This is a genomic window from Bacillus cereus group sp. MYBKT14-1, from assembly GCF_051915185.1.
GTDB lineage: Bacteria > Bacillota > Bacilli > Bacillales > Bacillaceae_G > Bacillus_A > Bacillus_A cereus.
Window position 1 is genome coordinate 1 of the sequence record NZ_JBQAEF010000012.1, and the last position, 57499, is coordinate 57499.

The window sequence follows — 57499 nt, forward strand, 5'->3', positions numbered from 1 at the left end:
AATTCACATATAATATTCTGAGTTCCTTTCTTTATAAAATAGTCATTATAAAACCGGTCTCGTCACGAGGGCACTTTACTAAGTGCCCTTTTATATTCCAACTTAATACAAAATGAAGTTTTTATTTAGTTTTCTTTCCTACATAACATTTTCAAATCTGTTTATACTATAAATGTAACTTGTAGTTACAATTTGCATATCCATCTGGAATAGTATGTACAGCAGACAGTTAGCTACTTCAGCTAGCTGCTTTGTTGTGCAAAATAGCGTTTTTGTATTAATGTACAGTCTCACTTTCTTCTTCAAACATCCAATCTGTATCAACATCTTCAATCGGCGGCATTTCTCCGATTTTTTCTAAGTTATTTTTCTTAGAATCTGCAATTAACTTATCCAAATTAGAGCTTCCAACTTTATTTATGACTTCTTCCATTCTTTTTCCGACTTTATACAAATACTTCACAGTATCTTCCTTAGTTCTTGTCTCATCCCAAACTTCTTGCGTAATAGCGACGTTTATCGCTCTGACACCTGTTGTTATTTCAGATACATTTATGTGATACCCCATTGGAACAGCGCAAAATCTGTACTTCCCAACTTGTATTTCATGACCTATGGCCTGTTGCCAATTCCCTTGATTTGTTGCTAAATGGAACTTTTGAGCTTGCTCGTTCACTTTAATTTCCATTCCGTTTCCCTCCAAAATAAAGATTTTATTAAATTTCGTCACCATTAGGCAAAAGCCACATATATTATTATGGATTGTTATTCATAATTTTGGGCGGAGCACCCTGGTCAGGTGCTCTTTTTTATACCCCTTTAGTAAAATCGTTATTACAAATGAATGTCTACTTAACAAACAAAATCTTTCTATAAATTGTATACAGTTCCATAGGGAATTGTTGAAAAATATATCTCATCTCCTGAAATCACTATAGGATGGTAATATCCGTTAGATATATAGTATGGTTGCATATCCAGATAAATAGGTGGCTGCATACTTTCATACATTTGTTGTTGCATTTGCAACGCTTGATGAACAGTTTGAACTGTACTATGTGCGGCACTATGTGTTATAGCATGAGCCCCAACTCCACCATGAGAATGTACTCTAATTTGATTACTTATATTTGAATAAAGCATTTTCATTCAGCTCGCTTTCATATGAATCGCTACAAAACATATTATGAAGATAAAAATTATAGTGTTAAATAAGAATTTAATTTACTAATTCACTATCAAGTAAGGATTTCGTTTTACTTTTGCTTGCTACCCTTCCCTTGTATAAATGCACCTTTTTTTACGTATCATATTAAAATCCAAATTATTCTCTTTTAGGACGGTACTAATATGAACAAGGCATTAAAATACATTTTAATCTTCTTTTGTGCAGTGTTTTATATTGTATTTATGGGCTGGATTGTCTATTTAAACTTTGTTTAAGAGTATTTTATTTCTCCAAGCAAGAAATCAATCTAAGATTGAAGAACATAAGCATTTATAATTAGGCATAAAATCCTTAGATATAATTTTCTCATGTCAATTAACTTTTACTAACTGCTCTTTTGTATTAAATCAATAATAAAATTTTGTTCTAATTTCTTTTTCACATCATACACTTCTAACCTAGACGTTCCGCTCATAAGACTTATCTCCTACCTTAAAGAGTACTGATGCATGGTACTCTTTTTTAGTTTCCTTATTCCTACAAAATAAAATTTTTATTATGTTATTTGTATAATATTTTTGCTTCTACTCATACTATAGTTGTAACCTTTAATTACACTTTATTGTGGGTATTGTTCTTGTTGGATGATAAAGCAGTTAGTTCATTGATCTAGCTGCTTTTATCATTTTTACTGATATTTATCATTTGGTCTCACCTTTCTCTAAAATAAGGATTTTATGAATATCGCTATTTCTTAATTTAATAAATCGTGTTAAAATCATCTCATATCAATCTTTTTACTTTCACTTTAAAGATGATACTTCGATTGTGGTCCTAGTTTACTAGGGCCTCTTTTTTATTTTTAAAATTTTATTTAAATCCATTAACCGATCTCATGTTTTGACATACAATACTACTACCTTTCTGTATAACGTGAGCTCGTCACTTTCGTTATAATGAGGCATAAGGAGCGCTCTCGATTAGCGCTCTTTTTATTTTTTATAAAATAAGAATTTTATTAAGTTCCATTAACATTTTTATTTCCTTCGAATATAGTATTATCATCCAAGTGAATATAAAGGTTGCTCTGGACCAGCTTCCTTGTATTCCTTGTGTTCCTGTTATAAAGAATCCGTTTATAAACAGCGGATTCTTTTATTGTTTCTACATAAAATAACTATTTTATTAAATTTCACATATACAATCGCTTGTCCATTTCATTTGGCTTTACTCCTGCATTTACTATTAGTAATACGAATTTTTCAGAGGTGAATTATATTGGACGAGTTTTTATCCTCCGCTGCATTGAATCCAGGTTTAATCGGACCTACACTTCCACCTGTTCAACCCTTTCAATTCCCTACAGGTCCCACTGGGAATACCGGACCTACTGGAAGTACTGGTCTCACTGGAGCAACAGGGCCGACCGGGCCTACTGGACCCACTGGTGACAATGGATTTACTGGTGATACAGGTCCTACTGGCAACACTGGACCTACGGGTATTACTGGACCCACTGGCATTACTGGACCGACTGGACCGACTGGACCTACCCTATTTTTTACTCCCCTTGCACCAGAACCTGAATCTATAGATCTTCCACCAAATACGAATAATTTTCTAATTATGGAGGTCTTTGTCCCAATAGAAAATACTGGTGACAGAGTCCTGTTAAATGCGACAATAGGTACAGATATTGTTGTTCAAATTGGAGCAGACCAAGATAATTTCTTTAACTTAGATACCATTACCTATCAGTTATTGCGCGATAATACGTTGTTAACAGAGGCATTTGTATCCGGCAACTATGCAACCGGCAGTAATGGTGATTTTCTATATCCCTTTAACTCCACATTTACATGGATAGATCACCCACCGGACCCTATAATACCTGGTGACCCAATTCATTATCGCGTTGTTGCAAATATAGGTAGTTTTAGTGAGACTGTAACATCAGTTCAAGTCGGAAATCGTGGGTTTTCTGCTGTAAGATATCCGCCTGATCCGATTTAATTAAAAATAGGAATTACTCATTTCACTATGAAAATATCATTATTAATTTTTCTATGTTTAATCAACCGAACAGTTAGTTTTACTAGCTGTTCTTTTTCTGTAAAATAACGCTTTTGTTCAATTTAGTAATTTTCTGTATAATAAAAGTTAACTAATTCAGAAGGGACTGAATTATGCGCAGATATCAATATTTTTAATCTACCTATCACAACAACATAATGGAGGTAAAAGTATTGATTACAGAACTACACACACAAAGATTGCATTTAAGACAAATGAAAGAATCAGATTCATTAAGCTTATTTAGAATATGGTCTGATCCTGACGTTACAAAATTCATGAATATAAGTAATTTCACTGATGAAAACCAAGCGAAAGATATGATTCATTTTCTCAATGAACTGGCTCAAAATAATAAAGCTATGCGTTTTACTATTATTGAAAAAGAATCTAATCAAATCATCGGTTCATGTGGTTATAATTCCTTAGATTTCGAAAATTTAAAGACTGAGATTGGGTATGATATTTCGAAAGCATTTTGGGGCAAAGGATATGCCCCTGAAGCAATCTCCGCTTTACTAGAATATGCTTTTACACAACTGAAACTATATCGTATCGAAGCAAAAGTTGAACCTGAAAATGTGAATTCCATAAAAGTATTACAAAAATTACAATTCAATTTTGAAGGAACTTTAAGAAAGAGCGAAAAATCAGCTGGGAAGCTTATTGATTTAAATATCTATTCAAAATTAATAACTGATTGATCTTAGTCTCACTGCCTATACTCTATTGAAGTATAGGCTCCTTTTATTTCTTAACAAAATTCAAATTTGGTCTTACTTTATATCGGCACGTGTTTGACTTGCTTCTCGACTAAATCCATCCGGATATCTTTTAGCTAATTTTGCGATATTCATTTGAGCGATATCTTCTAAGGTATATCCCATTTCGTGAGACATGATTGAAATATAGTACAAGATGTCTCCCAGCTCTAAAGCGATTTTATGCGTATTCCCTTCTTCTTCTCCTGGACAATGCGCCGGATCAAATCCATGACCATGGAAAACAGCTTTTTTTACAATATCAGCAACCTCACCAGATTCTCCCGAAAGTCCTAATGTTGCATTTAAAACACGTCCACCAAAATCTTGATTTGTATTCCATGTATGTAATGCCGCTTCTTGATATTGATCTAATTCACTGATTTGATTGATATTCATTGCAGCTTTTCCTCCCTTTGATTTACTAACTAATTTAGTTGTTTCATATACACCATTTTCCATAGCTTTCATTTTGTTTTCCCCTTCCTATTTAGCAAATTCCTAATCCTATCGTACGATTTTCAATTAAATACTTATCAGCCTGATCTATTACAAGGAGCGCAACCTCAGCATGATGTCTCCTTAGTACTTCCGCCATTTCTGGTAAACTCATACCTTGATTCCACATTTCACGAAAACGAATTACATCTCTTTCATCCCATATGAAGTTAGCTTCTTCTAAAGCAATGTATATTTTCAAACGTGATTCCTTCATCGCTTCATGACTTCTTGCTACACTCATAAGCGAACCCGCTTTCTAAAAATGATTATTTTATCTTTTCAGTAAACTTAGTATCTACACGATCAACTTTACCGTTTATCCAAACTGCGACTTGCTCACCGAATCCACTGATTGGTGGATTAACTGTCGTAACATTCCCATCTTTGACTATATAAAGTTTGTTGCTGCTCACATCAATTTCTACTTTTTTCATATGTCTATCTCCCCTTTTATTACCGCATGTACTCAACAACATCAGGTTTAAAGCCACTTCCTAAATAAACCCTTACCGGAATTATTTCTTTTTTATCCCTTGCTGCCTTACACAATTCTTCAGCTGAATCCCAATTGAAAAAGTTATCTACAGCTCTATGAAATCTCCATATTGCCATTACATACTGTTCAAAAATATCATAGCGATCATCTTGTTTAGTTGTGCGTGGTAATTCATCCGTACACTTTGCATTCGTTGGAACCTGGACGCGTACGTCAGCGTATGTAGTGCGTCCAGTTCCTCTCTTCACATTTGCCTTCATTACATCGAACTCACAAATTGCTGGCTCTACATCAAAAATGTTTAGTTGCTTAGGCATCTGCCAGCCCACTCTTCTGAATAAAATTCAGTAATTCACTTGCCCCTTCCTTGCTTAAAAACATTCGGCCACCTAGCAACTCTATGTTGGTTTCAGAAACTTCACCCGTTACAAAGCATGACTTTTCGTGTTTTCTTAAAACAATGTTTTCCCCTTCAACATGAAAGCCTAACACTGTACCTTCAGCAATTCCTAAAGTTCTACGTAACTCTATTGGAATTACCACACGCCCTAGCTCGTCCACTTTTCTTGAAACACCTGTGTTTTTCATTCCTTGCTCCCCCTTGTTAACTAACTTTTTGTTGTTGATTCCGTTTCAACTCTTGTTTCATTGATTCAAATTTTATTAACCATACTTGCCAACGCTTATCGTTTTCTTCTTGCTGCTGTATTGCCACTTCACAATTACAACCTTTTGTTTCAATCACACCTGGATAAGTTTCTTTACGAATAATTCCTGTATCATGACATAATACACACATGCTTATTCCTCCTTATTAGAAACCTAAGTTTGCAAGCCTTTGATCAGCTGTCGCAAATTTCAATACCTTTGAATCACCTAATAAACGACTAACGGTCTTAGCATCGTATTTATTAAAAAGTTGTTTTCCAGTAAAGTTTGTTGTGGTAAATGTACTCATTCCCTGTCTAGCATTTGATACCGCATATAACAGGCGTTGTATGAAATCAGATGCCTGTCTATTTGAATCCGTTGAACCACTTTCTGCCCCAAGATCATCTAATACTACAAAATCAGCTTGTCCAATTAATTGAACGAAATATTGAAGTGTATATTTACTGCTCTTATCATCGAAAGAATCCATAATCATCCTTGTTATTGCTTCTAATTCCACATATAAACAACTTTTCATAAGATAATAGTTTTCTTCTCCCTGACTGATATCCCAGAAATATTGATTTAATTCATGAAGCATACTGTATGCTAGGAAACTTTTTGCCGTCCCTTGATTTCCTGTAAATACAACTTTTCTAATTTCTCCGTTCTTTAAATCCTCCAAAGTTTCTTCTACAGCTTTCTTGTGACTAATCGTTTCATCACACCCGGTTCTGTAATCAGATAATCTTGAAAGAGGAATTTTCTTATTTGTAATAACACTAGCCTTTTCCAGCATGTTGAATTTCTGTAAACGGCTAATCTTCTTATAATGAGCGTTAGCTTGTTCTTCCAAAACCTTATTGTTTTGCTCAACAACACATCTTGGACAAACAGGCTTACCTTGATAAATAATCATTTGAACTGGCTTAATGATTGTTTGTCCACCTATTTCATAAGAGTGATTCATACATTGATCAGAATGGTAATTCACCTTCGATTCCAGGGATTCTGCCAGTTTTTTCATTGGTGTTGCCATTTCTATTCGCTCCTTTTTTACCTTTGTTTTTAAACTCTATTTCTGCCGAATTAACATCAGCTAAAGTACGAATGTTTTTATTAACCCAATGTTTTAAAATCCCCTCAGCATAATTCCATTTCTTCTGCTGTTTCAAAGCACGCTCCATAGCTGCTTGTACAAGTTCTTCGCTTGTATCGTTTACCCATTGTGAAATACTTTCGGCTATGAATGAATTTAAAATACCGAAATTATTTTCGTAGAAAGAGAAGATGCTACTACTACTTTGTATATTAGTATTTTGTTTATTAGTACTTAGTAGCGTTGGATTTTCCATAAATGGAACTTCCATTTGTGGTTTTTCCACTTGTGGATTTTCCATATGTGGATTCTCCACTTGTGGAATTTCATAAATAATTGTCTCCCAGTTAGTTATCTTTCCCTTTTCGTTTTTTACAGGAAACCTTCTAACATAACCGAATTTTTTTAGTTCTTTCATTCCTACCCTTAAACTATCAATTCCATCTTTCGCATGAGTAGATATTTCCTCCATGTAAAACACCCAATCATCTGGTAACGATAAAATGTAAGCCAATATCCCTTTTGCTTTCCAACTTAAACGTTCATCTCGAAGACCTGTATTATTAATGGTTGTGTAATTTTTACTTTTATTAACTCGAAATGTTGCCATTTATTTACCTCCTTGTACAAACCGCCACATATGCTTGTCCACTTTTGATAATTCGTTGAATTTCATAATGCGGATAACCAGCCTTGAAATACTGGTCAATCATTTGCTTTAATTCATCCTTGCTCTTTGCTAAGTTCCAAAACTTATTAGGTAATAGCACTTGATATTCAGTTAAACGCATGTACTATTCCCCTACTTTCCGTGATATACTTATAACAACTGTTTTTTCTTAAAGGACCCACTGCCATGGGTCTTTTTATTTTGTTTTACGTCACTCCAAGCCCACTGTTTTATTGGCTCATAAGTAATGTAAAGTAACAATGCGCTGCACGCGATAAACATTGCGAATATAACTAACGATGTCGTATCTTCCACTAGATCACCTCCTTTTGTGTTTCAAGCCAAGCTTCTAAATCCTTTTGTAGGAAAAGTAATTTGCGCCCTTCCCTAATCACTGGAAACTGTGGATGACTTGCTAATTCATACATTCTACAAACAGCGATATTGAGATAATCCGCTGCTTCTTTCACCCTCATTACTTTGTTTGGTTGTGATTGTTGTTGGAACTGCGCTAAAGCAGCTTGTATCTCCTCTCGAACAACTTCTCGGATTGATTCTTTAATGATTTGATCTAATCCCATTTCTTTTTTCTCCTTCCAAAATTATATTAATGATGGATAATCATACTAATCTTGGTCGCCATGCTTTTATGTATGATATCTCCTCATTGAAATCTTTCTGTAAAATGTTGCAATAACTGTTTACTGCAAACACTGATTTTACGTCTCTCCAAGCTGCTGCGAAAAGTTTCTTTCCACTATCATGAACAACTTGATTCCCTGCCATAAAAACAAACTCACTTACTGGATGTTGCAAAACTTGTAATTGGCTCATTTTTTTCACCCCCTCTCGTTTCACTGAATGAAACTTTATGTTCAAATTTTTTTTCTCGTTCATTAAATAGAATGTCGCTTTCTTTACCTAAAACATTTGATATTTTAACAGCTACATCATAATAAACTCTTAGATTATAATTAATAATTTTATAGCAGTAAGACTTTGATATACCAACCATATTAGCTAATTCATGATATTTAAGACCAGAATCTTCAAAAGCTTTTTGAAGTGCCGTTAGTTGTTTTTGATTTTGCATCTGATCACTCCCTTCTGATGCTTACAAACTCATTATAAGTTTCATCACGTGAAACTTCAAGTGTTTTTTATAAAAAATTTCATAGAAGGAAACTTTTTTAACTCTTTACGTTTCTTGCTAGGAAACTTTATAATGTAATTAATGTAATTTACGATATATCGTAAAAAGGGGAGTATTTAAGTATGGAAATGAAGGATAGAATTAAACAAATTCGAATAGATAACAAAATGAATCAAGAACAATTCGGGAAAGAAGTGGATCTAACTAAGGGGACTGTTTCAAAGTTTGAAAATGGAAAAGCATTCCCAAGTCGTGAAACTATAGAAAAGATAGCGAAGAGATTTAATGTACCTGTAAATTATTTGTACGGAGAAAATAAAGGTGACGACTCTAGTGATGATAAATATAAAAAATTCAAGGAAATCATGGAATGGCTAGAACCGCTACCAAAGGATAAAGAAGATATGGCGTTAGAACAAATGCTAGCTATCGCTCAAGCTCTTAACAAACACCATAACAAAACAGAAAAATAGCCCCCTAATTAGGAACGGCTATTTTTTTAATTTCTGCTATATATTCTTCTAATTGATCTGGTGCACATTCTTTCACAGTATCTAAAAATAGGATTACAATTTCCTCTTTCGTCATCCTTAATTCTCCCCTTACATCCTGTTTTATATATTAACCGTCTTAAAGTGGAAAGTTTTTGTCGTTTCAGTCAAAATGTTTCCATTCCCTATAAAGCAGAAATGACACTATCAATTTGATAGTGTCATTTCTAATATTATATTAATTAACCGCCTCCTGGGCCTGGATCAATCATATATAAAGTTGTTTTTTGTTCTTTAGCACTTTGCACCTTATCTTTTTCCGTCACCTGAAAAGCTGTAATAGAAAGACAAGCTACAGTAGTAATAGTTAAAACTATTTTCACAAGCTTATTTTTCAAGCGTTTCACCACCCTTTTTGTATAATTCAATTATAACATTTCAATGCTGTCTTTGGTAGGAATACATAGAAATAATCACCTGATTTAGAAAAACTTTCTATGGACATTTCTAGGTATTTCTTCCCTTCTTCTCCTCCGACCGCAAGCCCCATATAGTACAATTGAAAACTACTAAGATATCCATTTGTATTTTGTAAAGCTTGTAAAATTTTAATCGCTTTTTGCTTTTCACCTAGCTTTACATATAAGAATGCTTTTTCAGCATAATCTAGATTTTCTGGGTTAATGGTATGTAAATCTTTTTCATGATATATTCTTAAAAATAATAGTGTATTAAGTACTTTTTCTCTTCTTACTTCTAATTTTTTATTCACTGGAACGCCAATTATATTTAATGATTTCTCCATGTACTCTTTAGCATTTTGATAATCAGAGAAAACATAACTTTCTCCAATTTTACAATATGCTACTGCCTTTGTACTGACATAGCAATTACTTTGATCATTTATAATTTCAAAACATAATTTACGCGATTCGTCTAATTTATTTTCGTGAAGTGCAACGAAAACTTCCATTTCTTTTATTCTTAATAAAAGAGAATCCCTTAATGTATGACATTTAATTCCCAAGATGTCCGGCAATAATTGCTGAATATGTTCATTAACCATCTTATAATTACCTAAATCAAAAAAAGAGTAAATTGTATTTACAACAGATATTATTACCAGCTCGTTATCTGAGTATTTTTGATTTTTTCTCATTTTCTCAACTTTCTCAAAGAACCTCTTAGGAGTAGTTGTACTTTCACTCCTTTCTCTTAATGTTTTGTATAACGGAACCAAATTTAAATTTATCCTCACAGTTTTTGAATTACCTTTTTTCTTTTCTTCTTCGCTTTTATTTTTATTAGTTTTAAAACTCATTATTCGTTGAATTACTAGGTCTTGAAGATCATATTCTCCAAACATATCTAATACTTCTAATGCTAATTTCAAATTTTTATGTGATAGTGTGGGTATACACTCTTTGATGCATTCCCTTCTAAAATCAACATTTTTAGGCTTATATAGCTTCAGCGCATCAACCAAGTGCATAAAATCAAATTTACTTTGCTTCTTAAAATAACTATTTACTGTTGTATGCGTTACTTTAAAACGTGTTGCCAATTTACGATTTGTATAACCGTTTGATTTTAGACACTCCTGCATGTCATTTAAATCCAATAAAACTTGCACAATCCTTGCCCTCCTTATGGACAAAAAAGACACGTTACCCTAGATGTCTTATATTTACAGGAAAACGTGCCATTATATCTAGGTTGTGTGTTATAATTATGTTTGAGACTTATGACAAGTGTTTTCCCTAGCGCGTTTAGGGAAGACGGTGTAAGGGTGTTGCGAGCACTACTTGCACAGTCGTAGGTCTTTTTCACGTCCGTTTATTTTATTATTTTCATAATATCACATTTTTTCCAAAATTCAGTCGTATAGTTATCTGATTCTTATTGAGAAAGTTTTAAAATCGTTATATATCAACGTTTCTCAAGGGAGCTTAACGGCTTTTTTTCTACAATAAAAAAAGAGCCGTTAAGCTCCACTTATGTACTATATGCCTGTTCCTGGGTCTAATTCTTCCTTCCAGCCACCAGAATCACTTACTTTGTGCCCGCCAGGGTCATTTGTGAATTCTTTCATAGTCTTTTCTCCCCCTTTATCTAATTCTATAAATATTTTACTATTTTTTACAATGGATGAAAATCATATCCTATAACGAATTTGCTCATATATGGTAAAATATACCCATCGCTGATATGTCCAAACATGTAATTTTCATAGCAGCAAAATTACAACCAGACTTATACAACATGATTCAAAACAAAATGAAGGAGTGTTTTAAGTGAAAGGACATATTCGAAAAAGAGGAAATAAATATTGCATCGTTATTGATATCGGTCCTGATCCAGAGACAGGAAAAAGAAGACAGAAATGGTTTTCTGGATATAAGACAAAAAAAGAAGCACAGGCCGATGTGGCAAAGAAGATTACAGAGTTGAATGAAGGAACTTTTATAGAACCATCTAAAGTTACGTTAAAAGATTATCTAAATCATTGGCTAGAAATTAAAAGTATGAGCATAGAAAAGAGTACCTTTGCTGGTTATAAGGCATTTATCAACCAACATGTTATACCTAGTATAGGAATGGTTGCGCTCCATAAATTAAATGTTATACACATTCAAAAATGTTATAAGACTGCGATAGATAAAGGGATTGCAAACAATTCTATTCTGCTTATGCATAGAATTTTAAAGAGCGCTTTAAACCTAGCCGTAAAACAAAATATTATTTCTCGAAATCCAGCAGATTTTGCTGAGATACCTAAAAAAGAAAAAACCCCTATCCAGACTTGGACAGAGGAAGAAGTAAAAAAGTTTTTAGCTCATTCACAAGAATCACGATATCACATTGGGTATCTACTTGCAATAACTACAGGTATGCGTCTAGGAGAAGTTCTAGGTTTACGATGGCAGGACATTGATTTTGAAAAACATACTGTTACAATAAATCAAACATCTGGTCATGACAATAAGATCAAAAAAACTGCAAAAACAAATTCGTCAAAACGCACAATCCCTGTACCTAATGAAACAACAGCAGCCTTAAAAAAACATAAAATTTTAATCAATAAAGAGAAATTAAGGTTTGGTTCTGCTTATCTAGATCAAGATTTAATAAATTGTAATGAGTTTGGAAGAATCATAAAAAGAGCACATTTCAGAAAAAGTTTCATTAGGATGACACACAAAGTAGGTATAAAAGAAATTAAATTCCATGATTTAAGACATACACACGCAACTCTACTATTGAAACAAGGAGTTAACCCTAAAATCATCAGTGAGCGATTAGGTCATACAGATATTTCAATGACATTAAGTGTCTATTCTCATGTTTTACCGAATATGCAGGAAGAAGCAGTTAAAAACTTCGGTAAAAGTATCTTTGGATAACCTATGTTTGCAAAATGTTTGCATTTTATCAAAAAAAGTCAAACAAACGTTGTCATATCAAGGTTTGTTTGACCTATCATCTTATATTCTTGATAAAATCTCCGAATCCCTATTGAAATATTTAATAATGGAGCGTTCTCACCACCGCGGGTTATGCATTCGAATCGATATACATAGGAGAAAAAATCTTGTGTTTTTTCATCTTTTATCGGCCCTGACATCGCCTCACAAATATTTTGTGATCTAAGAGGGGAAAAATAGATTTCTTCTGCATTTGTATTTTCTAAATATATAGGACGCTCACAAAAAATATGTGAGATTAAAGCGGGCACCCACTTAGAATACGTTTCATTATCATGTAGTACTGGCAAATGAGAAATCAAATCGGATTGCCATTCATATTTTGGTGGTTCTACTAATCTATTTGGTTTCCAATCATGAATAATCTCATACCAACTTTGAAAAATATAATCGAGCTGCTCTTGTCTAATAGGTTCTTTCGATACAATCCATGGTGTATTTTCATTTAATACGTACGGGTTATGCTGAATAAACAATATATCCGAAAACATATCATACAATCTTTCATTCAAACGTTTCAACTTACTCGTTAATAAAAATGTCTTATAATGTATCTCTACGATGTCCAGCCATTCAATAGGAAAGTATATAAATGATACCTTTTCATTTAAAAGGGGTTCTACTATATTTTCAAATGTTAGCAGCCTTAATTTTTTCATAAAATGATTGCTTCCTTTCTTCAGTTGTCTTGATTATCAAAAAGCTAGAACAATAGTTACTTAATCTAATCCATTTAAACCAAGTATTTAAAAGAAACGTAAAAACTGTTTATTTACATAAATTATTATCAAACCGACTCTTTTAAAAATTCAAAGTAATTATCATGTATAACACCTCTATTATATTTGAATTTCAATACATTCGAATTATACATTATACTTAATGCATTGTACTTATCATTTACAATATCTTTACAAAAAAACCAAAAAAGAACACCTTAATTCGGTGCCCTTTTTACAAATATCAACCTTTATGTAATTGAACATATAGATAACAGTAATCCCCCAAATGAAATTGCTCCTAGTAAACCTACTACAACTCCTGTTAAACAAATACAATCAGCAAGACAAATAGAAGACTGCGATAATGGAACAAATGACCTACTTGTACTCGAACCATATTGTTTTATTTTCTCATAATTCACATCTAACATTAGATGTAAACATGTTACACCATCCTCAATAGTATGTAGAGGTTCTTTTTCTAATCGCTCCAATAATTTACTATCAAAAGCAACTGATAGAGGATACTGCTTATCTAATTTCATATTTTGATAAATTAGTTGCAAACGAGATAATATATTGTTTTTCTTCTTTTCAGATGTTACTGTACATTTCATTTTATTAAATTCATTTAATAACAGTGTCAATTCATCTCTTTTTCCGTATAAATCTTTAGCTATTTTTCTCTTTAGTTTATACGAATGGATAATAGATTTTAGTTCAATCATATTCATACACTTCCTAATTACATATTATTTACCCGATTATTGTATAGATAAACAGTACTTTTTAATCTTATTTAAATTACACTCAAGCATCTTCATTTACTATCGATTAACATTACATTAACCTTACAAAGTTGTAATAAATTCATTAGCTAGAAGAAATCAATCCCTAAACCAGACAGATATTTGATGATAAAACCATAAGAAAAAAGCAATGATTAGATTTTAAATCTAGTCATTGCTTTATCCATCACCTGTTAATTACATCTATATATCTTATTGTTACTCTTTCACTTGAATGACTGAATATATCCATTAATAATGGCTATATTCTTTGTCGGCAAGTACATATATAAAACTAATGTTTTTTAATTGATAAAGTGAAGCTTTAATCAGCTCTCACCAATCGGGCTTTTATGGACAGTCCGCCACCTAACTTCTCTTTGCTCTCTCTGAATTTTAAGGAAGATTTTATTGCCCGCAAATAGTGGGATAAATGTAATTAATATTCATACGTTACAATAGTACCGGTAGTATCAGTAAAACCATCAAAACAGTTAGAGCAACCACCACAGCCGCCACAACCTCCGCAACTTCCGCAACCAAAACAACCAAAGCAACCAATACAACGGAATCCACCACAACGAAATCCGCCACAACGACCTCCACCACAACCGCCACAACGACCACAACCGCCACAGCGACGAGCAGCATCTTCAATATAGTAATATGGATATTGGTTTTGCTGGTCCCAATAGACAATATTTCCAGATCGGTAATCATTAAGACTTAGCGCTTGTAGTTCTTGTTGAAACTGATTCATTTTCATAACCTCCGTTTATAAAATACAACCTCATCGATGCTTCCCTATGTTTCTGTTCGTTACATCTAAGTAGGAATAGCGCTACAAACTAAGTTCAATACGTACACCAACAAAGTATGACTTATCACTAAATGATGCACCTTGTTCATATACCTATTTTTGCTATGGGCTCATTTTTATAAAGTGAAACTTTAATCAGTGGGGTTTTGTTCATCCCCTACCTAACTTCTTTGCTTCCGCTGAATTTTGAGGTGGGGGGCTTACTGCCTGGCAAATAGCGGGATAAATAAAAATTTAAAAATATGAATTCTATTTCTCCAGCAAAACTCTCTATGAAATTCCTAATAGAAAAAAGACACACTTAGATTGATGCGTCTTTTTGTGATGCCTCTTTTGTGAAATCATATAAAGCAATTGCGCCTAAAAGAACAAGTATACCTTGAGGAACATCTAGCAAAATAGTTTTCCAAATTTCTGGAATTACCCATTTAATATCTGCTGCTGTTTCAAGATATGTTTGGAAATAGCTGATTGTAAAATTAATTATCCCTAAAAATACAAACAACGATAAACCAAATCGAATTAATTTCTTATTTGTAAACATATAACACCTCTCAAAATTCATTGGATATTCCTGCTTTTGCTTCTTTATATTTCCATATCTTTATATCTAATTTTAACACATAAAGAACTCAAAAAAATACGATATGCATATTTGCATATCGTATTAACAACACTCCATGATAATTTAGGAATTCCTGCGAAGAAAAAACAACTCCGTTACAGCTAATAGCTCGGGTTTCTTTTCTTATTTAACTTCATACCACCAACATTTACGTTCTTTAATTGTAAAATAAATGTGACAGAAGTTTATCCAGTTAATGCGTAGACAAGTAAATGAGCTAAATTATCGATATTCTATTTCGCCATATCCGTAGCACTAATGACTTTACGCAAATTTGACAAGAAAAAATATATAGATAGGTATGATCCATACCTATCTATAACATTACTTCTATTCTTTATCCAATTACGTCTTTTACGTCTGTATCCACTGGCCACTTTTCTAATGTATAAGCCATTTCCCAAAATGAATATTCATATTGACTGCTAATAATAAAATGCTGTTTCATACGTTTGCGGTCTGCCTCTGTTACTTTTTCAGCGATAGTATCTAAACGTGTAATTTGTTCTTCAACTAGCGTACGGAACCAATCAGATCCATAAGCAGAAATCCATTCGTTATAAATTGGCTCTTCCGGCTGGCACTCTTTTAAGCGTTCGCCAATTTCATAATACAACCAATAGCAAGGTAAAATTGCTGCAATGATATCTCCTAAATGCCCTTCATACGCAGCACGATACATATGTGAAGTATACGCATATGCAGTTGGCGCAGGAATAAAATTATCTTTTTCTTCTTTCGTTATCCCTAGTTTTTTAGCAAAATTCTCATGTAAAGATAACTCTGCTTCATATGTATTTTGAGCATGATGTGCCATACGAGCTGTCGTCTCTAATTCAAGAGCTTTTGCAGCTCCTAAAGTTTGTACTCTAGCAAAATGACTTAAATAATATGAATCTTGAAGCACATAATAACGAAAACTAGCTAAATCTAACGTTCCTTCACCAAGTTTTTTTACAAAAGGATGGTTAAAACTCGCTTCCCAAATTGAATCTACTTCTTTACGTAATGATTGTGAAAAATTCATTTAAATCCCTCCAATAATATATAAAATATAAGTATTTATCCACAATTATTAAAGCTGTAAAATAAAAAAACTTTCTTTACAGGCGTAAAGAAAGTGAAATCGACAGTATTTATTTACTCATTAAATAGCAACGTCTTTCCCACTTCCCTACGCTGGCATTAACCAGATCAGGTACTAAGAGTCTCAAAATCACATTTGATCTCAGCCTATAAAAGGCCCCCCTAGTGGATAAATATTTTGTTTTTATAATGTATTCATCATAGCATACTTCGTGAAACTGTCAAAAAAATTCGTTATATAATTCCCTTAAAACCCTTCTTCTTTTCTAACTTTTAATGATGTTTCAATAATCATATCTAATAGTTTGCTATAACTAATCCCCGCTGCTTCTGCACTTTTTGGCAATAAACTTGATTGTGTCATCCCTGGTAATGTATTAATTTCCATTACATATGGAATTCCGTCCTTCACCATCATATCAACTCTTGCATAAACACTACACTTTAATGCTTTATAACAAGCAAGTGACGCTTTATTTACACGTTCCTTAATTTCTGCTGGAAGTTCGATAACTTCCTCAACTGTACTAGTATCATCATATTTTGCATTATAGTCAAAGAACTCGGCTGCATGTCGAATTGAAACTATAGGTAACTGTTTTCCATCCAGAATTGAGCATGTAATTTCATCACCTTTTATATACTTCTCAATTACTACTTCAGAATCCCATTCGAATACAGTTTCTAGCATTGAGATCAATTCATTTTTATTGTAAACGATTTTCACTCCGACACTCGATCCGCCAGAGTTTGGTTTTACTACTAATGGAAATCCTAACTTATCTAACTGGTCAAGCTTTAGATCCTCCATTTTTGTAAGTTCAATCCAATCTGGTGTTTCTACACCTTCATAACGTAAAATCTTTTTCGAAATATTTTTATCCATACATATACTGCTAGATAACATATTACTTCCGCTATAAGGAATCCCTAAACTCTCCAGTGTTCCTTGAACTGTCCCATCTTCTCCGTATTTTCCGTGTAATGCGAGCAACGCAAAGTCAATGTCTTTCGCTTTTTCAATTAAATCCATTTTTTCATTTAATGTAATTGGAACTATTTCATATTTATTTTTATCTAAATGAGCAATCATTTCATTCCCCGTCATAATTGAAACTTGTTTTTCAGACGATACCCCGCCCATAATAACACCGATTTTCATTTTCTCAACTCCAAATTTCATTTTTTAATGTATCACCAATTATTTTAATTCCCCGAACTATTTCTTCTTCTTTCAAGCGTGAAAACCCTAATCGGAAAGTATTCGCTCCTTCTCCATCAGAGTAAAAAACATCTCCAGGTGAAAACGTAACGCCTTTCTCATAACACTTTTGTAAAAGTGTGCGGGCATTCATATGCTCTTCTAGCTCTATAAATAAATGCAGCCCACCATCTCCAGTCATTCTTTTAAAAGGAATGTACTGGTTACATGCCCCGACAGCTAACTCATATTTTTTCTTATAAATAGATCTTGCCTTTTTTAAATATTTTTCAAAATATCCCTCATGTAAATATTGAAACAGAACAGCTTGATCTAGCGTAGATGTGTGAATCGTTCTTGCTCTTTTTACGCTTTCTAAATAATGAATCAGCTCTTTATCTGCAATAATCCAGCCTACACGTAAACCAGGGAAAAGTACCTTTGAAAAGCTACTAATATAAATCACATTATTGCCAGCTCCCGCAAAAGTTAATAATGGAGCTAAATGTGAACCTGAATAACGTAATTCTTCATTAAATCCGTCCTCTATAATAGGAACGTTGTATTTTGAGAATAACCTCATCAATTCCGTTCTTTTCTCTGAACTCGTAACAATACCGGTTGGATTATGATAAGAAGGAATTAAATAAGCAAAATCAAAATCTTTTTCACGCAAACTTTTTTCAACTGCATTCGTATCAATACCATCCTCATGCATATCAATCCCATGAACTTCAAGTCCATGTAAACGGAAAAGCTTAAGTGCAGCATGGTGAGTTGGATTCTCACAAATGACACGACCGGATTTTTTTGATAAAGAAGAGAGTACAATATCCAATCCTTCTGTAAATCCATTTGTAATTAGGATATCTTTATTCGAAATGTCTACACCTTTCATCTCCATGTAATGAAGTAAATAATTCATTAACGGTCTATATCCCTTTGCATATCCGTAGTTCAATACGATGTCCCCTTCAATGGACATACGAGTAAGAAAAGCTCTTTTGAAATTTTCAACATCAAATAGCTTCTCATCCGGGGCTATACTATTAAAAACAATCATTCCCTTTTCCCAACGAACACCATGTTTCATTAAATCTAATTCATCCGCTAATGCGGTCACTGTATTAAGTTTATTTTTCCAATCTATTTCAACAGACGAATTGTTAGATATATCCACCTTCGCAACAAAGTTCCCTTTTCCTTTAACTGCATAAATGAGTCCTTCTTGCTCTAAATCTGCATAAGCAGCGAGTACAGTGTTTCTACTCACACTTAGTAATTCACTTAGTTCCCTTGTTGATGGGATTTTTTGATCCCCGAGCAAATGCCCTTTCATAATCATTTTCTTCAAATAATCTTTCAATTGAATATAAACGGGACGTTCTTTAACAACTTTAAAATCCTTAAACAATTTCTTACCCCCTGCAATCATTTTTGCATATTTATTTCATTCTCAAAAGGTCCACGGCATATGTATTTTTTATAAAGGGCGGTACGGTCTTACAAATCTTTTCGATATAAGTTTATTACATCTTTTAAAGCTGCAGCTGCAGCGCCTCTTGGATTAGAAGCCCCACCAATTGTAGTAACTTGTCCCATCGTATCTGTAAAGAACGTAATTCCCTTTTCGGTTCCATTTACTTTTGCTAATGGATGATCTTTTTCTATTTGGCACGGTTCAACATTTAAATTCACATTGCCTCCCTCATCCTTATATGATGATGCTATTAATTTAATAATTTTATGTTGTTCCTTAGCATTTCGAATTTGCTGTTTTGTAACGTGCTCGATTCCTTTTATATGTATATCAGTAAGTGTTTTCTCTGTTTCCATTAAGCTGTTTGTCAAAAGTAACAATTTACACGCACTATCTGAACCACTTATATCTAATATAGGGTTTGTCTCAGCAATTCCTTTATTTTGTGCTTCTTTCAGTGCTTCTTCAAATGTCATATCTTCCTCATACATTTTCGTAAGAATATAATTAGTTGTTCCATTTAATATTCCTTCTATTTTTTCAATACTGCAACCGGCTAAACTAAATTGTCCGATATCTAGTGTCGGTAGTGCAGCGGCTGTTGCACCGCTATATCGAATTCGTATATTTGCGCCTTTTGCTGCTTCATTTATTTCTCTCCAATTTGTAACGAGCGCACCTTTAGAAATTGCTACTATATCCATCTGTTTTTCAATCGCTTGTTTCATATATTGTTTCCCTGGATTTCCATCTTTAAGATTTGTAACTGTTGATTCTACCAATACAGTACCACTTATGCTAGTTGTTGCACGTTCCTTCGGATGATACTCTAAATATTTTTCAATTGCAGCGGTACCGCCACCATACATTAATAAATGATGAAGTGATAAGCCGTCTTCATTATGTATTGCGATATTTCTCCCTAATACGCCGCTTACAACTAATTGAATCCCATATGTTTCATATATATATGAATATTTTTCATTTAATAATTTTATAAACTCTCTACCTACTGTTCCGTATCCTGATAATACAACTTGAATTTTCATAATATCCCCCCATATTTTTCTGCCAAATCCCTCTTTCAATATAATATAAAGCGCTCTCGAATTCCATCGAGAGCGCTTTATTATTACCTATTTCGGTAAACGTGATAGCATTTCAGCAATTGTTCTATAAAACTCTTGAATGCTAGAAAAACCTAACGAGTCTGAAACACTTAACCCTACCATGTCGAGATGGTCCCAATTCGCTTTCGTTTCGATATGATTCCATTTTCCAATCTGTAATGACTCATTATTATTTACAGTAACATTAGAAGATGGTGCAATCATAGAATTTGTATTTACTACACCATCATTTTGCCACCAAGAAGTATCAACTAGCGGACGATTTTCTTCATATCTCGCATAAGAACCTAAGAAAAATGCATTTCCCATTAACACTTTATTCATCGTTATATGAGGCAAATGTAAACCTGTTATAGGTGCTGCTTGTGATGCATGTCCACTATAGGATAAATAATACACATCTGGTTGCGTCTTTACCCAATTATTTAACTCCTTTGCACCATCTGTACTTAAATCCCATTGACTTATATCTTTTGTATTTTTCCAAAGTGAACTATTTAGAATACGATTACTATATTGGAAAAAGGACTCTCCAGCATTCTTCTTTATACCCCATTGATCCAATTTAAAATCATATAATGATAAATTATTGTTTCCCCCAAAGCTTGCAGCTGTAATGAGTAAATCTTTAACGAACGGCAGTAGAAGACTACCATCCGCAAGTGTTGTACCGTTGTGAGGGGTTGCTAATGTTGTAACACTATGAACATATGATTTTCCGCCTTCAAATAGTGGTGATATTTTGGTGTCTGGGTGATTTTTCACATAATTCTTTTCTTCAAAACTACCTTCTTTTAATAGCTGTACTAATGTTCTAATCGTTTGTCCACCCATGCTATGTCCAACTAAATGAACTTTATTTGTTTCACTCCAATTCGGCGCAAAACCACTATAAGTTCTGCCAAAACGATTATGTCCATGTTTCTCAGCATGGACTGCACCATAGTCTACTGTCCCACCGCTAATTTGTGCATACAATTCACATGCACGATCCCAGTTACTAGAAACAGGTCCAACAGCTGCGGTATGTACCGTATAACCATTTCGTTTCAAATCTTCCTGTATATCATGAACACCACCCCAATATTTTACGCCAAGCATTTCTTCTCTACCCCATCCAGCAAATCCATTCACTAATATGATAGGATAATTATTTTGTTGCCTCTCTTCAGCGTATGATATTTTCGCTGCGAATGAACATACGGTCACTAATGCAAAAAAACATATTTTTAAAAATAACTTCCCCATACTTTCTCCCCCCTAATAAAACGTTTACACTTTTCTTTTTAAAGAATTAACAGAATAATTTAACAACTTAAACATAATGTAAAGTATTTTATATACTTTGTATATATAGAAAACATATACAAATGTTGATAAATATTAATTCAAGTAAATATTTACTTTTTACAATATAACTTGTAAATCTATTTATTTAGATTTATAATTAGATATAGTTGCCTCATGTTAAAAAGATTTAAAAACCATAAGAAAACTAATCTCATTGCTTGAAAAGGAGGAAAAATCATGCAAATCGGATCAAATATTCATACATTGTCTCAACCTACTAAAATAACTCCATCTAATCTTGAGCATAATACTATCTCTTCTACTAAACTTGAAAGTAAGAAAATAAATGATCCTATCAAGTTTGATATTCGTTTATCTGAAAAAGAAATGAAACAGCCTGAGCATAAATTTAATGAATTAGATTTATGGAAGATGCTAAAAGATAAAGGTGTTCCTTTATGGATCATCCTTGAAATGCTACAAAAGGCTCGTAAAGAAAAAGAAGCACAAAATAATTCAGTTCAAAATTCAAATGCGATTGAAGAAACGAGTGAGACTCGATTAAATGAAGTAATGTAAAGTATAATAATTGATTTGTCTATAAACTAAAAAGAGTTCGAAGCTGATGAAATTTTTATCAACTCCGAACTCTTTTTTAAGGTTTTTCGCCAATCGTTACAAACTGAAAAGCTACTTCTCCTTCCAAACCTTTAATTAGCTTTTTTACTTTGACATTTTCATTAACCATTGTATTATCTGTCGACATTTTAGGTCTTTCATCACCTAGAGATTTCTTTAATTGAAGAAGGTGCATTTTCGTTTCATTTGCTTTTATTTCCTTATATACGCTATTTTTTGCTACAATCACATACGATTGCGTTGGAAATTTACGAGTGTTTCCTATCCAAGTGTCACTATCGTATGTAACAGGAATCTCGTTTCCTTCTATTTTAATACTTTTCATAGTCTTTTCGTCTTCATTTGTAAACAATAGCGATCCTTCTTTTGGGAATTTTGGTAACGTATCTAAAATATAATTGGAGCCATTACCTCGTTTATGAAAAATTTTTTCTTTAATCAGTGCTAGTGCTGTAGATTCATTTAAAATTAATACATGTCCATTTCCAACTTCACCTTTTTTCACAGAAAACACTTCATTTTCTTTCGTAATTTCCTGATAACGATTAATAATTGGTGAAATATTATTTTCATCTCCAATAATTAATACACCGTTTGCAGGAAATGAGTTATCCTTTTTAGAGCATGAACTAAAGCTTATTAAAAGTATTATAGTTAACATAAAAATAGTTAAAGTTCTTTTCATCACGGTTCCTTTCATAATTCATATCATTTTTTACATGCTTTTCTGTAATTTTATTAGTTGATATCCTTTATTGCTCCATAGTCTTATAAAGCTTTTGTAGGTAACGCCAACGAGTAATAAAGAAATATAAAACTTGTATACATATAAATGAAATTAAAATAAAAATCGAGCTATTTAAAATAGAAAAACTAACTAATTGTTGCAGTGCCGTATACGCTACTACAGTATGAATCACCGCAACAGCAATCGGTAAGAAGAACATTAATAATAACTGTCTCGTTACAACTTTTTTTAACTCTTGTTTACTTAATCCCATTTTCGAAATCATTTTATATTGTTGTTGATCACGGTCCAAATCAGTGTATAATCGGAAATAAATAAAACTAGCAGCAAATGTAAAGAAAACGATTCCGACTAAAACACTTGCCATAAGTAATAAACCATTCTTTTGCTTTGCCTCCAACAAGTTTAATGTTAAAGCTTCAAAGTAGAAATCACTGTCCCTAAGATCTTTATCGAATATACTCTTTAATTGATTTGAAATCTCTTTCGTTCTTATCCAATCATCTACAACAAATCCGTAAGTACGATGTTGAATATCTTCATCCTCTGGATTACTCGTCAGAGGAATTTCATCATACACATGATCTTGAACAGCAATATAAATACTACTAGAATCATGTGGTAAAACTAAATTCTCTACAGTTTTCTTCACACGAAATGTCTTTGTCCAATCTCCTTGAATGACTTCAATATTTTTTTTATAGTCACCATTTTTAAATTCTTGCTTTTGTGACACCCTCCCAGGGATTAGTAAAATTTCATCTTCTTTTTCAATCGTTTCATGTTGGTACCCGAGTGCTCTCGTAAGTTCGTTATATTCACTTAATTTCAATACATTTACGTTACTTTCTGTAAATTTACTTGAAGATGAGGCCATTCGATACGGAATATTTGCATCCAAGAGATGTTTTTTTATAATAGAGAGATGTTTATCTACCAATTTGTTGTTTTCAGAGCTTTCATACAGAAATGTATATGGGTTTGTCATCCACACTAAATTTCTATTACCAATAGCAGCTGTTGTACCAATAGCTGTAAATGCAACTGCTGAAATAATAGATACAATAAAAAACATCGTTGCATTATCTTTCATACGGTAAATTAATTCAGAAAACGTTAATATATTTGTTCTTTTTAAAAAGAAAGATTCTCTCCTTTTAGCAAGATGTAATATATAAACGCTACACTGTGTATATAAAAAGTACGTTCCTATAATTACTAGTAAGACACCCATTCCAAGTGTAGTAAAACTGGAACTTGAAATAAAGCGAAATACTGAGAAATATCCATATCCTATACTAATTAAAGAAAGCAGTGATAATAAAATTGAAGATTTCGGTTCAGGTTTTGGTTTTTCCTCTGCTCGAATAAGTTCCACAAGTTCCGTTATTTTTACCATTTTAAATGTAAATAGTGAAACAATGAAAAATAAGAAAAGAAAAGTGATAACTGTTAATAATACAGCCTTCACTGGTGTATAAAAAGGCAAACCATTATTAATCATTAATACACTTGCGCTTATCAATAAAACTAGTTTAGAAAATATGAGTCCAATGAAAATCCCTATACAAATTGAACCAAGTCCAATCAACATATTTTCAATTAATAATAATTTCTTAAACTGTCTCATTGACATACCTTGCATCATTAATATGCCAAATTCTTTCTTACGAGTTTTTAAAAACGAACTAACTGAATATAAAATAAAGAAAAATGAAAATACAAAAATCAAACCTTGCGAAATTGTAAATCCCATCGTACCATATGCACTCATTGTTGCACTTGTTGATTTTAATTCCCCTTGTAAATCAGGATGAAATAATAAAAGAGCATACATAAAGAAAACCATAATAGAAAATGTACTACTTAAAAAATGGGCAGCATATGTACGCTTATTACGAAAAATATTATTAAATGCGAACTGACGAAAAGTCATGCCTTTTCCCTCCTAACAAAGAAAGAACATCCATAATCTTTTGATAAAATGCTTGTCTGCTTTCACCACAATAAATTTCGTTATATAGTTGACCATCTTTAATAAATACTACTCTACTGCAAAAACTCGCTGCATACGGATCATGTGTAACTAACATCATCGTTGCTTTTTCTTCTTTATTAAGAGTATCAAGCATCTCCATTACATCATTTGAGGATTTAGAATCCAAATTCCCTGTCGGTTCATCTGCAAGTAATAATTGCGGTTTATGAACGATTGCACGAGCGATTGCTGTTCTTTGAGCTTGTCCTCCTGATATTTCAAACGTTCTTTTATTCAAGATATCTGTAATATTTAACTTCTCTGCAATCTCTTCCAATCGCTTGTTCATTTCTTGCACGGAAATACCATCTAAAGTCATCGGCAATACGATGTTTTCTTTTACAGTAAGTGTGCTAAGAAGATTAAATGATTGAAAAACAAATCCTAATTGTTTTCTGCGGAATAACGCTAAATCTTCTGATGATAATTGGAAAGGATTTGTACCATTTATTAAAATTTCTCCCGATGATGGGGAATCAATAGTAGATACCATATTTAATAACGTTGTTTTTCCACTACCAGATGGCCCCATAATCCCTACAAATTCACCTTCTTGAATTGATAAATCAATATCAACTAATGCTTTATAAGGTACTTTCCCTTTATATACTTTACTAATACTTTTTGCATGTAAAATTTCCATGTATATTCTCCCTTCATTTGCACGTCTCATAACAGAGTGTAAATGAATTGTCTTACAGCTCATATTGATTCGTCTTTCATTTATCTTACACGCTTGTAAGATTTCTGAAAAAACTGATAATAAAACTATTTTCAAACTAAAATTAACGCATAACTATCTTATAATAATTGTATAGTAGTAGGAAATATAATGTATAATAAATCTTTATTATATAAATGAGTAAAAGACCGATTGCTATCGGTCTTTTACTACCCAACGTTATATTTTTATCCACTCAGATTTTCTCAATATATAATGATTATATATTTGATTTTCTATCCTCTGTTGGCTCTTATAAATAAACCCGCATTTTTCAATAACTTTATTTGATGCTACATTGTTAATTAAAGCAATTGCGTTAAGGACATTTAAATTTGTTTCTTTAAACAAAAAGTCACTTAAACCTTTAGTCGCTTTTGTAGCATAGCCATGATTTTGATATTCATTTGAGATAGCATACATTCTCTCTCAGTTTGGTGAAGGGAGTTCTTCTTTCATACCTGTGCAGCACCATCCAATAAATTCATTTGTGGTTTTCTTAAATATTCCTAGTCTTAATATGTGATCATCTATGTTAGTCGTAGTTCTCACTGCATGAAGAAACGCTTTATTTTCTGGTATTTCATAATTTACAACCCAATTAACCCTTTGTTCTTTCGTCGATTTCCAGTCCGGTAAAAACTTTTCTATTTCTGGTTGATTGGATATGTTATAAATACTCTCTGCATCTTCGACTGTAAACTCTTGTAGATATATTTCTCCACAATCTATTTTAAATAACTTAGTGAATCTCTCTTCATCCATGTTAATTCCCCTTACTTACATTAAAGCTCCTTAATCTGCTTCGTAAGTTCCATAAACCGTTCATCCAGTGCTTTATATTCTTTGTCTTTAGAAGTTAAAAAGCTTAATTTCCCTAATACTTCTTGTCTCTCTGTTTCTAGCGTTAAACGTAGCTCTTCAATATCATCTCTTGTTTTCGTAGGTTCTTCTAGCTGCTTTTGTATCGTATTGTTTGAAAACACGAGTTTTGTGTTAGTTGTTTTCTCCAGAAAATATCGATCGTGAGATACAATTACTAATGTTCCGTTATACTCAGCTAATGTATTTTCAAGTTGTTCACGTGAAGGTAGATCCAAGTGATTCGTCGGTTCGTCTAAAATGAGTACATCTTTTTCATCTAAAATATAAGCCATTAGCTTACATTTTACTCTTTCTCCCATACTCATATGCTCAATCGGCTCTTTCCATTGAGCAGCTTGGAACCCTAAATGTTTCATTAAATTTTGGACTTTTCCTCTTTCTTCAAACGTCTCTTTAAAAAATAAATTTTCTGGTGTTTTATCAAGCGGTAAATCAAAAACTTCTTGTGTTAAATAGCCGATGTTCGCAGATGGTGAAATCCATATTTCTCCTTCAGCAGTTTCCGTTCCCATAATCATCTTCAGTAATGTTGTTTTCCCACTACCGTTTGGTCCAACAATCGCAACTTTCTCACCGTGCTGAATTGTAAAATTAACGTTTTCAAATAATACTTTCCCATGAAAGTCTTTTTTTAATTGCTTCACTTCTAAAAAACGTTTTCCTACTTTTTTGTTCGCTTGAATAGAAAACTCAACTGAATACTCTTCTTTCACACGTTCTACTTTCGCTTTCTCCAGCTCTTTTTCAAGTCGTTTTCGTTTTGACTTCACTTGTGCATCCATTCGCTTCGCTTTTACACGATAGAATTCTTTCACACCTTCTTGTTTTGTAGACTGCGCGTGTGCCTTTTGTGACCATGAACTCAATTCTTTTATATGTGTTTCTACTTGTTCTATCTTTTTTTGCTGCTTTTCATATTCACGCTGCTGCGACTTTCTTTTTTGCTCACGTGCTTTCATGTAGCTCGTATAATTACCACTATGCTCAATTAATTTTTTGTCCTCAATTGACCATATTTTTGTTGCGACAACATCTAAAAAATATCGATCATGCGATACAACGATAACTGTACCTTTCATGTTTTTTATTTGTTTAATGAGAAATCCCGTACTGATCTCATCTAAATGATTTGTCGGTTCGTCTAATATTAAGACATTAGGATTTTCAGCAAATCCTTTTGCTAATCGAATTTTCAGCTTTTCACCACCACTTAAAGTATGAAAATCGTTCGTTGGCACGCCCCATTTCGCAAGAAGTTCTGCTTCTTTTGCAATTACATCATTACTAATAAAAGATTCTATTTCTTGCTCAACATATGCTGTTGTCATATTCATTTGCATCCATTCAACAGTACCTTTTGAAGGTTCAATCTTCCCATTTATTAATTGAAGTAACGTTGATTTACCAGCACCATTTTTACCGATTAATCCGATAACATCCCCTTGTTTTACTGTCACATTCATTTTCTCTAACAACATATTTTCTTTTATTTCAACATAAACATCATTTAATTTTAATAGTTCTTTCATAAATATCGATCCCTTTCATTAAGGGAGAATAAAAAAATCCTCCCAAATAAATTTGGCAGGATTAGTCATTACATTATTTATACCCAAATAAGCTATTGCGCAATATAAATAGCAATACCGTTGTTTGGAATTGGGCAGACTAATCCTATTTTTTAGAAATTGAAATTTATTGAATTTCAACATTTAAAAATAAGATTAGTTAATCATCGTCCACCCATCATTCCTTTCCGTCATTAATAACCATATTGTACCATACTAGTACTGTATGAGTAAATGCAATTATTTGTGCTGTTAAAAAGATTGCTTTCTTTTAGGCTTATTTATCATTTCTTAGCTTCATGTTGAACAAGCACAAATTACATTGATTGTACTACGTCCTTTAGATTTCCCCAATAGTAAACTTCTAAGCACTCTCTCTTATATAAAGTGAAACTTTAATCAGTGGGGGTTTTCTTCATCCCCACTGATTATTAGTTGAACCAATCGGACTTTTATGGGCAGCCCGACCCCCACCTAATTTCTTTGCTTTCGCTGAATTTTGAGGTGGGGGTCTTACTGCCCATTAAAGCGGGATAAATTTTGTATAACAACAAAATATTATTCATTACCCAACAATAAATTATTGTTTATCGATAATTTTTTATTGATTATCCCCTTGTAATAAGCTATTATATTTTTACAGAAAATATTAATGTAAGGATTGATTTTATGGACAGGACATTAAAAATCACAAAGTTAAATATGTTTTTAATGATTTTTCTCATCCCGATTATAGTAGGGATAATTGTTGGTATACTAACTAAATTGGGGCAAAGTATACTTCCTGGACATTGGAATTCATTAGCTAATCTAGGAAGCGTTTGGTTAGTTCCATCCTTTTTTGTGGCTAGCTTTAGTTATTCTAAGCGTACAGCTATACTTTCTGGTATCCTTGCACTATTCGGAATGGTATTAGGCTACTATGGTTATGCAATAGTTATTAAAAATATAGCTCACTCTATTTATTTTATATCTGTATGGATTGTATGTGCATGTATAGGAGGAACTATCTTTGGAATTGCAGGTTTTCTATGGAAAGATACTACAAATCCACTTCATAAATTCGGAAGCTCACTTATTAGTGGAGTTTTTGTAACAGATGGACTTCACATTCTTTTAAATTTTGAAGACTATAGTCACATGTTACCTGTTGGATATACCGAAGTCATAGTCGGGATTATCTTGATTCTTGTATTAGAACGCTCTAATGCTCATCGAATTTCTTCTTTCTTAATGATGATTCCTATCACTATTTTGGGATTAATTGGATATAAATTATTAAGTTTGTTTACTTAATTAAAATTCATAAAGCTAGCTCTTTTAAAGGGCGAGCTTTTTTCTTACAATAAACTATTTATATATTAATAAATTATTAAATCCCTCTCATTTAACAGCCTTATTTATTATTGTGTCATTACACATACTTACACGACCTTTTATTAGAATCCTACCAGTCTTGTATATCATTTCATTTAATCCATATAAAGTAAGGCTAAAAAACTTATTTCAAAAGTTCTTTAGCCTGAGTCATTTTACACATTAAAAAATATAATACGTACAACGGTACCTTTACCAACTTCTGAATAGATTTCTACACTATGTCCTAATTGCTTCGTAATTTCATATACGAGATATAGCCCCATTCCAGTTGATTCTTTAAAATCTCTACCGTTTTCTCCTGTAAAGAAAGGTTTGAATACTCTTGGTAAATCTTGCTTCGGTATACCTACACCATTATCAGCAATTTCAAGTATAACATTATTACCTTCCTTACAAGCTTTCACTTTAATTTTCTCTCTACTACCTGATGAATATTTAATCGCATTCGATAGTATTTGTCCGATTAAAAATTGTAACCATTTCGCATCACTTTCTACAGTAATGTCCTTATCAATTTCAAGCTCTGGATATACAAAATTCCGGATAAAGAAACGTTTATGCTCATGTACCGAATCATTCACTATTTTATGTAGTTGTACTCTTTCTACATAAAAATCTTGTGTAAATGCTTCTAAACGTGCGACATACAGAGCCATTTCTAATCCCTTTTTTAATCGATCAGTTTCCTCATTTATACTTTCAAAACGTGAATCTACTTCATCCTGTGTAATTAATTCTATTACAGATAAAGGTGTTTTCATTTGATGAATCCACTGATTCATAAAGGTTAAATGGTCATTATTTTTTCTCTCTTGCATTTGCAGCTGATTTTGATAATGTCGATATTGCACCTCAAGTAGTTCTTGAAGAGCAGCCGATACAGCTGCAAAATCAGATTTTTGAACAGATTCATCCAAAGATTGCATCGGGTTTGCTAAGCGCTCATAAAAAGAACGATGTGTAAAATAACGAAACACTAAATAACTTCCCATAAAGAAAACACCTAGAAACATTGCATATAACGCCGTTGTAATATGATTATGTCCATCAAACCAATATACGAGAAATATAGCTAGTAGTTGAATTATAGTAAAGCAAATAAGTGGTATATGATCACGTATAAACAACCTTATCATTTTTCTATACCAGTATCCCAAGTAATATGCAATCTATATCCAACACTACGAATCGTTTCAATCGCACCTTCTATATGTAACGTTTGTAACTTTTTACGCACACGTGTTGTATTTACACTTAATGTATTATCATCAACATAAGATTCGCTATCCCATAATTTATTTAACAACACTTCCCTACTCACAACACGCGGATAATTTTTCATTAATGTCTCTAATAAAATAGCTTCGTTTCTCGTTATATCAATCTCTTCGTTTCTAAGTTTCAATACAAGTCTTTCAGGATATAAACAAAGGCCTTGTTGCTCAATCATTCGCTCTTCTAGTTTCGGTGCATAATCTCCATATGCACGTCTTAAATGACTACGAATTTTCGCCACTACAACTTCATAATGAAAAGGCTTCGGAATAAAATCATCGCCACCGTTTTCTAACGCCATAACTTGATCCATCGTACCTTCACGAGCCGAAATGAATAGTATCGGACATGTAGAAACACTACGAATTTGACGACACCAAAAGTAACCATCAAAACTCGGTAAATTAATATCTAATAAAACTAACTCTGGTTGTTCATCTAAAAAAATGTCTAATACATTTTGAAAGTCCGATACAATAACTCCTTGATAACCATATTTCGCAACATATGTTGATAATAGTTCTGCAATTTTCATATCGTCTTCTACAATCATAATTTTGACCATTATTGAACTCCTTTTTAATCCACAATCTCAAATATACTTATATAAAATAAATACTACCTCTTTTCACAAAATCCGTAAATTAAAAAAAGGATGCTTTTATACAAAAGTATCCTTCTTCTATTATTCTTACTTAATATGAAAGTTACTGCAATTAAAACCTAGCTTCTCCACATAATCCATACTTAGTTCCATTCGTGCCGTTTTAAGTGGATCCACAACTTGACAAACTTTTAAATCACCGGCAGCTGATGTGTGGCACATGAAATGCTCTCTTCTTTCGGTGCAGTACCAATTACACCAATTATTTGATTAATCAGAATTTGTAGTTCATTTGAAAACAAAACATGTTCATTATGTATTAAGACGATTTTTATTGTATTTTCATGTAGATCTTCACCCATTACGCCAAGGTTCACCCCTGTAGTTAAAACACCTTGCTCTGCAATTTTTATCTTTTCAATCGTTACAGCTAATATGTCACCAGGTTCTGCACCACTGATATATACAGGTCCAGTCGTCGGATTAATTCGGTTTCAATCAAATTCTTGAAACGCAACATCTTCAGAGTCAATTTGATTCTCAAAGCAATCATATGTTCCAAATATAAGACGACTCCCAATTTCTACTTCCATATGTTGCTTTGAAATAAACTTTGATTAAACATACCTCACAGACTCGTAATTTATGGTAAACAAGAAGAATTCATTTTGAAAAAAGATTGATCAAAATGAATTCTTATCTAACAAATTTAAGTTTCTATACTATAAAAAGTTTGGTCATTTTCTATCTTTATTCTTCAACAAACGCGCCCTTTTCTTGAACAACATGCATCGTATTATAATTTAGACATAAAGACAAAACCCTAAATTACGAAGTGTCTTATAACTCTTTGGTGTGCTCATACACTACCGATTGATACGTTTCCGGATTAATTCTCAAGAATTTCGTGTAACCTCTCAGCAAACTCTTTATGATGCACTGTGTTATAGCCCACATGGTTTCCTGGAAACTCTGCGAATTCTGTTCCGAGGTGTTCTGCCAAGTTGAATGCGCAATGGTAAGGAAAAAATTCTCGTGAAATACTTCCACCGGCTGGACGTACCTGTATCGATGCAGGTTTTAATGAGCGCTTTAATGCATCGATGTTTAAAGTATAGCTGAGAATTCCCGGGATTTCATACTCAGTGAAATAAATCGAATTGCCGAGTAGTCGCTTTGTTAGCATATCCTTCGATAGTCCGGAATTGCTATCATCGATATTTGACAATAACTTCATGACCTCACTTTTATGATTCCCTTTAAGGTCTTCCATGAAATTTATAGCCTGCTTCAACTCATTTTCAGGTAAAAGTTGTAATAAAACCGGTTCGTGTGGGATTAGTAACTGTACCTGCCCAGGATGGCGTATACACAAATCAAGTCCGATGACAGCACCAGAACTACTTCCGAATATATAAGCCGGTTCATTGGTCAAATTGGCTAGCAGCCGGTGAGCGTCTTCACTATGTGTTTGCACATGGTAATCCTCAGTTTTATTGACGAGATTGCTACGGGAATGACCACGACGATCGTAAGTAACAACGGTATACCATTTAGCAAGATGGTCGGCAATATTATGGAACTTGTCGGCATCACCACCCCCACCATGAATCAAAAGAAGAATTGGACCCGAGCCACGCACCTCATAATAGATGCTTGCTCCAATTACTTGCAATGTTCCGTTTTTTACTATACTCATTTGTACATCCTTCCTTTCTTTTGTCATCTCCCTTAACATTACATGATTGGTGAATGATATAAAATGCAGGAAATAACTAAGAAACAAATTCACCATAAGAAAAAGCAATGTGTGGCTTTAAAATAAAGTTTGATTAAAAATATTGTGTTAAACCGTATTCTATGTTGAATAAAAAGAAACCATTTTGAAAAAAGTTTAATCCAAATGGTTTCTTATCCAGCAGGTTTATGTTTTATAAAAAAGTTTGATCATATATTTACAATTCTTTGATTAAAGAGATACAGCATCGCAACTTTATTTCAAAACTACACCATACATGGTTTATTCTCTGATGACATCGCGTAAATAATATGGTCTTTATGAATTCGATACATAATACCTCTCCCTTTTATATTTATCTACTATTACTAATTAGTTCTTTTTATACAAGCTCCTCTTAAAATTAAATGTTATTTTTATGTAAAAAAGCACGCAGATTGTTTTATAACATACACTCTTTACTATAACAGAAAGGTGGTATCACTATGCCCCTTATTCCATACAACGAAAGTGATGTTGATTTACTAGCTCGATTAATTCGTGCTGAAGCTGAAGGCGAAGGTCGCCAAGGTGAGGAGTTAGTTGGATGCGTTGTAGTAAACCGTGTATTTTGTGATTGCTTAGATTTTAAACAACTCCGTACCGTACGAGACGCTGTATATCAAAGCCCCGGCGGATTTGAAGCAGTACAATATGGATATTTTTATCAACGCGCTCGTGAATCAGAAAAAGAAATCGCACGAAAAGTTTTACAAGGTCAATGGCGCTGGCCTGCACGATGGGCTCTTTGGTATTTCCGTCCAGTTGGAGCTTGTCCGCCTGAATGGTATAATCAGCCATTTGTAGGACAGTTTAAAAGCCATTGTTTTTATGAACCAAGTGGTGATGAATGTCCGAAAATGTATTCACGATAGTAAAATTTGCAACGCAAGTACTTAGAAATTTTGGTACTTGCGTTGCTTTTAACTGTGTTTTAGAAATCTAATAGTGTGATGAAATTTTCTATGCCTACTACATGTATTAATAATGGTATACGAGGACCATTTGATTGATTCATAATGAGCTTATATATAATAGTGAATAATTGTTTTTGATTTTCTTTCATTATTTTTTTATTTTCATGATGACAAATCGCATATAATTGCTCCATTAAGTTAGAGTAATCTTTATTAGAACGAAGTATTTTACGAACTTCTACTAGCCATTCTTTCTGCCTTTCATCTAATGTGTAGTAAAACTCTGCATTTTTCTCCTCATTTACCGCGATTAATTTTTCAGATTGAAAGTTTCTTATCCAATACTCTGCGCGATTACTTATCGCTCTCATTTCATCTAATGCATAGCTCCTATCTATTTTCTTTAATATCTCCTGTAAAATAGTTGAATCAAAATTTAATAATGGTAACGTTCCTGCTACTTGATTAAATTTCGGATATTCTTTAAACTCACTATCAACTTTAGAGATTTTAATTGCATCAAATAAATCTTCATTTTTGAGCGTTTTATTTTCATAACTATCTTTCAATCGCTCATACTCTGTATAATTACGAATCACATCTTCATCCAACCCAATATGAAAAGCAGCGCCTGGTTTGTATTTTGCAAACATAAAGAGAATTACTTCTGGTATATACACTTTCAATAAATTGCTTGGTGTAATACTATTCCCTAAAGAACTAGACATTTTTTCATGATTCCCTTTAATACCAATAAAATCGTAAGAAACGTAATGAGGCGCTTCTCGATTGAATATTTTCCTTGCAATTTCTTTTGATACATTATAACTACCTGTTTCTGATGAATGATCTCTTCCACCCGGTTCAAAAATAACATCCTCTATCATCCATCTCATCGGCCAATCGATTTTCCAGTTTAGTTTCATTTTATTTGTATTTAATACGGATAACTCTTTTTCATTTCCGCATTCACATTCATACCGGACTGTTTTTAATACTTCATCAAAATGTGTAATAGTTGTTGTATCTTTTCCACACCTCTCACAATATAATGTAGTTGGATAAAAATCGTTTCGCTCTTCTTCACTACACTCTCCAGTTTTAAAATCCATTAAAATATCATATATTTCTTTTCGTTTATACAAAGCCTCTAAAATATTTTCGTTATACCTTCCGCTTCTATATTCATCATGTTGATAAATAAATTCTACTTCAATTCCAAATGCTTGAAGCGATTTTTCAAACTCTTTTTCAAAATGCTCCGCATACGAGTTATGACATCCATACGGATCTGGAATATCACAGTATGGCATACCAATATACTTTGCAAAAGATGGATCAATATTTTTTGGAACTTTTCTAAACCTATCATAATCATCCCACGAAAATATAAAACGAGTCTTTTTCCCTAAATCTTGAAGTGCTCTTACTACGAAATAAGTCGTTACGATTTCACGAAAGTTCCCAATATGAACAGAACCTGACGGACTAATTCCAGATGCACAAACAAACATTTCTTTATTTGGATGTTTCCTAATTAATTCATGTGCTACTTCATACGCCCAATGCATATATTACTCACCTCAATTATTTTTTGTTTCTCATTTCCAGTTTTATGCAACAAAAAAACTCCCACCCCCAAGATTATTCATCTTGAGGACGAGAGTTGTTAGCTTCGCGGTACCACCTCAGTTTGTTAATATGTCACCATATTAACCTCTTCAGGTACGGCAAAATATGCTTATACCCTATCTCTATAACGGGAGAACCCGTCGCACCATCCCTAAATAAATTAGTTCCTTGCGCAGCTCCAAGTCTTTTTTCATTAAGATGTATACCGCTCTTTCTCAGCTACCAGAGCTCTCTGTACGTATTCTTTCTTAACTACTCTTCTCTTCTATGCCTTAAATATTAGTTTTTTAATATGATAATTTATAACACTTTTATTGTCAAACTTTTCCGAATCGAAATCGTAAAATTATCTAAAAAAATTCTTTATCGCTTCTAATTGAATTTTGTGGCTACACTCATCACAACAATATGCCCCTTTTGGTTTCTCTTTAAATCGCTTATATTTTTCACTGCCTTCGTAAACACGAAATATATTCTTACAAGAAAAGCAAACAATCTCATAAAACATCATATGCATTTTCCTCTCCTTGTTTATACACTTTTTTAATCACTTGAGAAGGTCATTTTTCTACAGTATAAATTTTAATATCCTTTGACTAAAAGGTTTACCTCTATTCTTATCGAATTATATTAATATCTTATAACGCGAGGTGAACATCTTGTTCAGTAATATAGAATTAGTTTTAGATGCTAAAGCAAGTTTAGCTGAAGGACCATGTTGGAATGGAAAAAAGCAACTTTTATATTGGGTTGATATTATGGAGAGAAAATTATGCATATATAATCCTACCGCTAATACGAACCGAGTAATTGTTCTCAATCAACAAATTGGCTGTGTTGTTCCATATTTAGAGGATGTACTACTCTTAGCTATGGAAAACGGCTTTTATTCTATTAATGTAAATACAGAAAAACTGACACATATTTTTGACCCTGAACCACATTTAATAGAAAATCGTTTCAATGATGGAAAATGTGATCCAGCTGGTCGTTTCTGGGCAGGTTCTACAGATACATACGGTATGAATGCTGCAGGTTCCTTGTATTGTTTACATCATAATTTAAGTGTAGAGAAAAAAGTTTCACATGTAAATACATCAAATGGAATTGCTTGGTCACCTGATCATACATACTTTTACTTTATAGATACACCTACTAAAAAAGTGGTTCGCTATCAATATAATATACGTACTGGAGACATTCATAATCCAAGTGATGTAATCAATTTCTCTGAAAATGATGGTCTACCTGATGGTATGACAATTGACGAAGAAGGTTGTTTATGGATTGCACATTGGGGAGGTTCAAAAATAACTAGATGGAATCCCTCTACTGGAGAACAAATATTAAGCATTCCAATTCCCGCGTTATATGTAACATCATGTACATTTGGTGGGCCTAATTTAACAGATTTATATGTTACAACAGCCAGAACAAGAATGAGTGATAACGAATTAAAAGAGTATCCACATGCTGGTGGTATTTTTCGAATTCAAACAAATGTTAAAGGCTGTCCCACCTATTCATTTTGCAATAAAAATATTGGAGCTGAAACAATGTGAACCGTATCGATTACATAAGACAAGAAGAAAAGAAATATCACGACCTTTGCTATGAACAATATAAACTGTTTGAAGCTGGCTCTTGGCTTTTCAAACCAGTTAAAACGGTTATGGACTTGATGAACCACTTTGACGGACAAAACAACTTGCAAGTACTTGACCTTGGCTCTGGCGTTGGGAGAAATAGCATTCCAATTGCAAAAAAAATAAAAAATACTAGCGGCACCGTTACATGTGTTGATTTACTTAATTCCGCTTTAACAAAGCTACAAATTTATAGCAAAGAACATGATGTATTCGAGGTTATAAAAACAGAAGAAGCAGCAATTGAAAACTATCATATTGACTCTAACGCTTATGATTATATCGTTGCAGTATCAAGTTTAGAACATGTCAGATCAGAAGAAGATTTTAAAAATGTACTCCACTCTATGAAAAGAGGTACAAAAAACGGCGGTATTAATTGTTTAATTATTAACTCTAACATACAAGAAATTGATTCAATAACGAATGAGGAATTAGAAGCTTTAATTGAAATTAATCTTTCAACCGAAGAAATGATAAGTACTTTAAAAAGCATTTATAAAGAATGGAAAGAACTAAAAGTTGAAATAAAAGAATTAGCTTATGATATTGTTCGAAATGAAAGACACATTCAATTAAAAACAAATGCTATATCGTTTGTAGTTCAGAAATAATCGTATAATAAAGATATGATTATTTCTCTCAGATTTATTTTTATTGCACGAAATTTGCAACTATAAATATTTATGAAACAAAAAATAAAAGAGCACTTGTTTCCGCAAGTGCTCTTTTGGGGATTTTGAGATACCCTATTAAAGAAAGTTAAGGTTACTTAAAGTTAATAGGTACTTCTATTATATGCTTGTCCTTTTTATTTGTGCATAATCAATATATAAACATCTTTAATCATTCTTAATAACTTTTAATTATAGTTCTCTCTTACATTTTATCGTAAAAAAATTGATTGAAGGTTTATTTACCACGTTCTTATTTGGTTCATCAATTTCCGAAACTTGTACTAATCCATATTGATTAAAATCTCGTTTTATAGATTCAGAATCATAGAAGAACATTTTTACGCCTTCCATTATTTCATAATAGTCTTGCTCCAGCTGTTTTCCTTTTCCGTACATTGGGGCTTTTTGAGAAACAGTTGTAAAAACCATATATCCGCCTGGTTTTAACTGATTATAACAATCTTCAATAAATTTCTCTCTTTCCTGTTCATTCAACAAATGAAGAAGTGCATGACTAAATATCCCATCATACAGTTTGTTATTAAAAGGCATCTCATTTACTGAACCGTGATACATACTAACATCTTCTAGTCCATTTTGCTTTGCTAAATCAATGGCTGTTTTTGAAATTTCAATACCTGTTACATTTATACCATTATCGATAAAAACCTTTGCATTTCTTCCATATCCAATACCCGGAATTAATATGTCTTTAACGTTCTTTTCAAGAAAAAAATCTTTTGTCAAAATTGCAGATTCTGTAGGTTCAAATCCCCACATCGTTTTTTTCTCAGCAAAGCTTGATTCCCAAAATTCCATTATGTTTCTATCTCCTTATTTTCAATCCATTTTAGTATTAAATTAAAGGCAAGTTTTTTGTGTTGTTGTTATATGGTGTTGTTGCTATATAGTTTTTTCTTCTATTCATACCACTTACCTTATTCATCTTGGCTCTATTGAATATAGCATAATAATAAGCATATATCTAATATAAAGATTGGTGTAAAAGCCGCTCTTTTTATTAACCCTTTATCATTCTAAATGAATTTTAATTAAACTTTTTTATGAAAATCAAAACTTACATATACTAAAAATAGATCTATTTAGCTCAATCTTTTTTCAATAAGGATTTGATGATCTATCTTCTATTTTCAAAAAAATAAAAAGCACCCGAATGGATGCGTATAGATTAAACTTATTCATTATTACTTTTTCCACTTTCATCATCAACTGATTTGGAGTCTAACACGCTGCCTATATCCGGCGGTAAAGTTAACTCTATACCAGCTACTGGTTGATTATCTTCATTAAACCATTGTTTCTTAAATTTAATCAATTCTTTATTTTTCTTATTTTCATCCATGTTATCCCCCCTTTTATGTATGATATTAAACACTTTACTTAATATGTACATTGAGAAAGATAATATACTATTTGTACATAATGAAAGAGCAAAAACCATTCTCTGTTTACCCAAGCCATTGTACCTATTAAAAAAATCCCCGTACATGTTACTCCGCGCTCTGTTATCATATTAGTGTCGAAACATAAGTGGCCAATGCGATAAGTATCTGGTCATTTTGTTTATTATTCAAATGAAGAAATTGTTTATCAAAATAAACCTTCAGTAAAGGAATTTTTTGCAGAAAAACAATTTAAGGAGATAAAAGAGTATATAGGTTTATCTGTGGAACAGTACCGTATCGCTAATATTGGTTTACATCCAGCTATCGCTCAGTACAATGGGTTCTATACACTTGACACATACAACAATTTTTATCCTCTATCTTACAAATATGAATTCCGAAAAATAAAACGATTCGTACGTATTTTGACGAATGGGGTGTCCGTTGTTATATTTTCACCGATGAACTTGGAAAACACTATATGTTTAAGAAAAATTCGAAAAAACGTTTAAAAAATGTAGAGCTAAATATAGATCATTTCAAAAAAATGGGTTGTCGTTACATATTTTCTGCTGTCCCTATTGAAAATGCAGTGAAAAACAATTTATCCATCGAGAAAATATTTATATCAAAGACATCCGCTTGGAAAATTTATTTATATAAAGCAATATAGATAAGTACATTAGATTACATCTCTCGATATAAATTTATAAAAAACCAAACCAATATTTAACTACAATATTTGTTTGGTTTTTACTATTTTGTATGAAATTGAACTACTCACCACATTCCCAACTACCCTTAAACACTTTTTAACTTTTTTAATAACTATATCCTCTTTGCCACTGTCCTTGAAAACCTTGGCCTTGTGGGAGCAAAAACTGAACAGGTGCACCTGAAAGTTGAGAACCTGAAACTTGCGTAACCCCAACTACTGCATTACCACCAATTCCAGAAGGAAACACTATTGTAACCATTTCTTGACCGGTTTGAGTAAAAGTAACTCTATGAATAAAAACACGTGTACCAGCCTGAAGAGTTTGCCCATTAGGTAATGTAACAGGTTGTGGAATAGTAAATAATTGACCCACTAAATTTTGAAATTGTTGTTGACGAAAATCCTCTACATAACCATATTCAGAAGTATTTTGATAATACATAGCCACCCAACCTCTCTTTATTTAAATTTACATGTTATATTTACCTATATATTCGGTAGGCTTTTTCTATGTCTAGACAAATCACCTAAATTTAATATAAAAAATTTTTGATACACTTCAAAAATAAGTATTTTTATAAGAAGTTATTAATATTATTAACTAATTGAAATTATTAATTTCTAACACATATATATCCTATTCTATTTAACCTAACATTCAATCGACCAATAACCTCTAAATTTTCATTTTCACAATCGATCCCTTTCTTTTTCTTATTCACCGTAATCATTTGTTTATCCCTTGAAGTTCTTTCATAAAAGCTTTCTATGTTACTCCAACCTTTCCTTTGTATTAACTCTAAATTATATTGTCCTCATTGTATAGTTGTTATAAAAAAATTCAAAAGTTATTGCTATCGGATTCAAAAGGATACTCACCTTTCTTCAAGGTATTGCAATATTTACGCTCAGTACTTGTAGCAATCCCTAAGTTTTTAGCCACCTCAGCAAATTTTGTCCTCGTCCTATTGTAAGCTGTTCTTCAGTTATTATATAGTTTATCCCTTCCAAAAAAAGTAAAATATTTTACAATTTTCAAGAAGAGTCTATAAATATCTTTTGAAACTCCTATTAAAAATTTGTCATAAAAAAGATTTAATTTTGTTTATAGGAAACAAAATTAAATCTTAATCTAGATAAGAAATACATCTCAAAGCTCTAATATGATTACTAACCATGAAGTCATTTAATTAATCAAAAATTCAATAAATTACCATTAAATACATCATAAAATTACCAATCATTATCTGTTTTTTTACCTTCTTCAAAGGAAATAGACTCTTTACTTACAAATTTTAATGAATCACTTTTTAAATCTAATGAATAGATACTTAAAACCCAAGGTAAGTCTTCCATATAATATTTAACAACTACCATTCTCCAATTATTATTGCACTACAAAAAAAGCTACTATTTTTCGACTCACAACAACCCTCCTTATTTGCATTATTCTTTTTTAAATTGAAAATTTAGACGTTCAGCTTGTTTGATTTCCTCCATTACTTTACGAATTCCTTCTTCAATCCTATCTTCCTTTACATTCGATACGTTCAACTTTAATAGTCTTTGTTTCGGAAAACCTCTCACATAATTCTTATCAATCGTATCAATACTGATTTGCATTTCACTTAGTCTTTGTATCAACATGTCCGAAATACTTGTTTTATGTACTTCTAAACAAGTATGGATTCCAATTGTATTTTGCTTTTTATGTGTGAATAAATGCGGGTTTTCACTATACATTCTTTCTAATACTTCTGCTAGTTTTTTAGATCTATCATTATAGGAAGATTTAATTTTGTTTTTATGACGTTCAAACATACCACTCTTTATATAAATTTCTAAAGCCGCTTGAGAAATCATCGGACTATCAATATCTAGTATTTTTTTGTATGTATAGAAAGCATTTGCAATGGATGGTGGGATGACCGCAACTCCAACCCGTAAACCTGGAAAAATAATCTTCGAATAACTTTTCAAATATATGACATGACTACAATTATCCAAGCTATATAACGGATCTGCTTTTGAATCAGTTTCTAAATCTGCTAAATAATCATCTTCCACTATAAATACATTGTATTTCTTAGCCAATAGTGTGATTTTTTCTTTCTCATCTTTAGAATAAGACGTTCCAAGCGGATGATGATATCTCGGTATCGTATAGAAGAATTTTATTTTTCCAGTTTGAAATATTTGCTCCAATTCATTCAAATCGATACCTTCATTCGTACGTTTAATACCGATTACAGGAACTTTATTTATTTCTAGATAATCAATATATAGATGATATGTTGGTTGTTCAATTAATACCGTTTCATTTCCATTCGGAAATGGTATAGAAGTTAATATTGCAAGTGCCTGCTGCACACCTGACGTTATAAAAATATTGTCTTCTTTCGTGAACACTTGATAATTTGCCAACTGTTTTTGAATGACTGGAATTAAAGATGGTAACCCTTTCGGTGTTCCGTATACAAATAAATCATTTTTATACGTATCAATAGCCTTATTAATACAATGTTGAAAATCTAAATACGGAAAAACATCTGGATCTGGTGCTGAGGAGGCAAAATCAATTATCTCGTTATTTTCTATAGTACTCTCTGATTTTTTAACAACGTAGTATCCACTTTGAGGGACAGAATATATAATGTGACGCTTTTCTAATTCATGAAGAGCACGTATAACTGTTGCCTTATTACATTCGTATTGCGTAACGAGTGACCGTATAGACGGTAATTTCTTTCCTTCTCTTATTTCTCCATTTTGAATCATATTTTCTATGTCATTTAAAATATGTAAATACTTATACATCTTACACCTCCTTCAGTAATTCTATATTTAATTATATCGATTTTTCATTCATATAGCATTCATTCCTCAATTAGTTAATTTTCCGATCATCTATATCGTAAATCCCAATAGCATATGAATCATTTTCAATCCATTTCTTTACTGCTTCTGTTTTAAGTACCCCTTCAACTTCTTTTTCTATTTTCTGTCCAAGTTCTCTCGCCCCTACTTCATCATCGCTAATCTTAGTTTTTATATCAATGGTAACAGGTTGATTCTTTTTATAATTTATTTGCTGAATACCAAACCCTTCATATCCATTTTTTCTGAATACGTCATCAAATATATGTCCAAAAACTTGATTCCATCTACTCTCTGCCTTTACAACTTCTCTATTTCTTTGAGTTATATTGATTTTATAAGACGTTACACCTTGTATCACCAATCTTTTATTAATATCATTTTTTATTTCGTTACTATCTTCGCTATCAGCAATCTCTAAATCTAATATTCTTTCTTTTTCATCTCTTATAGCAGCACTAAAAAAAGATTCCTCCTTTACCGCAGCTGTAGCAATATCTATCACTATAGACTCTTCACTTTTAGCATCTTCAATGTCATTCTCACAGGCACATAATAAAGCAAGTGGAAATAAAAATACAAGTAACTTCTTTTCCTTTCTCATGCAGCACCCCTCCATATATTTTCATTTACGATAAACTTTTTACTTTGACATATAAATACCTTCTTTAATTATTAAATTTAACATTATTTCACATTTACCCCACTTAACAAGGGAATTACAATTAATAAATAGAATATCTCTATGAATAAATAAAAAGTGAGGGATATATAATGCAACGTGTAAATACGATTGATATTAGTAATGTACTACAATTGGAAAAAACTCTTTCGACTTTATTAAATAAAATGATTTCTTCAAAACTAGACCTTGAAAATTGGTTAAAAGAGCAGTCAAAAGTAATTTGGGACATCGAAGAACAATTAAGATCACATTACATCGCCTTTCAATGTAATACGGATGATGAAGAAATAAAGGATACTTTTGAACATGATCAACAATTTGTAAAGCCACTTTTAAAGCGGTACCAAAATTTATTGGATAGTAAATATTTAGAGTCACCTTTTCGAATGGAATTAGATTCTAACGTATATGGTTTATTAGATACAAAAATAAAAAATGCTCAAAAGTTATTTTGTGAGGAAAATATCGAATTAGAAATAAAGGAAGACAAATTAGTCACAGAGTACTTTGAAATCACTGGAGGATTAAGTGGAATTTGGGACGGAGAAGAAAAAACGATAACAGAATTACAATCCTATTTACAAGATTCGAATCGTGACACCCGTAAAAAGGCAAAAACCATTATTTCTGAACAATTTTTATCTGTTGAAAAAGAACTCCAAAACATATTAAATCAATTAATTGAAATTCGCCATCAAAAAGCAAAAAATATTCAACTAGAGAATTATCGCGATTATATGTTCAAAAAATACGAGCGTTTTGATTATTCAGCGAAAGATTGCTATGAACTAGCTGAATCCATACGTAAGTATGTTGTGCCTCTTAAAGATAAAATATTGCTTGAGAAAAAAGATAAACTGCAATTGGATACGCTTTGCCCGTGGGATGTATCAGCTGTAACTCCAGATCAAAAAGTACTTAAACCTATTGCAAATGAAAATGATTTAATTGAAAAGAGCACTCATATCTTTAATAAACTAGATGTTGAATTTTCAGCACTTTTAAACCGAATGTATAAACACAATTGTCTTGATTTAACAAGCCGCAAAGGAAAAGCAGCTGGTGGCTTTTGTGAGTACTTACCAGCTTCACAATTATCTTATATTTTTATGAACTTAAATTATACACAAGATGATATTGTCACTTTTATACATGAAATGGGTCATAGTATTCATAACGAACTCATAAAACCATTAAAATTACGACAGTATATAGAAATTCCAGCTGAAACAGCTGAGCTAGCCAGTATGACAATGGAGTTATTCTCGCTTAATTATTGGGATACCTTCTATACAGACAAAAAAGATTTAAAACAAGCAAAAATTAACTTCTTTAAAGATGTTATTTCATATTTACCTATTATGCTTATTGTCGATCAATTTCAACACTGGCTGTATGAAAATCCAAGTCATACTTCTGAAGAAAGAAATGAAAAATACTTACAACTTCAAAAACATTATCAGTCTAGCGTCATACATATTGATGGCTACGAAAACTGGATAGCAACGAGTTGGCTACCTGTACTCCATATTTTTGAAGTACCATTTTATTATATTGAATATGCGATCGCCCAACTTGGTGCATTACAAATGTATAAACAATATAAAGAGGATCCTAAGCAAGCGCTAGAAAATTATAAAAAGGCATTATCACTAGGAAGCTCGCAATCTATAAAAGAAGTGTATGATGCAGCCGGTATTCGTTTTGATTTTTCTGGTGAAACAATTAAAGAACTAATGCTATTTGTAGAAAAAGAATTAGAATTACTTGAGCAATTATAAGAAGAAAGCTGCACCTATATTTTGGGTGTAGCTTTCTTCTTTATTTTATTAATCAGCTCTATGTACTGAGTATCTCCATATCCGATTGTTGGAAAAAGATAAAACAACTTTATTAATAATTCACGAGTTGATAAATCTTTATTTTTAGAGATGAATTTCATTACTGCATTATCTTCTGTTAACATTTCTAAAAATAAGTCTATAGCCTGATACATTACAGGTGGTACTTTATGAGAGGTCTTTTTATGGTTTACTAATACTTCATTGTATATAGAAGAATAATTCCCCAATTCAAGTTCAATTTGATTTACTTTAAATTCATCCTCTCTAAAGCTATTTAAGTATACCTTCCCTTCATAAACAGACTGTTCAAGGTGAGAAAGTATGGTAAGTAGGTTCATTTGGCAAAACATATCTTCACCAAACCATAAAACAATACATTTGTACTTTTTTATAAAAAGTTTTTTTAATGGATCTATAACCTTTTTTGTATAACTTTCTACTGAACTGTTATGTCCCACTGCCCTTACCTTAATAAATTCTTCATCAAAAACTCGTGTAGTAACTCGGTTTACACACATCGCTTCATTAAATGGTGCATAATCAGAATCACCCATTAGCTTTTCGTTTTTAAATTCTTCATACATAACTTGACCATTTAATATGTTAAGTACCTCTTTATCAAATAGCTCACTCTTCCTATCTCGTAACTGTTCAACCTCTATTTTTCTAGAAATATTCATATTAAACGCCCCTTCTTTATTTAAATTTAGTTTAACAAATGATTGAATAGGCATTTTGTTAAGTTGGTATTCTCTTGGATTCATTCCAAAAACATTTTTACATATTCGATTTAGCCGTTCCTATTTATAGTGCGATATAATATCTATTTTCTGGAAATGGGAATATCGTTGACTATGAGTATTCTATTACAAAAACACTATTTGAAGGCTACCAAGAGGAAAATGAACTACCAAAAGAGATGATAGACAAGTTTCCATTATTTATCAAATTAAAGGGGATTTTTGAATATAGCTTTTTCATTATTTCCCCTGCGTTTATAACGCTTCTTTAATGATGTTTATAATGTTTTGTTTCGTTTGACTTAAATAATTGTTATTTTTAGTAGAAATTAATATACCAATCAGGATTTTAGAATTAAAGTCCTTAATCTTAAAAGATAGTATTTCTTCATTCAAAATTGTACCTTTCGGGATAATTCCTATCGCATTTTCAAAAAGCATTTCTGGAATGAGGTTTAAAGCACTACAATTGTAAATTCTTTTAAAAAATAAATTGTTTTCCGCCAAGAAAGAACTTACAGATTGATAGGAATAACAATTACTTTCTCCTACAATAACTGGATAATCTATAATATCAAATGCTTCAACGGATTCTTTTTGTAACAAAGGATGCTTGGGATTATTCACTATAAATTCAATCTGTTCATCACATATTGGGATGAATTTTACCTTTGATTTATTTTCATTATTTCCGCACACCGCAAAATCAATCTTATTATGTTCTATCATTTCTGATAAAAGTGCTGTATTTCCCACTACAAAATCACAATGTATATATGGTTTTTCAGCATTTAAAAACTTTAATATTATTGGTATTAACCTTTTAGCAACGGATTCTAATAGGCCTATTCTCAAACTTCCTTTCTCTTCATTACTAATACGTTGTGCTTGAGTTATAGAATATTCCCAATGTGTTAATAAGTTTTCTACTTCCTCTGCAAAAAGTTTTCCTTCTTCTGTTAATCTTGCATCCCATCCTCTTTCAAATAACAGAAAACCAATTTCATTTTCCAGCTTTTTTATATGTGTTGTTACTGTTGATTGTGCATAGTTTAATTTTTTAGCAGCTTGTGAAAACGTACCTTCTTCAATAATTTTTTTAAATGTAAGTAACTCTTTTATTTCCATTTCATACACCACCTTCATCGATTTTATTGATAATCAGTTAATATATTTTCAATTATACAAATGGAAATATTGGAAGTAAAATGAAATAAAAAGGAAAGGAGTCATCTACTATGCCATTTGTCACTGTTTATCATCCTGAAAAATTATCCGATAATAAGTTATTAAAAAATGTAAGCAATCAAATTCACCATTCGTTAATTGAACATTTCAATATTCCTGAAAATGATTATTTTCAAATGTTTTTACCTTATCCTTCTCATCAATTTTTTTATAATTCATCTTATCTTTTAAAAGGTTCGTTAAAACGATCCAATAATATGATTTATATTTCTATTACATGTGGACCTGGAAGAACAATTAATCAAAAAAAAGATTTATATAAAGCTATAGCCACTAGTACGGCTAATATTTTACAAATCTCTACTGCTGATGTTTTCATTACACTACACGAGACACCTATGGAGAATTGGTCATTTGGTCAAGGAATAGCTCAAATGTTAAATCAACATAATAACTAGACTTTAATTTTCCTTAAAACAAAATAAACTTACCGCTTTCTATAACTATATAGAAAGCGGTAAGTTTATTTTACTAGGAATATCGGAATGAAACTCTGGTGTATACACAATAGAAAATGTATATCCCTGCTCAATAAATGATACTTCATTATGTTTACATTCAAAGGGAATATTATTTTTCTTAAAGTTATTTTGGATGCGCCGTAAAAATGCTGGATTCGGTGTTCCAAAAGAAACGTGTACTTTCGGTGGTAAAGCTTTCATCGCGATTGGAATCCAAGGTCGCTGCCACCAAGTTGCGACAACATAAGCAGTGCCACCAACTACAAAGTTAAAAATATCCCCGTCTTCCATCGTTTTCATATTTAAATTTGATTTCAGCCATTCCGTAAAAATAGGTACACTTTTAACAGGAAGACCAATTTCCCTTACATATAAAATGTTTAAAGGTGACTGCGGTACTAATACATCTTCTTTAACATAACTATGCGCGATAATTTCGAGTAGATTTCCATCTCCGTCTTTAAAGTATAAATTGAATCGACCATCCTCTTCATCAATTATATGACCATCTTTCCATTTCACAACGAGTAATCCAGACTCCTCAAGCCATCTTGCTGTTTCATGAAATTTTGAATATGGGATTTCAAAAGCAAAGTGCGCAGGTGCAATTGGTTCATACACTTCTTGAAAAATAATTGTTGTATAAGGTGTTACTTCAAATTGAATGAAGGATGCTGTTTCTTTTTTTATCGGAAAAGATAATATGTCCTTATAAACTTGTTTTACCCCTTCTATGGAAACCGTTTGTAGTTTTATATCTGATATATGTGTAATCACTTTACATTCCCCCTCATTTCTTATTATCTATTCGTATTGTATTACACTTATAAATAGATAAAATCAAACGGAAGGATGGATTTTTCATACAGAAACTACAACTTTAGTATGAATATGTTAGCTCCAATTATTTTTTATTTCTGCTATAACAATTTCTGGTTTATCCCAGTGCAACATGTGGGTAGTATCAGGAATTACTTTTACTATACTGTCAGTTTTCTCTTTGAAAACATTTACTGTCTTATCTCTATAATCCGCCCAAACTTGTGGAACTGTAGCTCGAAGTAATACAATATTAGCCGGCAGCTTCTCATATATATCTATCGTTTCATCTTTATGCATACCTCTTATTATATTACTAGCTGTATTCCCCCTGGCATGCCACCATACTTTATTATCCCTTTCGATCCCTAGGTCCTTTACAGCAACTTCTAACAATGAAGACCACCTAGTATAAGCTTCTTTTTCACTTTTGAAAAAGTCGTCCCAATTATTAAAAACGTATTCATCAAAGTCCTTTTCATAATAAGCAATTTCTTCTTCCAACGTTTCTTCTTGAAGCCTTTTTGTTTGATATCCACCATCAATAAGGATACTTCCTTGTACTTTTTCTGGATGATTTAACAAATAAAATAACGCTACAAAACTTCCCCATGAATGTGATAGAAAATAGAAGTATTCGATTCTCAATTCATTTATTATTTCATTTAACCAATTTGCTAAATTCTGCATCTCATAATCTTCGGTTCTTTCAAATGGCGGTGTTTTACCATGTCCAGGTGCATCAACGGAGATAAATCTATACTCTTCTTTTAATTCCTCAGCAATTTCTATAAAACTTAAACTCGTACTACCTAATCCATGTAAACAAAAGATAACGGGCTTGTCATTATTCCCCCATTCAGTAATATGTACATTTATTTTTTCATTGCTAATATAATATCGTTTCAAAACATTTATCCTCCATATTTTGATTTTTTAATTTACACTTTATTTATTTCTATTATTTTCAAGTATTTCCTGTATTCTTTTCCACACAAAAAGCTGCTTTTCTTTAAATGAAAAGCAGCTTTTACACTAAAATATATTATAATTTAACAGCGATAATCATAAATCTTTTTGAATTCGTACGAATCCCTTTTTCAGAACTATTCGTTTCAATGAACTTTTGTAAAATAGTAAAATCCTCTTCCTCTTCTCCAAATCTAGGAATAATAGGCGTATGTTTTAATAAGAAAATAAGATCTTCAGGCGTACTGTAATAATCAGTAACATCATATTCACGTACTTGCACGAGATCAAATCCTGCACTAATAAGTTCATCCATATACTTTTCTTTTAAAGTGCCATCTCGTTCACCTAAGCATTGTCCTCTGCCAAATGCTTCTTTCAGGTTTAATTTATCATTCTCACTTACTTGTTGCGTTAAGAAAAAAGCACCTTGTTTCATTACTTTTGCTAACTCAGATGCTATAAACGGTGCGTGACAACTAGAAGCGATATCAAAATGGGCAAGCGGAAACGTTAACGCTTCAGAATCCATTTGAAAAAACTCAACGTTTTGTACACCTGATAATTTTAAGTTGGAATGTGCCGTTTTAATCATGCCATTAGAATTATCAATTCCAATTAACAATTTAGCTGAGGATGCTATGTTAAGTACATTTTCTCCTCCACCTGTACCAACATCAAGTAAAATATGTGATGGTTTACACCTTTCTTTTACCTCACTATAAAAGTCCCATGTATCTCCTACAGTTTCACATTTTATTTTGCTAAAATCCCATCCATTTAATCTTCCTACTTTATCATAGAAGCTTTTATACTCTAATTCGTTCATCTTATTACTTCCCCTTTGTAAAAATAAATTAAATATGTATAATAACCTACGACACTCCTTAATTATATATTATAAAATACAAATTATTAAAACAATATTTCCCTTCACACCACAATAAGTTTACATAACATTTTTATGGTTTATCTTTATCTATATATTCTAAATGCCCTCTTCCCCAACTACACATACTATCAAAAACAGTACTGACTGTTTTTCCATGTTCAGTTAAGCTATATTCTACTTTAGGTGGTATTTCTTGATAAATTTCGCGTTTTATTAGTTGATCTTGCTCTAATTAACGTAATTGCTTTGCTAACGTCCCTTGAGATATATCTGGTATTAATCTCTTTAATTCACCAAAACGTTTCGTTCCATCTGTTAGCAAAATAAACAAAATGAGCGGCTTCCATTTCCCACCGATTATTTGTAATGTTGCTATTACCCCTTTTAACTTCGGTTCTTGTAAATCCATTTTTCTCACCTCTCCTCAGATATCATAAAGTGAAACTTTAATCAGTGGGGGTTTTGTTCATCCCACACTGATTATTAGTTGAACCAATCGGGCTTTTACGGGCAGTTGATCTCTTACCTAACTTCCTTGCATTTTCCTAACTTTGAGGTGAGAGTTTTACTGCCCGTTAATGCGGGATAAACCATATTTAGAAATTTTTCGTATTACTTATCCGCATAAATAGCAATTAGTACGAAATTTGCGACTATGTACATATAAAGTGCGTACTTTTCACTTGCTCCCTTTTAGCAAATAATAAAAGCATAGCACAGTTATATTCTAAAGTTTTTTATTAAAGGAGTGGCTAAAATATGTCTATTACTACATTAAAAGATAATCGTATTGTTATCATTGGTGGGAGTTCTGGTATTGGATTCGCAACGGCAAAACAAGCAATTGAACAAGGAGCACATGTTATTATTGCAGGGCGTTCGAAAGAAAAATTAAAGATTGCTAAAAAATTAATAAATAGCAATCGTCTCCAAACTTACGTATTGGATAATCAAAATAAAGAGCAATTACAAAATTTTTTCAAGACAGTTGGGAACTTTGATCATTTATTCACACCGGGAGCCTCTTACACACTTGGACCAATTACCTCTACAGAGGAAATTGCTGAAAGTAGCTTCATCGGAAAGTTTTGGCCTCAATATTATGCCGTAAAATATGCAATTCCTTTTCTTTCAAACTCTGGATCGATTGTGTTAATGTCTGGTGCATTTAGTCAAAGACCACTTAAAGGCGCACCTGCCTATGGAGCTTGCAATGGTGCTATTGAAAGTTTAGGGAAAGCTTTAGCTGTTGAATTAGCTCCTTTAAGAGTTAATGTTGTTTCTCCTGGAACAATACAAAGAGAAAATGAACAAAATGAAAATAGACTAGTTGCTTACGAAGCTTATAAATCTCTTTCACTTGTACAGCGAGCTGGATATAATGATGAAATTGCACATACTGTCCTATATTTAATGCAAAATAGTTTTACTACGGGTAATGTATTATTTCCTGATGGAGGGTACACATACCATTAATTATTAAAAATTTAATGCCTCCTTGTATTAACTAGTATTAAGGAGGCTATTATTAACTAAAAAAGGGATATATTAATGTAGGATCTTCTTTCAAAAGTTCTGCTAACAACAATAATTGCGGAAAAGGTCATAAGATTAACTCTTTATCCAGCAACCCCTTTTGTTCTCGAATCATTCCGCCTCCTCGCATAAAAACCGCCCTAATTTCTATTCCCTACAATTTTATATAAAATCAATATTATAAAGTAGGATTCAACAACTTCTTACAGAATTCTATATTTAATACGTATTGGACGGATTATTTTCAAATTCCTCTATAAAAAAGGGAGGTCATACAATTGTGAAATTTGTACAAGAACGAAGATTAACTGTCAAGACAACTTTTTCAAAAGAATACAAGATTTTTATTTTTGGTTTACTCATTTCACGAATCGGGGATTCATTATATACTTTTGCACTGCCTTGGATTGCCTATCAATTAACTGGTTCAGCTGTAATTATGAGTTCTTTATTTGCTGTTAACGTATTGCCAATCGTTTTATTTGGTCCTTTAGTTGGTGTAATAATTGATCGTTATGATCGAAAAAGGTTACTTTTGGTAGCGGATATTAGCAATATTATTTTAGTAAGTCTTGTTCCAATACTACATTCATTACATCTATTAGAAATCTGGCATTTATACATAATTACTTTTATGTTAGCAGTTATGTCCATGCTTTTTGATGTAACAACAGTTACAGTCATTCCACACATCGCAGGTGCATCATTAACGAAGGCTAATTCTTTATATCAAATGGTTAATCAATTGGCTAGTTTGTTTGGTCCAATCATAGCTGGGCTTTTCATATCTTTTATTGGCGGCTTTCAAGTACTTTGGATTAATGTTCTTTCATTTATTGCTACATTAATTGCTGTGATTATATTACCTTCTATGAAAAACTTAAATAAAAAGAATACTGATAAAAAAACATTGCAAAATGTACTAAATGATTTGTTTGATGGATTTAAATGGCTGAAAAATGATCGGTTAAATATAGCTTTGTCACTTCAAGCAATGGTAGGTAACTTTGGAGCAAGTGCTGTTTTAGGTATACTTATGTATTATTTATTATCGACATTAAATCTTACCTCCGCACAAAGTGGCTATAATTATACTTTAATAGGAATAGGTGGGCTTTTAGGAAGCTTAATTGCCGTTCCTTTAGAAAAGAAATTTCGACGTGGTGTACTTATTCCTTTACTCCTATTTTTGGGAGCGCTTGGATTAACATTTGCTTTGTGGAGTACATATTGGCTCGCTCCCGGAATTGCTTTCGGAATCGCGATGACATGTAATATCACATGGAATACGATTGTTACATCAATTCGGCAGGAAACTGTTCCATCCAATTTGCAAGGACGCGTTTTAGGTTTTTCTCGTGTACTTACACGATTATCTATGCCATTGGGGGCATTAGTAGGTGGAATTATTTCAGCCTACAATCCTGTATTTATATTTGCTTTAGCTGCTTTTACTAAAATAATTGAAGTATTTATTGCCTTATGTAGTCCGATACGAAAACTGTAAAGAGGAAAAATTATATATTTTGAGATATTAATAAAATAAAAAAGGCATAAAACATGCCTTTTTTATTACTTATTTGTTTATTGGATAACAAACTTCTGTAACCCACTTATTAGGATCCGATTCCATCGCTGGGCTCACATGATAAATATTAAACATCAGGCCTGCTAATTTGTAACCTTCTGTCTCAATCCACTTTGCCGCAGCCTCATTTACAGCTGTCATCTGTTCATAACTTCCATTAACTGTTATAGAAGCTACATTAGTCGATTCCATATTTTTAAATGTAACGTCTTTTGTATTTTCGTGCTTACCTAGAATACTTAGCTGTATTTCTATATCTACATCATTTTCTTTGTATTCACGATCATGGAAAACCGCAATACTATAACTCGGTTGGGCAATACTAATATTTTTCATTTGAATTTCTTGCATTAATACACTCCATAAATCACCTTCGCAATTATACGATGGAATAATCTTTCTAACACTAGCTACAGTTCTTTCTGGAATTTCTTTTATTGAAACATGATAATTCATCTCAACAACATCCTCTCTCATCGTTTTCATTGAGTCTTCGAGGAGACGTAATTGTTTTTGGAGGTTATTCATATCTTCTTTAATTTGAGCACTACGATTTAAAAATTGCTCTTTTATGGTATCTATATTATCGCATTCTATTATTTCTTTGATGGTAGCAATATTAAACCCCATAGCTTTTAACGTTTGAATTTGATTTACTTGTTTTAATTGGTCTGCTGAATAAAATCGATATCCACTCTGCTCATCGACTTTTACTGGTTGTAGTAATTCCACTTTATCGTAGTGTCTCAACATTCGTATACTAATGGAAGATAGTTTTGAAAAATCCCCTATTTTAAACATGATTTCCTCCTATAAGTTACATCTACTTTGAAGCTCAACTTTATCTTAAACAATGACATTGTGTGAGGGTCAACTGTTTATAACGTTTGAATTATATTTCTTTAATTATTTACCCTTATACACTCTTCTGTCTTATACCTATAAAGATTGATAATAATCCGTTCACAGCTAATAAAATTACTATAATACTTGTAAGTAAACCTACATCTGCCGCAAATATTTTTATCGTACGCCATGGTGAGCTTGTACAATAAGTAAGAAGTGGGATGAAAATAATAGATAATAGTAGGAATAGAGTCCCTACGAATAACCAAGTTAATTTTTTTACAGTTTTCTTATGTTTATATTTTTTAATTAACATAATTGATGAAATGAAAAGCGCGAGTATAACTGTAGACATAACAATTTGTGTAAATGGTATGCTTTTATGGGGATCAACCGGTTCTTCTTCATTCAAAATATTAATAATCCCCTTTTTTAATACTGAAAGTGCTGGTTCTTCTAATACATGATTTTTATTTGTTAAAATCACACCACCCCAGCCACTTTTATTTAAAGTAAATATTTCTGTACGAGCATCGGGCGTTGATCCTGAATGCCAAATCATCGTTTCGCTTTCATTTATACTTGTTGTTCTTAATCCAAAACCATAGCTTTTTTCTGAATTTATGTTATAAAGTGGTGTAAGATAAAGGTCGATGTTTTCTTTCTTTAAAAATTGAGTATCTTCTTGTCGATTCAAAAACATAATAAATTGAATCATATCTTCCAAATTTGCGGTAATATAACCATACGGTGCCCCGGCATTATCATAGGACACTACACTTTTTCTTGGTATGCCAAACCATGACTGATAACCTGTTAAATAGCCTTTTTCATATGCAGTTTCTTTACTTGCTGCCGCACCATTCATATTTAATAGCTGAAAAACATGTTTTTCCATATATGAGGAATATGTATCATTTGTAATTTCCTCAATAAGTGCACCTAAAACAATATAATTCGCATTACTATATTGATATTTTTCTCCTGGTAGAGCAGTTAATTTTACATTTGAAAGTCTCATTACATTTTCTTTTAATGCTGTAGAACTTTTGGATTGCTTATCTGATATTAATAAGCCTTCATATGTGTTTATTCCGCTTGTATGAGTTAAAAGGTGTTGGATTGTTATAGATGAGGATATTTGAGAATCTTTTAGTTTAAACCAAGGAAGATGTTGTTGAACTGAATCCTCTAATTTTATCTTTTTGTCTTCTATTAATTTCACTATAGCTAAAGCTGTTAAAGATTTGCTTATTGAGCCGATTGCAAATGGTGTTTTACTAGTTATTTTTTTTTCAGATTCCCCAGTAATCCCCCACGTTTTAGTGAAGAATACATCTCTATTATGTACAATTGCAACAGCAGCCCCTGGAATATTCTGTTCTTTTATAAATTTTTCAATATACTTATCTAAAGTAGCTTTAATATCTTGCTGAGCATATGATTTTGGATGAATGATACATAATACTATTACATTACAAAGAATATAGATTTGAAATAGTTTATAGATAGTTTTCTTCATTATACTTTAGATAGCTTTCTTTTTTTATAACTTACTAAGCTAATAAACACTACTACAGAGAGCATAAAGCTAATCATTATTAATAAAACGTTCCACCATTGATTCTCTGATATGCGATATAAAATATTATAATTAAATGTATTTTTTCTATTAGTTGAATTAAATGATTCAGTTAAAAATATTGAAAATGTAGTTTGCGAGATGAGGTAAGTAATAAATGCGATGAATATGCCACGTAAGATAAATGTGTTGAATTTTCCTTTTTCATTTTGAAGTTGTTTCATTTTAACTTGTAAATCAATTTCATTTATTTCTATAAAATCTTTAACAAATAATTGAGGGGTACCTAAATCATCTATACTGTCTTCACCATGTTCACGACACTCTTGAATATGTTCTAATATTTGTCGCTTAATATTTTCCCTTTCTTCTAAACTAATATCGTATTGCTTTAATTCCTTAAGTACGTCTCTTAAAAATTGCTTTTCTTTACCTATCAATTTATTCCTCATTTCAGAAGGTCTCCTTTCAAACCGCTTTTTAATAATGTTTGAATGTCCAATTGCAATTCTAACCACTCATTAATTTTCTTCTCAAGACGTATTTTCCCATTTTCATTAATTTCATAATAAATCCTTACTTTACCACTGTCTGTTACCTCTTGATAAGTATTAACCCACTCTTGATTTTTCAACTTAGTTAAAATAGGATAAATACTTCCTACTCCTTTCAATTTTAAATTGTTTATTTCAAGTTCTTTCATAATCTCATAACCATAACTTTTCTTTTTCGACAAAATAGATAATACACACATTTCTAAATGACCTTTAATTAAACTTGTTCTATCCATAGGATAAATTTAACAGAAATATATACTTCATTCAAGTATATATTTCTGTTAAATTTAAAAAATCAGACAATCCAAAATAAATTAATAAACAAAACATATCACTTACGAACGGTTTTCAACCTTAATTTTCGCTTTTATAATATAATAATTACACAATATACTATCATTTATCACTATTTGTTTTGTATCTCTCCTTCCATATACTTCTTTTCTTATTGAAAAATATTGTATGGAGACATAAAAATACTAAAAGATCCAATTTCTTAATTTTGATATTAAGAAATTGAATCTTCTTTCATTA

At 32.0% G+C, this 57499-nt stretch carries 63 protein-coding genes, 5 pseudogenes, 1 riboswitch and 1 other annotated feature; of the genes and pseudogenes, 15 read left to right on the forward strand and 53 right to left on the reverse strand.

Annotated features, from left to right (window positions below):
• Nucleotides 1-277 precede the first annotated feature (277 nt).
• Both ACTFO4_RS23130 and ACTFO4_RS23135 read right to left on the reverse strand, forming a co-directional pair.
• Nucleotides 278-688, reverse strand: a complete 411-nt coding sequence (locus tag ACTFO4_RS23130) for a hypothetical protein (protein WP_016097747.1) — start codon at nt 686-688, stop codon at nt 278-280.
• A 182-nt stretch (nt 689-870) separates the two neighbouring features.
• Nucleotides 871-1143 (reverse strand): DUF3947 family protein, encoded by a 273-nt coding sequence (locus ACTFO4_RS23135; protein WP_440013930.1) that lies wholly within the window; start codon nt 1141-1143, stop codon nt 871-873.
• 1303 nt (nt 1144-2446) lie between these two features.
• Between ACTFO4_RS23135 and ACTFO4_RS23140 the strand changes: the two genes are divergently transcribed.
• Together ACTFO4_RS23140 and ACTFO4_RS23145 are read left to right on the forward strand one after the other, a co-directional pair.
• Nucleotides 2447-3181 (forward strand): exosporium leader peptide-containing protein, encoded by a 735-nt coding sequence (locus tag ACTFO4_RS23140; RefSeq protein WP_440013779.1) that lies wholly within the window; start codon nt 2447-2449, stop codon nt 3179-3181.
• 233 nt (nt 3182-3414) lie between these two features.
• On the forward strand, nt 3415-3945 hold the full coding sequence (locus ACTFO4_RS23145; RefSeq protein WP_416809074.1) for a GNAT family N-acetyltransferase: 531 nt from the start codon (nt 3415-3417) through the stop codon (nt 3943-3945).
• Nucleotides 3946-4017: 72 nt separating this feature from the next.
• Here ACTFO4_RS23145 and ACTFO4_RS23150 read toward each other — a convergent pair whose 3' ends face one another.
• Genes ACTFO4_RS23150 through ACTFO4_RS23210 form a run of 13 tightly spaced genes read right to left on the reverse strand, consistent with a single transcriptional unit; the run spans nt 4018 to nt 8512 of the window.
• Nucleotides 4018-4473 (reverse strand): nucleoside triphosphate pyrophosphohydrolase family protein, encoded by a 456-nt coding sequence (locus ACTFO4_RS23150; RefSeq protein ID WP_440013777.1) that lies wholly within the window; start codon nt 4471-4473, stop codon nt 4018-4020.
• Between the two features lie 19 nt (nt 4474-4492).
• Nucleotides 4493-4744 carry a helix-turn-helix domain containing protein gene (locus tag ACTFO4_RS23155; RefSeq protein WP_440013775.1) on the reverse strand — a complete coding sequence of 84 codons (252 nt, stop codon included), beginning with the start codon at nt 4742-4744 and terminating at the stop codon, nt 4493-4495.
• 25 nt (nt 4745-4769) lie between these two features.
• On the reverse strand, nt 4770-4937 hold the full coding sequence (locus ACTFO4_RS23160) for a DUF3954 domain-containing protein (protein ID WP_080470708.1): 168 nt from the start codon (nt 4935-4937) through the stop codon (nt 4770-4772).
• Between the two features lie 19 nt (nt 4938-4956).
• Nucleotides 4957-5316 carry a cell division protein SepF gene (locus tag ACTFO4_RS23165; RefSeq protein WP_440013774.1) on the reverse strand — a complete coding sequence of 120 codons (360 nt, stop codon included), beginning with the start codon at nt 5314-5316 and terminating at the stop codon, nt 4957-4959.
• Nucleotides 5309-5587: an AbrB/MazE/SpoVT family DNA-binding domain-containing protein gene (locus tag ACTFO4_RS23170; protein WP_102956503.1), complete on the reverse strand. Its 279-nt coding sequence runs from the start codon at nt 5585-5587 to the stop codon at nt 5309-5311. The genes ACTFO4_RS23165 and ACTFO4_RS23170 overlap by 8 nt, the downstream gene beginning before the upstream one ends.
• A 16-nt stretch (nt 5588-5603) precedes the next feature.
• Nucleotides 5604-5798 (reverse strand): hypothetical protein, encoded by a 195-nt coding sequence (locus ACTFO4_RS23175; protein ID WP_440013772.1) that lies wholly within the window; start codon nt 5796-5798, stop codon nt 5604-5606.
• A gap of 15 nt (nt 5799-5813) precedes the next feature.
• The gene (locus tag ACTFO4_RS23180) at nt 5814-6689 is read right to left on the reverse strand and encodes an ATP-binding protein (RefSeq protein WP_102956502.1); all 876 of its coding nucleotides are present in this window, start codon (nt 6687-6689) and stop codon (nt 5814-5816) included.
• Nucleotides 6628-7359 carry a DnaD domain protein gene (locus ACTFO4_RS23185; RefSeq protein WP_102956501.1) on the reverse strand — a complete coding sequence of 244 codons (732 nt, stop codon included), beginning with the start codon at nt 7357-7359 and terminating at the stop codon, nt 6628-6630. Before ACTFO4_RS23185 ends, ACTFO4_RS23180 begins: the two co-directional genes overlap by 62 nt.
• Nucleotides 7360-7363: 4 nt before the next feature.
• A complete protein-coding gene (locus ACTFO4_RS23190; protein WP_102956500.1) occupies nt 7364-7540 on the reverse strand; it encodes a hypothetical protein in 177 nt (58 codons plus the stop codon).
• 29 nt (nt 7541-7569) lie between these two features.
• Nucleotides 7570-7734, reverse strand: a complete 165-nt coding sequence (locus ACTFO4_RS23195) for a hypothetical protein (RefSeq protein WP_000390298.1) — start codon at nt 7732-7734, stop codon at nt 7570-7572.
• On the reverse strand, nt 7734-8000 hold the full coding sequence (locus ACTFO4_RS23200) for a helix-turn-helix domain-containing protein (protein WP_098520263.1): 267 nt from the start codon (nt 7998-8000) through the stop codon (nt 7734-7736). The genes ACTFO4_RS23195 and ACTFO4_RS23200 overlap by 1 nt, the downstream gene beginning before the upstream one ends.
• Before the next feature lie 40 nt (nt 8001-8040).
• A complete protein-coding gene (locus ACTFO4_RS23205; RefSeq protein WP_102956499.1) occupies nt 8041-8253 on the reverse strand; it encodes an ORF6C domain-containing protein in 213 nt (70 codons plus the stop codon).
• Nucleotides 8216-8512 (reverse strand): helix-turn-helix domain-containing protein, encoded by a 297-nt coding sequence (locus tag ACTFO4_RS23210; RefSeq protein WP_440013770.1) that lies wholly within the window; start codon nt 8510-8512, stop codon nt 8216-8218. Before ACTFO4_RS23210 ends, ACTFO4_RS23205 begins: the two co-directional genes overlap by 38 nt.
• A gap of 182 nt (nt 8513-8694) precedes the next feature.
• Between ACTFO4_RS23210 and ACTFO4_RS23215 the strand changes: the two genes are divergently transcribed.
• Complete coding sequence (locus ACTFO4_RS23215; protein ID WP_102956497.1) at nt 8695-9045, forward strand: helix-turn-helix transcriptional regulator; 351 nt, start codon at nt 8695-8697, stop codon at nt 9043-9045.
• 260 nt (nt 9046-9305) lie between these two features.
• On the opposite strand, the gene ACTFO4_RS23220 is transcribed toward ACTFO4_RS23215, so the two are convergent.
• Together ACTFO4_RS23220 and ACTFO4_RS23225 are read right to left on the reverse strand one after the other, a co-directional pair.
• Nucleotides 9306-9461, reverse strand: coding sequence for a hypothetical protein (locus tag ACTFO4_RS23220; RefSeq protein WP_000791793.1), 156 nt, complete (start codon nt 9459-9461; stop codon nt 9306-9308).
• 26 nt (nt 9462-9487) lie between these two features.
• Nucleotides 9488-10696: an AimR family lysis-lysogeny pheromone receptor gene (locus ACTFO4_RS23225; RefSeq protein ID WP_440013767.1), complete on the reverse strand. Its 1209-nt coding sequence runs from the start codon at nt 10694-10696 to the stop codon at nt 9488-9490.
• Nucleotides 10697-11357: 661 nt separating this feature from the next.
• On the opposite strand from ACTFO4_RS23225, the gene ACTFO4_RS23230 reads away from it, so the two are divergent.
• Nucleotides 11358-12467 carry a tyrosine-type recombinase/integrase gene (locus ACTFO4_RS23230; protein WP_440013765.1) on the forward strand — a complete coding sequence of 370 codons (1110 nt, stop codon included), beginning with the start codon at nt 11358-11360 and terminating at the stop codon, nt 12465-12467.
• A gap of 38 nt (nt 12468-12505) precedes the next feature.
• Here ACTFO4_RS23230 and ACTFO4_RS23235 read toward each other — a convergent pair whose 3' ends face one another.
• The 9 genes from ACTFO4_RS23235 to ACTFO4_RS23275 form a co-directional block, all read right to left on the reverse strand.
• Complete coding sequence (locus tag ACTFO4_RS23235) at nt 12506-13207, reverse strand: pPIWI_RE module domain-containing protein (RefSeq protein WP_243821005.1); 702 nt, start codon at nt 13205-13207, stop codon at nt 12506-12508.
• Nucleotides 13208-13518: 311 nt separating this feature from the next.
• Nucleotides 13519-14004 (reverse strand): hypothetical protein, encoded by a 486-nt coding sequence (locus tag ACTFO4_RS23240; protein WP_002041181.1) that lies wholly within the window; start codon nt 14002-14004, stop codon nt 13519-13521.
• 493 nt (nt 14005-14497) lie between these two features.
• Nucleotides 14498-14818, reverse strand: coding sequence for a heterocycloanthracin/sonorensin family bacteriocin (locus ACTFO4_RS23245; protein WP_001071366.1), 321 nt, complete (start codon nt 14816-14818; stop codon nt 14498-14500).
• A gap of 361 nt (nt 14819-15179) precedes the next feature.
• Nucleotides 15180-15443: a DUF3937 domain-containing protein gene (locus ACTFO4_RS23250; protein WP_002082716.1), complete on the reverse strand. Its 264-nt coding sequence runs from the start codon at nt 15441-15443 to the stop codon at nt 15180-15182.
• Between the two features lie 397 nt (nt 15444-15840).
• Nucleotides 15841-16530, reverse strand: coding sequence for a thiaminase II (gene tenA, locus ACTFO4_RS23255; RefSeq protein ID WP_001011746.1), 690 nt, complete (start codon nt 16528-16530; stop codon nt 15841-15843).
• A 127-nt stretch (nt 16531-16657) separates the two neighbouring features.
• Nucleotides 16658-16763: riboswitch (TPP riboswitch) on the reverse strand.
• 73 nt (nt 16764-16836) lie between these two features.
• Nucleotides 16837-17751: a D-alanine--D-alanine ligase gene (locus ACTFO4_RS23260; RefSeq protein WP_031312216.1), complete on the reverse strand. Its 915-nt coding sequence runs from the start codon at nt 17749-17751 to the stop codon at nt 16837-16839.
• A 4-nt stretch (nt 17752-17755) separates the two neighbouring features.
• On the reverse strand, nt 17756-19204 hold the full coding sequence (gene pdxR, locus ACTFO4_RS23265; RefSeq protein ID WP_440013763.1) for a MocR-like pyridoxine biosynthesis transcription factor PdxR: 1449 nt from the start codon (nt 19202-19204) through the stop codon (nt 17756-17758).
• A gap of 89 nt (nt 19205-19293) precedes the next feature.
• Nucleotides 19294-20319 carry a homoserine dehydrogenase gene (locus ACTFO4_RS23270; protein WP_017673479.1) on the reverse strand — a complete coding sequence of 342 codons (1026 nt, stop codon included), beginning with the start codon at nt 20317-20319 and terminating at the stop codon, nt 19294-19296.
• Nucleotides 20320-20406: 87 nt separating this feature from the next.
• Entirely contained in the window at nt 20407-21648 is a 1242-nt protein-coding gene (locus tag ACTFO4_RS23275) for a lipase-like domain-containing protein (protein ID WP_326235136.1), read from the reverse strand.
• 279 nt (nt 21649-21927) lie between these two features.
• On the opposite strand from ACTFO4_RS23275, the gene ACTFO4_RS23280 reads away from it, so the two are divergent.
• Nucleotides 21928-22269 carry a DUF3914 domain-containing protein gene (locus tag ACTFO4_RS23280; RefSeq protein ID WP_017673477.1) on the forward strand — a complete coding sequence of 114 codons (342 nt, stop codon included), beginning with the start codon at nt 21928-21930 and terminating at the stop codon, nt 22267-22269.
• Between the two features lie 76 nt (nt 22270-22345).
• Here the strand turns inward: ACTFO4_RS23280 and ACTFO4_RS23285 are convergent, their stop codons facing one another.
• The 5 genes and pseudogenes from ACTFO4_RS23285 to abc-f form a co-directional block, all read right to left on the reverse strand.
• Complete coding sequence (locus ACTFO4_RS23285) at nt 22346-23014, reverse strand: lipoprotein BA_5634 family protein (RefSeq protein ID WP_031312214.1); 669 nt, start codon at nt 23012-23014, stop codon at nt 22346-22348.
• Between the two features lie 67 nt (nt 23015-23081).
• On the reverse strand, nt 23082-25013 hold the full coding sequence (locus tag ACTFO4_RS23290) for an ABC transporter permease (RefSeq protein ID WP_326235137.1): 1932 nt from the start codon (nt 25011-25013) through the stop codon (nt 23082-23084).
• On the reverse strand, nt 24988-25758 hold the full coding sequence (locus tag ACTFO4_RS23295; protein ID WP_017673475.1) for an ABC transporter ATP-binding protein: 771 nt from the start codon (nt 25756-25758) through the stop codon (nt 24988-24990). The genes ACTFO4_RS23290 and ACTFO4_RS23295 overlap by 26 nt, the downstream gene beginning before the upstream one ends.
• Nucleotides 25759-26016: 258 nt before the next feature.
• Nucleotides 26017-26601, reverse strand: a pseudogene (locus ACTFO4_RS23300) (GNAT family N-acetyltransferase).
• Nucleotides 26602-26621: 20 nt separating this feature from the next.
• On the reverse strand, nt 26622-28250 hold the full coding sequence (gene abc-f / locus ACTFO4_RS23305; protein WP_440013759.1) for a ribosomal protection-like ABC-F family protein: 1629 nt from the start codon (nt 28248-28250) through the stop codon (nt 26622-26624).
• Nucleotides 28251-28958: 708 nt separating this feature from the next.
• Here abc-f and ACTFO4_RS23310 point away from each other — a divergent pair.
• Nucleotides 28959-29585, forward strand: coding sequence for a DUF6518 family protein (locus ACTFO4_RS23310; RefSeq protein ID WP_000376264.1), 627 nt, complete (start codon nt 28959-28961; stop codon nt 29583-29585).
• 236 nt (nt 29586-29821) lie between these two features.
• On the opposite strand, the gene ACTFO4_RS23315 is transcribed toward ACTFO4_RS23310, so the two are convergent.
• The 4 genes and pseudogenes from ACTFO4_RS23315 to ACTFO4_RS23330 all read right to left on the reverse strand — a co-directional run bounded on the left by ACTFO4_RS23315 (nt 29822) and on the right by ACTFO4_RS23330 (nt 33247).
• On the reverse strand, nt 29822-30805 hold the full coding sequence (locus tag ACTFO4_RS23315; RefSeq protein WP_002183605.1) for a sensor histidine kinase: 984 nt from the start codon (nt 30803-30805) through the stop codon (nt 29822-29824).
• Complete coding sequence (locus ACTFO4_RS23320; protein ID WP_000239008.1) at nt 30802-31509, reverse strand: response regulator transcription factor; 708 nt, start codon at nt 31507-31509, stop codon at nt 30802-30804. Before ACTFO4_RS23320 ends, ACTFO4_RS23315 begins: the two co-directional genes overlap by 4 nt.
• Nucleotides 31510-31635: 126 nt before the next feature.
• Nucleotides 31636-32141: pseudogene (locus tag ACTFO4_RS23325) on the reverse strand (acetamidase/formamidase family protein).
• Between the two features lie 296 nt (nt 32142-32437).
• On the reverse strand, nt 32438-33247 hold the full coding sequence (locus ACTFO4_RS23330; RefSeq protein ID WP_227900545.1) for an alpha/beta fold hydrolase: 810 nt from the start codon (nt 33245-33247) through the stop codon (nt 32438-32440).
• Nucleotides 33248-33771: 524 nt separating this feature from the next.
• Between ACTFO4_RS23330 and ACTFO4_RS23335 the strand changes: the two genes are divergently transcribed.
• Nucleotides 33772-34200 (forward strand): cell wall hydrolase, encoded by a 429-nt coding sequence (locus ACTFO4_RS23335; RefSeq protein ID WP_001128402.1) that lies wholly within the window; start codon nt 33772-33774, stop codon nt 34198-34200.
• Between the two features lie 59 nt (nt 34201-34259).
• Here the strand turns inward: ACTFO4_RS23335 and lysS are convergent, their stop codons facing one another.
• The gene (lysS, locus tag ACTFO4_RS23340; protein WP_440013756.1) at nt 34260-35813 is read right to left on the reverse strand and encodes a lysine--tRNA ligase; all 1554 of its coding nucleotides are present in this window, start codon (nt 35811-35813) and stop codon (nt 34260-34262) included.
• Nucleotides 35814-35894: 81 nt separating this feature from the next.
• Nucleotides 35895-36151 (reverse strand) — a binding site (T-box leader).
• Between the two features lie 69 nt (nt 36152-36220).
• Nucleotides 36221-36391, reverse strand: a complete 171-nt coding sequence (locus ACTFO4_RS23345) for a DUF2197 domain-containing protein (protein ID WP_000551042.1) — start codon at nt 36389-36391, stop codon at nt 36221-36223.
• 142 nt (nt 36392-36533) lie between these two features.
• Here ACTFO4_RS23345 and ACTFO4_RS23350 point away from each other — a divergent pair, with 142 nt between their 5' ends.
• Both ACTFO4_RS23350 and ACTFO4_RS23355 read left to right on the forward strand, forming a co-directional pair.
• Nucleotides 36534-37436: an SMP-30/gluconolactonase/LRE family protein gene (locus ACTFO4_RS23350; protein WP_000492433.1), complete on the forward strand. Its 903-nt coding sequence runs from the start codon at nt 36534-36536 to the stop codon at nt 37434-37436.
• Nucleotides 37433-38134 carry a class I SAM-dependent methyltransferase gene (locus ACTFO4_RS23355; protein WP_001079454.1) on the forward strand — a complete coding sequence of 234 codons (702 nt, stop codon included), beginning with the start codon at nt 37433-37435 and terminating at the stop codon, nt 38132-38134. The genes ACTFO4_RS23350 and ACTFO4_RS23355 overlap by 4 nt, the downstream gene beginning before the upstream one ends.
• A 252-nt stretch (nt 38135-38386) precedes the next feature.
• On the opposite strand, the gene ACTFO4_RS23360 is transcribed toward ACTFO4_RS23355, so the two are convergent.
• Both ACTFO4_RS23360 and ACTFO4_RS23365 read right to left on the reverse strand, forming a co-directional pair.
• Nucleotides 38387-39016: a class I SAM-dependent methyltransferase gene (locus tag ACTFO4_RS23360; RefSeq protein ID WP_326235140.1), complete on the reverse strand. Its 630-nt coding sequence runs from the start codon at nt 39014-39016 to the stop codon at nt 38387-38389.
• Nucleotides 39017-39392: 376 nt separating this feature from the next.
• Entirely contained in the window at nt 39393-39560 is a 168-nt protein-coding gene (locus ACTFO4_RS23365) for a hypothetical protein (RefSeq protein WP_440013755.1), read from the reverse strand.
• 225 nt (nt 39561-39785) lie between these two features.
• Between ACTFO4_RS23365 and ACTFO4_RS23370 the strand changes: the two are divergent.
• Nucleotides 39786-40276, forward strand: a pseudogene (locus tag ACTFO4_RS23370) (DUF6044 family protein); the annotation flags it as partial.
• A 148-nt stretch (nt 40277-40424) separates the two neighbouring features.
• On the opposite strand, the gene ACTFO4_RS23375 reads toward ACTFO4_RS23370, so the two are convergent.
• From ACTFO4_RS23375 to ACTFO4_RS23390, 4 genes are all read right to left on the reverse strand, one after another.
• The gene (locus tag ACTFO4_RS23375; RefSeq protein WP_002178112.1) at nt 40425-40763 is read right to left on the reverse strand and encodes a hypothetical protein; all 339 of its coding nucleotides are present in this window, start codon (nt 40761-40763) and stop codon (nt 40425-40427) included.
• A 791-nt stretch (nt 40764-41554) separates the two neighbouring features.
• Nucleotides 41555-41698, reverse strand: coding sequence for a hypothetical protein (locus ACTFO4_RS23380; RefSeq protein WP_017673464.1), 144 nt, complete (start codon nt 41696-41698; stop codon nt 41555-41557).
• Between the two features lie 69 nt (nt 41699-41767).
• Nucleotides 41768-43138, reverse strand: coding sequence for an aminotransferase-like domain-containing protein (locus tag ACTFO4_RS23385; RefSeq protein WP_078421460.1), 1371 nt, complete (start codon nt 43136-43138; stop codon nt 41768-41770).
• A gap of 70 nt (nt 43139-43208) precedes the next feature.
• The gene (locus ACTFO4_RS23390) at nt 43209-43802 is read right to left on the reverse strand and encodes a DUF4030 domain-containing protein (RefSeq protein ID WP_098584555.1); all 594 of its coding nucleotides are present in this window, start codon (nt 43800-43802) and stop codon (nt 43209-43211) included.
• A 170-nt stretch (nt 43803-43972) separates the two neighbouring features.
• Between ACTFO4_RS23390 and ACTFO4_RS23395 the strand changes: the two genes are divergently transcribed.
• Complete coding sequence (locus ACTFO4_RS23395) at nt 43973-45664, forward strand: M3 family oligoendopeptidase (RefSeq protein ID WP_440013753.1); 1692 nt, start codon at nt 43973-43975, stop codon at nt 45662-45664.
• A 14-nt stretch (nt 45665-45678) separates the two neighbouring features.
• On the opposite strand, the gene ACTFO4_RS23400 is transcribed toward ACTFO4_RS23395, so the two are convergent.
• Complete coding sequence (locus ACTFO4_RS23400) at nt 45679-46491, reverse strand: AraC family transcriptional regulator (protein ID WP_128809277.1); 813 nt, start codon at nt 46489-46491, stop codon at nt 45679-45681.
• Between the two features lie 2 nt (nt 46492-46493).
• Here ACTFO4_RS23400 and ACTFO4_RS23405 point away from each other — a divergent pair.
• A pseudogene (locus ACTFO4_RS23405) lies at nt 46494-46700 on the forward strand (aminoglycoside phosphotransferase); the annotation flags it as partial.
• Between the two features lie 22 nt (nt 46701-46722).
• Here ACTFO4_RS23405 and ACTFO4_RS23410 read toward each other — a convergent pair.
• Nucleotides 46723-47595, reverse strand: a complete 873-nt coding sequence (locus tag ACTFO4_RS23410; RefSeq protein ID WP_000403092.1) for a LysR family transcriptional regulator — start codon at nt 47593-47595, stop codon at nt 46723-46725.
• Between the two features lie 110 nt (nt 47596-47705).
• On the opposite strand from ACTFO4_RS23410, the gene ACTFO4_RS23415 reads away from it, so the two are divergent.
• Complete coding sequence (locus ACTFO4_RS23415) at nt 47706-48113, forward strand: tautomerase family protein (protein ID WP_001117407.1); 408 nt, start codon at nt 47706-47708, stop codon at nt 48111-48113.
• A gap of 45 nt (nt 48114-48158) precedes the next feature.
• On the opposite strand, the gene ACTFO4_RS23420 is transcribed toward ACTFO4_RS23415, so the two are convergent.
• From ACTFO4_RS23420 to ACTFO4_RS23435, 4 genes and pseudogenes are all read right to left on the reverse strand, one after another.
• A complete protein-coding gene (locus ACTFO4_RS23420; RefSeq protein WP_326235142.1) occupies nt 48159-48953 on the reverse strand; it encodes a VOC family protein in 795 nt (264 codons plus the stop codon).
• A gap of 117 nt (nt 48954-49070) precedes the next feature.
• Nucleotides 49071-49904: an alpha/beta fold hydrolase gene (locus tag ACTFO4_RS23425; RefSeq protein ID WP_078421665.1), complete on the reverse strand. Its 834-nt coding sequence runs from the start codon at nt 49902-49904 to the stop codon at nt 49071-49073.
• Nucleotides 49905-50040: 136 nt separating this feature from the next.
• Nucleotides 50041-50793, reverse strand: a complete 753-nt coding sequence (locus tag ACTFO4_RS23430; RefSeq protein ID WP_017673457.1) for a class I SAM-dependent methyltransferase — start codon at nt 50791-50793, stop codon at nt 50041-50043.
• A 133-nt stretch (nt 50794-50926) separates the two neighbouring features.
• Nucleotides 50927-51265: pseudogene (locus tag ACTFO4_RS23435) on the reverse strand (winged helix-turn-helix transcriptional regulator).
• 350 nt (nt 51266-51615) lie between these two features.
• Here ACTFO4_RS23435 and ACTFO4_RS23440 point away from each other — a divergent pair.
• Both ACTFO4_RS23440 and ACTFO4_RS23445 read left to right on the forward strand, forming a co-directional pair.
• Complete coding sequence (locus ACTFO4_RS23440) at nt 51616-52332, forward strand: SDR family oxidoreductase (protein ID WP_017673456.1); 717 nt, start codon at nt 51616-51618, stop codon at nt 52330-52332.
• 340 nt (nt 52333-52672) lie between these two features.
• The gene (locus tag ACTFO4_RS23445; protein WP_326235143.1) at nt 52673-53899 is read left to right on the forward strand and encodes an MFS transporter; all 1227 of its coding nucleotides are present in this window, start codon (nt 52673-52675) and stop codon (nt 53897-53899) included.
• Nucleotides 53900-53968: 69 nt separating this feature from the next.
• On the opposite strand, the gene ACTFO4_RS23450 is transcribed toward ACTFO4_RS23445, so the two are convergent.
• The 4 genes from ACTFO4_RS23450 to ACTFO4_RS23465 form a co-directional block, all read right to left on the reverse strand.
• Nucleotides 53969-54781 carry a MerR family transcriptional regulator gene (locus tag ACTFO4_RS23450; RefSeq protein ID WP_326235144.1) on the reverse strand — a complete coding sequence of 271 codons (813 nt, stop codon included), beginning with the start codon at nt 54779-54781 and terminating at the stop codon, nt 53969-53971.
• 115 nt (nt 54782-54896) lie between these two features.
• On the reverse strand, nt 54897-56348 hold the full coding sequence (locus ACTFO4_RS23455; protein WP_326235145.1) for a serine hydrolase domain-containing protein: 1452 nt from the start codon (nt 56346-56348) through the stop codon (nt 54897-54899).
• Entirely contained in the window at nt 56348-56860 is a 513-nt protein-coding gene (locus ACTFO4_RS23460; RefSeq protein ID WP_141540853.1) for a hypothetical protein, read from the reverse strand. The genes ACTFO4_RS23455 and ACTFO4_RS23460 overlap by 1 nt, the downstream gene beginning before the upstream one ends.
• Entirely contained in the window at nt 56857-57198 is a 342-nt protein-coding gene (locus ACTFO4_RS23465; RefSeq protein ID WP_000376286.1) for a PadR family transcriptional regulator, read from the reverse strand. Before ACTFO4_RS23465 ends, ACTFO4_RS23460 begins: the two co-directional genes overlap by 4 nt.
• Nucleotides 57199-57499 lie beyond the last annotated feature (301 nt).

Bases quoted from the DNA above. Each gene is read 5' to 3' on its own strand.
- ACTFO4_RS23130 (WP_016097747.1), bottom strand. From the start codon at position 688: ATGGAAATTAAAGTGAACGAGCAAGCTCAAAAGTTCCATTTAGCAACA.
- ACTFO4_RS23135 (WP_440013930.1), bottom strand. From the start codon at position 1,143: ATGCTTTATTCAAATATAAGTAATCAAATTAGAGTACATTCTCATGGT.
- ACTFO4_RS23150 (WP_440013777.1), bottom strand. From the start codon at position 4,473: ATGAAAGCTATGGAAAATGGTGTATATGAAACAACTAAATTAGTTAGT.
- ACTFO4_RS23155 (WP_440013775.1), bottom strand. From the start codon at position 4,744: ATGAGTGTAGCAAGAAGTCATGAAGCGATGAAGGAATCACGTTTGAAA.
- ACTFO4_RS23160 (WP_080470708.1), bottom strand. From the start codon at position 4,937: ATGAAAAAAGTAGAAATTGATGTGAGCAGCAACAAACTTTATATAGTC.
- ACTFO4_RS23165 (WP_440013774.1), bottom strand. From the start codon at position 5,316: ATGCCTAAGCAACTAAACATTTTTGATGTAGAGCCAGCAATTTGTGAG.
- ACTFO4_RS23170 (WP_102956503.1), bottom strand. From the start codon at position 5,587: ATGAAAAACACAGGTGTTTCAAGAAAAGTGGACGAGCTAGGGCGTGTG.
- ACTFO4_RS23175 (WP_440013772.1), bottom strand. From the start codon at position 5,798: ATGTGTGTATTATGTCATGATACAGGAATTATTCGTAAAGAAACTTAT.
- ACTFO4_RS23180 (WP_102956502.1), bottom strand. From the start codon at position 6,689: ATGGCAACACCAATGAAAAAACTGGCAGAATCCCTGGAATCGAAGGTG.
- ACTFO4_RS23185 (WP_102956501.1), bottom strand. From the start codon at position 7,359: ATGGCAACATTTCGAGTTAATAAAAGTAAAAATTACACAACCATTAAT.
- ACTFO4_RS23190 (WP_102956500.1), bottom strand. From the start codon at position 7,540: ATGCGTTTAACTGAATATCAAGTGCTATTACCTAATAAGTTTTGGAAC.
- ACTFO4_RS23200 (WP_098520263.1), bottom strand. From the start codon at position 8,000: ATGGGATTAGATCAAATCATTAAAGAATCAATCCGAGAAGTTGTTCGA.
- ACTFO4_RS23205 (WP_102956499.1), bottom strand. From the start codon at position 8,253: ATGAGCCAATTACAAGTTTTGCAACATCCAGTAAGTGAGTTTGTTTTT.
- ACTFO4_RS23210 (WP_440013770.1), bottom strand. From the start codon at position 8,512: ATGCAAAATCAAAAACAACTAACGGCACTTCAAAAAGCTTTTGAAGAT.
- ACTFO4_RS23215 (WP_102956497.1), top strand. From the start codon at position 8,695: ATGGAAATGAAGGATAGAATTAAACAAATTCGAATAGATAACAAAATG.
- ACTFO4_RS23235 (WP_243821005.1), bottom strand. From the start codon at position 13,207: ATGAAAAAATTAAGGCTGCTAACATTTGAAAATATAGTAGAACCCCTT.
- ACTFO4_RS23240 (WP_002041181.1), bottom strand. From the start codon at position 14,004: ATGAATATGATTGAACTAAAATCTATTATCCATTCGTATAAACTAAAG.
- ACTFO4_RS23245 (WP_001071366.1), bottom strand. From the start codon at position 14,818: ATGAATCAGTTTCAACAAGAACTACAAGCGCTAAGTCTTAATGATTAC.
- ACTFO4_RS23250 (WP_002082716.1), bottom strand. From the start codon at position 15,443: ATGAATTTTGAGAGGTGTTATATGTTTACAAATAAGAAATTAATTCGA.
- tenA (WP_001011746.1), bottom strand. From the start codon at position 16,530: ATGAATTTTTCACAATCATTACGTAAAGAAGTAGATTCAATTTGGGAA.
- ACTFO4_RS23260 (WP_031312216.1), bottom strand. From the start codon at position 17,751: ATGAAAATCGGTGTTATTATGGGCGGGGTATCGTCTGAAAAACAAGTT.
- ACTFO4_RS23270 (WP_017673479.1), bottom strand. From the start codon at position 20,319: ATGAAAATTCAAGTTGTATTATCAGGATACGGAACAGTAGGTAGAGAG.
- ACTFO4_RS23275 (WP_326235136.1), bottom strand. From the start codon at position 21,648: ATGGGGAAGTTATTTTTAAAAATATGTTTTTTTGCATTAGTGACCGTA.
- ACTFO4_RS23280 (WP_017673477.1), top strand. From the start codon at position 21,928: ATGCAAATCGGATCAAATATTCATACATTGTCTCAACCTACTAAAATA.
- ACTFO4_RS23285 (WP_031312214.1), bottom strand. From the start codon at position 23,014: ATGAAAAGAACTTTAACTATTTTTATGTTAACTATAATACTTTTAATA.
- ACTFO4_RS23290 (WP_326235137.1), bottom strand. From the start codon at position 25,013: ATGACTTTTCGTCAGTTCGCATTTAATAATATTTTTCGTAATAAGCGT.
- ACTFO4_RS23295 (WP_017673475.1), bottom strand. From the start codon at position 25,758: ATGGAAATTTTACATGCAAAAAGTATTAGTAAAGTATATAAAGGGAAA.
- abc-f (WP_440013759.1), bottom strand. From the start codon at position 28,250: ATGAAAGAACTATTAAAATTAAATGATGTTTATGTTGAAATAAAAGAA.
- ACTFO4_RS23310 (WP_000376264.1), top strand. From the start codon at position 28,959: ATGGACAGGACATTAAAAATCACAAAGTTAAATATGTTTTTAATGATT.
- ACTFO4_RS23315 (WP_002183605.1), bottom strand. From the start codon at position 30,805: ATGATAAGGTTGTTTATACGTGATCATATACCACTTATTTGCTTTACT.
- ACTFO4_RS23320 (WP_000239008.1), bottom strand. From the start codon at position 31,509: ATGGTCAAAATTATGATTGTAGAAGACGATATGAAAATTGCAGAACTA.
- ACTFO4_RS23330 (WP_227900545.1), bottom strand. From the start codon at position 33,247: ATGAGTATAGTAAAAAACGGAACATTGCAAGTAATTGGAGCAAGCATC.
- ACTFO4_RS23335 (WP_001128402.1), top strand. From the start codon at position 33,772: ATGCCCCTTATTCCATACAACGAAAGTGATGTTGATTTACTAGCTCGA.
- lysS (WP_440013756.1), bottom strand. From the start codon at position 35,813: ATGCATTGGGCGTATGAAGTAGCACATGAATTAATTAGGAAACATCCA.
- ACTFO4_RS23345 (WP_000551042.1), bottom strand. From the start codon at position 36,391: ATGCATATGATGTTTTATGAGATTGTTTGCTTTTCTTGTAAGAATATA.
- ACTFO4_RS23360 (WP_326235140.1), bottom strand. From the start codon at position 39,016: ATGGAATTTTGGGAATCAAGCTTTGCTGAGAAAAAAACGATGTGGGGA.
- ACTFO4_RS23365 (WP_440013755.1), bottom strand. From the start codon at position 39,560: ATGGATGAAAATAAGAAAAATAAAGAATTGATTAAATTTAAGAAACAA.
- ACTFO4_RS23375 (WP_002178112.1), bottom strand. From the start codon at position 40,763: ATGTATTATCAAAATACTTCTGAATATGGTTATGTAGAGGATTTTCGT.
- ACTFO4_RS23380 (WP_017673464.1), bottom strand. From the start codon at position 41,698: ATGGTAGTTGTTAAATATTATATGGAAGACTTACCTTGGGTTTTAAGT.
- ACTFO4_RS23385 (WP_078421460.1), bottom strand. From the start codon at position 43,138: ATGTATAAGTATTTACATATTTTAAATGACATAGAAAATATGATTCAA.
- ACTFO4_RS23390 (WP_098584555.1), bottom strand. From the start codon at position 43,802: ATGAGAAAGGAAAAGAAGTTACTTGTATTTTTATTTCCACTTGCTTTA.
- ACTFO4_RS23395 (WP_440013753.1), top strand. From the start codon at position 43,973: ATGCAACGTGTAAATACGATTGATATTAGTAATGTACTACAATTGGAA.
- ACTFO4_RS23400 (WP_128809277.1), bottom strand. From the start codon at position 46,491: ATGAATCCAAGAGAATACCAACTTAACAAAATGCCTATTCAATCATTT.
- ACTFO4_RS23410 (WP_000403092.1), bottom strand. From the start codon at position 47,595: ATGGAAATAAAAGAGTTACTTACATTTAAAAAAATTATTGAAGAAGGT.
- ACTFO4_RS23415 (WP_001117407.1), top strand. From the start codon at position 47,706: ATGCCATTTGTCACTGTTTATCATCCTGAAAAATTATCCGATAATAAG.
- ACTFO4_RS23430 (WP_017673457.1), bottom strand. From the start codon at position 50,793: ATGAACGAATTAGAGTATAAAAGCTTCTATGATAAAGTAGGAAGATTA.
- ACTFO4_RS23440 (WP_017673456.1), top strand. From the start codon at position 51,616: ATGTCTATTACTACATTAAAAGATAATCGTATTGTTATCATTGGTGGG.
- ACTFO4_RS23450 (WP_326235144.1), bottom strand. From the start codon at position 54,781: ATGTTTAAAATAGGGGATTTTTCAAAACTATCTTCCATTAGTATACGA.
- ACTFO4_RS23455 (WP_326235145.1), bottom strand. From the start codon at position 56,348: ATGAAGAAAACTATCTATAAACTATTTCAAATCTATATTCTTTGTAAT.
- ACTFO4_RS23460 (WP_141540853.1), bottom strand. From the start codon at position 56,860: ATGAGGAATAAATTGATAGGTAAAGAAAAGCAATTTTTAAGAGACGTA.
- ACTFO4_RS23465 (WP_000376286.1), bottom strand. From the start codon at position 57,198: ATGGATAGAACAAGTTTAATTAAAGGTCATTTAGAAATGTGTGTATTA.